This window comes from Shewanella sp. KJ2020, from assembly GCF_024197625.1.
GTDB lineage: Bacteria > Pseudomonadota > Gammaproteobacteria > Enterobacterales > Shewanellaceae > Shewanella.
Window position 1 is genome coordinate 1 of the sequence record NZ_JAKUKD010000020.1, and the last position, 55,862, is coordinate 55,862.

Consider the following 55,862-nt stretch of genomic DNA (forward strand, 5'->3'; position numbering starts at 1 on the left):
GCAATATACAACGATATGAGACCGCATCTGAGTTTGAATATGGCAACCCCTAATCAGGTGCACAATAGAAAAGGCCAGCTACTGGAGCTGGCCTAAAAACTGTCAACCTATCTTAGGACGGGACATAAATTTATCTAAATCTCGGTAGAACCGCCTGAAAAATGTAAGCCCTCGTAGGGGTTATTTTGCTGCTCTTCCTTCGCTTCATGGTACAAACCTATCGTAAAGATAGAGCCTTTGCCCAATATAGAGCTCACTTCGATAGTGCCACCAATTCGCTTAATAATACCGTAGCTCAGGGAAAGCCCTAGGCCAGTTCCATCTTTGCGTGTGGTGTAAAATGGATCGAAAATCCGCCCAAGTTGTTCAGGTGCAATCCCAGAACCTTCATCCTCCACTTCGATTTTGACGCCAATCGGCACATCCTGCTGCAGCCAGTTATAGGTCCGCACCCAGATGCGGCCCTTGCCATCCATAGCATGTGCCGCGTTTACGACTAAGTTAATCAATACCTGCAGTAATTGCGGCCGATTAACCTGCACATGGCAAGTGGCATTGAGTTCAGTGATAAGTACAACTTCTTGTTTTTGAATAGAATGTCGTACTAACACAAGCATCTCTTCAATAATAGGCGTAATAGGATGCATCTCCAGCGGCGCATTGAATTCACCTGGGCGGCTGTATTGCAATAGGCTGCGGATAATAGTGCTTATCCTTCCAACCTGTTGAATAACTAGATCTATTTCCTCTTTTACCACTTCGGCATTATCACCAAGCTCATAGCGTAGTAGCTCCATATTGCCGAGGATAACGGCGGTAGGATTATTAATTTCATGGGCGATACCGGCTGTCAGTTCACCTAGGGCGGTGAGCTTCTCGTTGGTGACTAGCTGTTGACGGGTTTCGTTGAGTAGCGCCACGTTCCGTTGCAGCTCTAGGGTCTTATCCTGCAAGCTGCGGGTGCGCTCCTCGACTTTCATTTCAAGCTGCTCCGCCGCCGCTTGGATCTGCGCATTACGCCGCTGTAACAGGTCAAGCATGCTGTCAAACTGCTCCGCTAAATTAGAGAGCTCGTTATCCCTATCTAACCCTAGGGCACCGATACGAATATTACGGCCGGACTGCACCGCTTGCACCACGTGGTGAATACGTTCTATCGGTTGCAGCAGACTGTAAGCACCGCGGTAAACCAACAGGCCAGATACCAGCAGCACTAACATCAAAATCGTACCTAACTCAATAATATTAAGCAGATAATTATGGATAAAAGGCGACTCAGAAAACCCAGTGTAGATCATACCTACCCGCTGACCTCGAATATCCTCTAAGGGCGCATAGGCAGAGATAAACCAATCATTAAACACAAACGCTCTATCGACCCATAAGTCACCCTGAGCTAATACTTTCTCACGCACTTCCTCAGACACTAAACTCCCCAACGCGCGCCCCTGCGTCTCGGTCCCCTTTGGATAAAAGTGCAAGGGTACGTTAGTTGAGATGCGAATATTGTCTAAGAAAATGGTGACTGTGCCGATCGAGCGCTCGGGCAGCGTCCCTTTGTCATACACCAGATCACGAATATGATCGACTATCCGGGTGTCGCGGTTAAATAAAATGCCGCCGTCGAGATACCAGGCCACTTTACCCTCGGCATCGGGCACGGGTAACAGGCTACGGCTGAGTAAGCCTCGATCTTCCACTGCCTTGCTCGGGCTCTGTGCCCTTAATGTCGCCACAATGGGAATACTGGCAGTGACAGCTAACTCAGGATCGATGCGCGCTAAGCGTTCTGGCGATAACACCATCAGCCCAGAGTACGGCAACAAGCCTCCCATCTTAGGCAATATCTGCCGTAGATCCGGGTCAGCCGCCGCTTCATCTACACTGACTAAACGCAAATAATCGAGATTGAGCAGCATTTTCTGCTCGTGCAGGAAGGCATCGATACTCGCCCTATGGGCCAAGGCTCCCCCTAAGATGGGTCGAAAGTCATTCTGAAAGGTCCACGACGTCATCACCCGTTCAAGCTGTTTTTCTTGGCGGACTTGCACTTGCTGCAGGGTATTTTCGGCCACAGCGAGATCGGCCTTTACCTTCATAAACAGCTGTTTACCTGTGTAGCTGATATTCCAGTAGATAGTGATAAACACTAAACTCACTAAGGTCAGCAGAATAGGCAGTAAAGTCAGGATTAATATGCGATAACGCACCTTGGCCTGCATTTGCTGCCAACTGACACCAAAAAAGTGAGTAAAAAATGACACCCTAAGACTCCTGTTCGCCGCTGAAGTCAAACCACTCTTTATATTTGCGATCTAAGGTCTTACGGGATACGCCTAGGTCACGTGCAGCGGCTGATTTATTACCAGAGTGCAGGTCGACAACACTAGTAACATGATGTTTTTCAACATCTTTCAATGGCCAATCTAGGGGATAACCCTGGGACGATAAGGACTCGCTCTTAATCTGCTGTTTCCAATATTCCGCCGGGGGCTTGCCGAGTAAAATACAGCGCTCAATCATATTTCGCAGCTCACGGATATTTCCTGGCCACTCATGCTGTTGTAATTTCACCATATCCTCATGGCTCCACACGACTTCCCTCACGCCCAAATCGGCGGCCAATTGCCGAGTAAAATGATGGGTCAGCTCCACTACATCCTCAGGGCGCTCGCGCAGGGGAGGAATTAAAATATCCAGCACATTCAAGCGGTAATATAAATCACGGCGGAAATTTCCCGCTTCGACTTCCTCGACAAGTGTACGGTTGGTCGCGGCAATCACGCGGACATCAATATTGACTTCCTTCTCGCTGCCCACGGGCCGAATCGCCTTCTGCTCCAATACTCGGAGTAGAGCCGTTTGCATTTTCAGTGGCATCTCGCCAATTTCATCGAGGAAAATCGTGCCACCGGAGGCAAAACTAAATAGCCCCTCACGATTGCCTTTCGCCCCGGTAAATGCCCCCGCCGTATGGCCAAATAACTCGCTCTCGAGTAACTCTGGGGCGATGGAGCCACAATTGACGGGCACAAATGGTCCCTGACGGCCACTGAGTAAATGCAGTTGTCTTGCGACCAATTCTTTACCCGTACCGGATTCACCCTGAATGAGCACGACGGCATTGGTCGGCGCCACCCGCTCGATAATATGTTTGACCGATTTCATGGCCTCGCTGCTGCCAATAATGGTCGAGGAATAACCGATAGAGACCTCGCGACGCAGCATCAGATTTTCACGCTTAAGCAAACGGCGCTCGATACAACGGTCAACCGCTGACATCATCTGCTCAAGGTGGAAAGGCTTCATAATAAAATCAGAAGCCCCGGCACGAAGGGCGGTAATCGCCACTTCCATATCCGCATAACCCGTCATAAAAATAATATCCGAACGGCGTCCCTGCTCATCTAAGGCTTCATGCCATTCGATCCCAGAGCGGCCCGGTAGACGAATATCGACAATCAATAGGTCAAAGTGGCACCGACTACGCAACTGCTCCGCATCTTCAATGCTGCCAGCGGTTTCAACTAAGGCGAATTTCTTAGACAATGCCTTATTTAAAAAACTACGCATTCCGGGCTCATCGTCGACGATAAGCACTGAAACTGCTGAAGGAAGGGGCTTGAGGTTGTTATCTATCTGGCTCATAGTGATCACTTCTGGACATTTTGACTCAATTGCGAGCAATTCTAGCATTGAAACTCGGTTAATAGGTCACTATGAACCATGAGAAGCGTGCGCTGAGACAATTTGTCTGCAGACTATTTGTTGAGCCTGAGATCAAGCTCACAGTTTAGATCAGCCTGTGAAGGGAAAAGGGCAATTATCGGCTTGGCATCTAAATTGCTTTCAATCGAACGCATTACAATTTACCCCTCCGCTCAGTAGGCATTTGAGTCGGAACCCTATTTTTCGCCAAGGAGTATCCATGCTAAACATGAAATCCCATATGAAATCATTACTGAGCCTAGTTATTGCGGCCAGCATGCTCACCGTATTACCCGCTCAATCTGCTGAAGTTATTAAACTAGCAACCACCACAAGTACCGAAAACTCAGGTTTGTTACAAGAACTCCTGCCTAAGTTCGAGAGTGAATCGGGTTATAAAGTCCAAGTTATCGCCACGGGTACAGGTAAAGCCCTGAAACTGGGTGAGCAAGGTGATGTGGATCTCGTGATGACCCATGCCCCAAGTGCCGAGGCAAAATTTGTTGCCGATGGTTTTGGTGTTGAGCCCCGTGGCATCATGGAAAACGATTTCGTTGTCTTAGGTCCTAAAAACGACCCAGCAAAACTACGTGACAGCAAAACCGCCGAAGAAGCTTTTACAAAAATCGCCAAATCAGGTTTACCTTTCGTTTCCCGTGGTGACAACTCTGGCACCCATATCAAAGAGTTAGAAGTATGGAAAGCTGCGGGTGTGACGCCCGATTTCAAAGGTTATACCTCGGTAGGCCAAGGTATGGGTAAAACCCTGCTGATGGCAAATGAGTTACAAGGTTATACCCTAGCGGATCGTGGCACATTTGTGGCTTACAAGACTAAGCTAGATATGAGCGTGGATTTCGATGGTGGCAAAACCCTAGCCAATCCATACCAAGTTATCCTTATCAACCCTGCTAAATATCCAGATCTGAACCACAAGGGCGCTAAAGCGTTCAGCGATTGGTTAATCAGCAAGGAAGGCCAAAGCATGATCAACAACTTCAAAGTTGAAGGTGAGCAACTGTTCAAGGCAACCTATAGCGAATGAACGACGGCTGGCTAGCACTGTTACAGCAGGCGTTGAGCCTGCTGTTTTCATTGGACCCCGACGTTTGGTCCATCATCTATGTTTCGTTTGCCGTTTCTTTCGCGGCGCTGTTAATCACCTTAGTCCCCTCTATGGTGCTCGGTTTTGTACTCGCCTTTGCGCCCTTTCGTGGCAAATGGTTCGTCACTAACTTAGTCCAAACACTGCAATCTATCCCTACTGTGGTAATAGGTTTGCTGGTGTATTTGCTCCTAACCCGCAATGGCCCGCTGGGGGACTTAAAGTGGTTATTCACCCAAGAAGGCATGATCCTCGGGCAAATGTTGATCTGCGCGCCAGTGCTGATCGCCATGAGCCAAGCGGCCTTTACCAGCGTCGATCGCCGGGCATGGGAAACCTCACGCACCTTAGGCGCCTCCTGGGGTCGAGCCGTGTGGACAGTATGCCGAGAACTGCGAATGCCCCTACTCTTGGCCATTGTCGCCGCCTTTAGTCGTATTCTGACCGAAGTGGGCTGTTCTATGATGGTTGGCGGCAATATTTTAAACCTGACCCGTAATATTCCCACCGCCATCGCGCTGGAAACCAGCAAAGGTGATTTTGCTCAAGCAATCGCCCTTGGACTCGTGCTGCTTATCTTGGCCTTGATCCTTAACTTTGCTTTAGGTAGTTTACGGGGCAAAGCTATGCCAAGGAGCCATTAACCTATGACTCAGGTAAAACTCACCGCCCGAGACTTGGAAATGTCATTTGGCTCACGCCTACTCTTTCAAGCCGAATTACTCGAATTGTGTCAGGGAGATGTGATTTATCTTCAGGGTGATAATGGATCGGGTAAATCCACCCTAATGAAAATTCTGGCCGGATTAATACGGCCCACCAAGGGAAATATCGAGGCCGTCGGTTTTGCCTCTGACGCGTGGTGGCAGCGTAATCACCTGCTAGGTAAGGCTGTTTATCTGCATCAGCACCCTTATTTATTCGATGGCACAGTAGAGTACAACCTTAACTATGGCCTCAGTTTCAGCACTGAAGCTAAGGCCAAGGCAAAACAACGCACGGCGCAAGCCATTGAGATGGCTCAGTTAGGTTCGCTATTACACGCCAGAGCAAGCAACTTATCCGGCGGCGAAAGGCAACGCCTCGCCATTGCACGCGCTTGGATACTGCAACCTAAACTCCTGATGCTCGATGAGCCGACCTCCAATATGGACAAGGATTCCCAAGCGCTGGTATTGCAGATGATCCAACAATTAAAACAAGAAGGCACAGGCATGCTGCTCAGCAGTCACCAAAATTGCGCATTAACCGCCATCTGCAAACAACAATGGCACATAGAAGGCGAGCGAGTGCTAATCTCATCTCAATCCGTACAAACAGCTCCAGTTGAGGGATCCTTATATGTCGTTGCGAATTGATGCTGTGATCCTCGCCGGTGGCATGGCACGTCGTATGGGCGGGGACGATAAAGGTTTAGTCGAATTAAATGGCAAGACCATGATTGAACACACGATTGACAGGATAAAACCTCAGGTTAAGGAGATCCTGATCAACGCAAATCGCAATCAAACACGGTATGCTGAGTTTGGTTTTAAGGTGATAAGCGATGAGCATACAGGTTTTCTCGGCCCCCTTGCGGGCATGATTAGCGCTATGGGCCAGACCGAGGCAGACTATTTATTAGTCGTGCCCTGCGACTGCCCACTACTGCCATTGGATCTTGTGCCACGGATGTTGGCAGCGATTAAGACGGAAGATGCGGAGATCGCGGTTGCCAGTGACGGTGAATATGAACAACCCGTCGTCTTACTGTTAAAACCTTGCTTACGTGACTCGATGAAAGCTTTTCTCGAGGCGGGTGAGCGTAAAGTGGACTTTTGGTATGCCAAGCATCACTTTGTCGTTGAATCTTTCGCCGACCAGGCCAACGCCTTTGTGAATGTGAATACGCCGGAACAAAAACAACGACTGGCGGCGGACATAACTAAAAGCTAAAGCCCCCATAACCCAAATTAGAGGTGCAAATGAGTAACCCCTTCGTCAATCCGCTCGCTATTCCCGTTCTCGGATTTTGTGCCTATAGCGGCACGGGGAAAACCACCTTACTCAAGCAGTTAATCCCCGAATTAAACCAACGGGGGCTACGTTTAGCCGTCATCAAACATGCCCACCATAACTTCGATGTGGATATTCCCGGTAAAGACAGTTATGAAATGCGTAAGGCCGGCGCACGGCAGATGCTGGTCGCCTCCCATGTACGTTGGGCACTGATGACCGAAGATGCGCGCGATGGCGACCCAGAACTCGTTCACCTGCTAAAACAAATCGAGGCCGATAAAGTCGATATCGTCCTCGTCGAAGGCTTTAAGAAGCTCGCATTACCTAAAATCGAATTACACCGCGCCGCCCACGGCAAACCTTTTATCTACACCCAAGATGACAATATTCTCGCCATCGCCTGTTGCGATGACACTCAGTTGCCGAGCGAGCTGCGCCGACTCGATCTGAACAATGTCAGCCAAATTGCCGACTTTGTGATGGAATATACCCACAACTGGCAAGCGTCCAGTATCAAGCTGCCGATCAACACTGTGGATGCCTGTGAAATAGGCAATGATAAAAATCTCACAGTGAGCCAAGGGTTAGCACAGATTTTGTCCCATGTGTCCCCAGTTGCAGAGGTTGAAGCCCTTGACTTAGACGCCTTAGATCACCGCGTACTCGCCAGCGACAGCATTTCTCCCGTCGACGTACCGCAACAAACTAACTCGGCAATGGACGGTTACGCCTTTATTTATCAAGACCCTATGCCAGCAAGCCTTAAACTTGTCGGTGAAGTGCTTGCCGGCCATCACTATGCTGGCACGCTCAAGGTCGGTGAAACAGTGCGGATCATGACGGGCGCTCCTGTGCCCGCAGGCGCCGATACAGTCCAACCCAGAGAGCTTGCCCAAGAGGTCGATGGTCTTGTGAGCCTGCAGGGCCATATTGAACTAGGTCAGCATGTTCGCCTCGCGGGGGAAGATATCGCCAAGGGGCAAGTTGCACTCGCAAAAGCCACCCGCCTAGGCGCCGCAGAGCAAGGTTTACTCGCCTCCCTAGGTCTCAATAGTGTCAGTGTCTATCGTCGCCCCACGGTTGCCGTGTTCTCTACTGGCGATGAAGTGAGCCAACCCGGCGATGAGCTAAAGGCTAACTGCATTTATGATTCAAATCGCTTTACTATCAAGGCGATGGCAAAGCGCTTAGGCTGTGAAGTCATAGATTTAGGCATCATTGAAGATTCAGAAGCCGCCCTCGAAGCCACCCTTGCACAGGCAGCAACCCAGGCCGATGTGGTAATTAGCTCAGGCGGAGTATCCGTGGGGGATGCCGATTATATTAAGACTGTGCTTGCCCGCCTTGGCAATATCGATTTCTGGCGGATCAATATGCGTCCAGGCCGTCCGCTCGCCTTTGGTAAAATTGGGGAAACGCTGTTCTTCGGTCTGCCGGGCAATCCCGTGGCCGTTATGGTGTCTTTCCTGCAATTTGTACAACCAGCGCTGCGTAAACTAGGTGGTGAACTAAATTGGCAAGCGCCATTATTCCCGGCCATCACAGATGAAACGCTGCGAAGCCGCCAAGGCCGTACCGAGTTTATGCGCGGTATTTATCACCTAGGCAAGGACGGACGCCTACACGTGAGCAGCACAGGCAACCAAGGTTCAGGCATGTTAAGTTCCATGGTCACAGGGAATTGCCTGATCATCATTGGCGATGAGGCTGAAGTAGTGAATACAGGTGAAACCGTGTTTATTCAACCCTTTGCGGATTTGCTTTAGGAGCCAGTGAGCACCTATGAGTTTACTAGTAGATCCCTTTGGCCGCCGGGTCGAATATTTAAGGCTTTCGGTCACTGACCGCTGCGACTTTCGCTGTGTTTATTGCATGACCGAAGATCCCTGTTTTCTGCCTAGGGACCAAGTGCTGCACCTCGAAGAATTAGCTTGGATTGCCCAAGCCTTTACCGAGCTAGGCGTAACAAAAATCCGCCTAACCGGTGGCGAGCCTTTAGTGCGCACCGATTGCGATCAACTTGTCAGCCTGCTCGGCAAACTTCCTGGACTTAAGGATTTGTCCATGACAACGAACGGCTCGAGGCTGACTAAGCTTGCCAAGCCTATGTTCGATGCGGGATTAACCCGCCTCAATATCAGCCTAGACACATTAAATCCCACGCTTTTTACCCAGTTAACCCGCAACGGTAAGCTCGAGCGAGTTATCGAAGGTATCGATGCTGCCATCGCCGCAGGCTTTGGGCGCATTAAGATAAATGCCGTTATTTTAAAACAGCAAAATGATAATGAAGTTATTGATCTTGTGGATTTTTGCCGCGAGCGGAACTTAGATATCGCCTTTATCGAAGAAATGCCCCTCGGCGAAATCGATGAACGTAAGCGCGCCCGCCACTGCAGCAGTGATGAAGTCAAAGCCATGATAGAAACGCGCTATCCACTCAAACTCTCCGATAAGCGCACCGGCGGCCCAGCGCGATATTACACTATGGCCGATAGCCCAATCCATATCGGTTTTATCTCGCCCCATAGTCACAACTTTTGCCATGAGTGTAATCGAGTGCGAGTCACAGTGGAGGGACAGTTATTACTCTGCCTTGGTAATGAGCACTCTGTTGATTTGAAAAGTATTGTGAGAGAGTCTCCAGGGGATATCGAGAGGCTTAAAGCCGCCATTCTTGCTGGCATTAACCTTAAGCCCAAACAACATGAGTTCGATCATAACGCGGTGCAAATTCTACGCTTTATGAATGCAACGGGCGGCTAACCCACAGAGTTCAACACACTAGCAGGACTAGCATCTCACTTTGGGCGTGATAAACTCGGGTATTATCCCCTACTCGTTGTCGTGCATTATCATGGCCCTAACTCGCAAACAGTGGAATAACATCATCATTTTCGCCTGCGTCTTTATGGTGGCAGTGCTCACTTTTATGGATAGAAAAACCCAAAATATCCCCAGTGATGCAAAACGCCTGTTTGACGACCATGCCCCGCTTGCGCAGTTGCAACTCGATGGCTTGTGGCTACATAAGCAAACCACACAATGGGAGTGCGATACTAAAATACTCAACTGCGATGAATGGGCAAATGCATGGCAAACGGTACTGATATCCCCTTTAGCGAAAGCACCACAATCAGCAGATAAACCACAGGAATTAGTGATTCAGATCGCCGATATTGCCGATCCGCAACTGTGGTTTTATTTCCCTATTGAGGGCGCCTTAAAATCTCCCGCGGGTAATTGGTACTTAGTGCCACCAAGTTTACGCGCCAAACTACAACCTATCATAGATGCCAAACCCGCGGCTTAATGCGGTCAATTTGACTTAAGATAAGAAAGAATCCATGCCGGAATTACCAGAAGTTGAAGTCACCCGTCAGGGTATTGCACCCTTCCTTGTCGAGCAAACCGTGGTTGATCTTGTGATCCGCAATGGCTCGCTACGCTGGCCCGTACCTGACATCGCCAAACAAATTATCGGCCAAGTGATACGTCAAGTGCGTCGCCGAGCTAAGTACCTGTTAATCGACACAGATGCGGGCACTAGCATAGTGCATTTAGGCATGTCGGGCAGTTTGCGAATTCTGCCCCACGACACCCCAGTAGAAAAGCATGACCATATCGACCTAGTCCTCGCCAATGGCCGCATTTTACGCTTTAACGATCCGCGACGTTTTGGTGCTTGGCTCTGGTGTGAACTCCCGGAAGAAGCCCATCCATTACTGGCAAAACTCGGCCCAGAGCCACTGACCAATGCCTTTAATGTCAATCAATTAGCCACAGCTTTAGCGGGTAAGAAAAAGGCCATTAAGCTCTGTTTGATGGATAACCACATAGTCGTCGGAGTGGGCAATATTTATGCTAACGAAGCCCTCTTTGCCGCGGGGATTCACCCCGAAGCCGAAGCAGGTAAAATCGATATCGAGCGTTTGACCGTTTTAGTTGCCGAAGTGAAGCAAATCCTCGCCCATGCCATTAAACAGGGCGGCACTACACTGAAAGACTTTACCAATGCCGATGGCAAACCCGGCTACTTCGCCCAAAAACTGCATGTGTATGGCCGCGGCGGTGAAACCTGCACAAGCTGCGGTAACCTACTGAGTGAAATCCGTTTAGGCCAGCGCACTACGGTCTTTTGTGGAATTTGTCAGACGCGCTAGGCATAGTTCTCACAGCCATAAAAATGCCTGCAACTTGCAGGCATTTTACGTTTATTCCTTTAACCAACGCCCAGGATGATCGGTAAAGTAACGATATTCCCGCGCTGGCGATGCACACTCTGGCGTCATTTCCGAGGCCGAGAGCAAGATCCACTCATCACGGTGGGCAATGCCCATGCTCTTGCCACCTTTAATATTGAAACAACTCAGTTTTGCCCCGCTTGGGACTAATAGATAACGCTGTTTATTTTCCTGCATCCATTGCCATGCATTGCGCTCTTGCTCTTCAACGGGGGCCAAATAACTAAAGTGCGTGACACTCATGGGCGAGAACAAAATAAACTGCTCTTTAAAGTTCACTAGGCCTAATTCGGCATCTTCACCAATCACCTCAGCGGTATGCAACATCAAACTCCTTGGGGTACGCATCTCGTCGAGCATAGCGTATCCCCAAGTACTGACGAGCACCCAACCTAGGGCAGAGACAATACCTACCTTCACTAGGGCAAATTGTTTGCGCCCGAGCCAAAGCAGTAAAAACCACAAAAGACCAAGCAAGATAAACAAGTAACCAATACCTGTTAAATCATCGGTATAGTCGGCAAGGGCTTTGACTAATGCGGGATGATGAATCAATGCCAGCCCCCCCGCCAACAACACTACCCCGCCTAAAAACCACAGCGCGCCACTCACAAGTTTTTCAAACCAAACCTTAGGTGAAACCCCAGTTAATACGGCAGAAGCCGCAAGGGCTAACATAGGTAATGCGGGCAGAATATACACATTGCGCTTACCCGGGCTAATGCTAAAAAACAGCACCACCAGTGCCACCCAAATCAGTAAAATCGCAATCTTAGGATCGGCCCTAACCTTCTGTACCCATAGCTTCCAGTAAGCGACCACCAGCAGAGAAATCGGGAACCACATCCACGGAATAACACTTAAGATGAAGAAATACCAAGGCTTAATATGATGCCAAGCGTTGACGTAACGCTCACCGGTTTGCTTAAACAGAATATTGTTTTGGTAGGCGACCAGCTCAGGCATGCCGTGGGCTTGCACCGTTAGCACCATAGGTACTAACCAGCAGGCGATCACGGCGAGCATAGCTAAAGGTCCCGCAAGACATAGCCAAGTCAAACGCCCTTGAAAACGGCTTCTATCTTTAACGGCATAAATACCGATAGGAACTAACATCAGCAGCGGTAAAAATCCCACGCCTTTAGTGATAACGCCCAGCCCCATAAAACCCCAGCCAATAAAATACCAGCGCCACTGGGGGCCGAGCATAAAATGCCTTATCAGGCCGTAACATCCTACAGTGATCCAACACATCACCATGGCATCTATCTGAGCATTTTTAACCTGCATTAAAAACTGCGGCACAATCAAGAGTAGCAAGGCGGCATTGCGCCCTACACGCACATTCCATAGTTTTGCACCAAGATCGTACACGAGAAATACAGTCAACAGGCCACACAGGGCATTAGGCAATAGAAAGGCGAACTTAAGGGAGCCCGTCAGTTGGTAAAATAGCGCTATGGCCCACATAAACACTGGGGGTTTATCGGGATAGTATTCGCCGCCTCGGGTCGGAAATAACCACTGCCCAGATGCCACCATTTCCCGTGCGACCTCAACAAAGCGTGGCTCGTCGGCGGGCCAGGGAGAACGAAAACCAATCCCGACCAGCAAAATCAATAGACTCATCAAGAGTAAAGGCCAGAGTACCTGATAATAATCTTCACTATTGAAACGGCGCTCGAATGCTTCCATTGCGGGTCCTTAATACTCTTATTCGGTTTCCAATTCATCCACCTGTTTACGCAGGCTAGAACGGTACAAATACGCGCCTATTAGGCTAGATAAAATAAATAAACCTATGCTGATCCCAAGCTGATTATGATCGGATAAGCCTATGCCAGCGCCGGCAAAACTAAAAATCAGCATCTGCGGCAAATAACCTAATACACTGCCCAACATAAATCCCCCTGCAGGCACGTGGGTCGCCCCCGCACACAGGTTAGTGAGTAAATTACTGCCGACGGGCAACAAACGGATCATTAAGACCTTCAGCCAAGTTTTGTGGATAATCAGGGTTTCAAACTTTTGTAGGCGCTTACCAAAACGACGCTGTAGACTGCTGCGAATGGTGAATCTCGCCACATAGAAGGCAAACACGCAGCCCAGTAATGCGGCTAGAGTAGAGAAAATACCGCCATAAATACCGCCTAAGGCAAAGCCAAAAACAAAAGCAATAACCTGCCTCGGCCCCCCTACCGCGGTAAACAAGGCGCCAACTAATAATAAAACTAGGAGCGCAAAACCACCTTTGTCGACAATAAAATGCGCGACCCAGTTACTATCGGTTAAATGCTCAAACATTCCCTGCTGGACGGCAAACATCAACACCAGCAGAATGAAGACGATAAACACCGCCTTATAGAATCGCTTCATTATCAGTCACGCCAGCTTGCTTGACTGCGAGCAACCTTAGCTATCTTCGCCCTACGTCCAAGCCACATCACGCCCATAATATCGACTATGCCGACCCAAGCGCGATTCCAAGCCGTATACTTAGAGACACCGACCTGACGATCCCTATGATTAACCACAGAAATAAAAATCTCCCCGCCCATACGACGCACTAATGCAGGTATGTATCTGTGCATATGATCGAAATACGGCAAACGCAGGAAGGTTTCACGGGGGAAGAGTTTAAGGCCGCAGCCGGTATCGGGTACGCCATCGTGCAAGAGCGCATCACGAACTTTATTGGCAACACGGGATTGAAACCGCTTCCATGCCGTGTCTTTGCGGTTTTTACGGTAGCCCGCAATACAAAAATGCTCGGCATGGATATGGGGTAATTGGGCAAGCATGGCGGGAATATCGGCGGGATCATTTTGACCGTCGGCATCTAAGGTCACAATATATTTACCGCGGGCATGTAAGACACCAGTGGAAATCGCGGTGCTTTGTCCTGTACTGCGTTCATGGCGAATCGCTTTAGCGTCGCATTGCTGCAAAGTGGCGGTGCGCATCACTTCGCCGAAGGTATCGTCTTGGCTGCCATCGTCGACGACAAGAATTTCAAACTCAGTCACACCTTTGAGGGCATGGCATATTTCCTCCATCAGGGGGCCAATATTACCTGCCTCATCTTTAGCCGGGATCACGATAGAAATCAATTCAAGACTCCAAAAACTTTAACACCATCAATACGGTATCATATGATTATTGCAAAATAAAAAATCTGCCTTGATAGAGTGTTATTTGAATCAAACAGAATGCAAGCCGGGTATTGTAAACGATGAAAATATTCTAGAAAAAGACTGAATTTGGAACTGTCGCTTTCACTTGATTGCGCTTTTTTGTAATAAGACTATGTTACTTTACAGGGAACAAAAGTCATGGCATCGGCACTATCTATGAATATCGTTGTTGTGGGCATGGGCTACGTTGGCCTATCAAATGCTGTCCTATTAGCGCAGCAAAACCGGGTCACCGCCATCGACTTATCGGCGGAACGTGTCGCACAGGTTAACGCCCATAAATCCACCGTTGTCGATGAGTTAATCGAAGATTACCTGAAAAACAAACCCCTGAATTTAACCGCAACAACACAGAATGTGGCCGTGCAATCGGCCGACTTTGTGATTATTGCCACCCCAACGGACTATGATCCCCAGACCAATTACTTTAATACCCAGTCGGTTGAAAATGTCGCTAGGGATGTCCTCGCCGCAAATCCAAATACGACTATCATCATTAAATCGACAGTCCCCGTTGGCTTTACTGCTGCCCTAAGGCAAAAACTCAATAGTGATAATATCCTGTTTTCTCCTGAGTTTTTACGCGAAGGCAAGGCTCTGTATGACAATCTTTATCCCTCGCGCATTATTGTGGGAGAACGCTCACCCCGCGCCCAAGCCTTTGCCGATCTCTTAGCCAAGGCGGCAATCAAACAAGATATCCCTATTTTGCTCACCGACAGCGCCGAGGCCGAAGCGATAAAGTTGTTTGCCAATACGTTTCTCGCCATGCGGGTCGCTTACTTTAATGAACTCGATACCTACGCCCAGAGCCGAGGCTTAAACACGCGGCAGATTATTGAGGGGGTAAGCCTCGACCCCCGGATCGGCAACTATTACAACAACCCTTCCTTCGGTTATGGTGGATACTGCCTACCCAAAGACACTAAACAGCTGCTGGCAAACTACAATGATGTACCAAATAATCTCATCAGCGCCATCGTCGACTCGAACACCACCCGCAAAGACTTTATTGCCGATGCGATTATCCGCATGCAACCCAAATGCGTCGGTATATACCGTTTGATCATGAAAGCCGACTCAGATAACTTCCGTTCCTCCGCCGTGCAAGGCGTGATGAAACGTATCAAGGCCAAAGGTATCGAAGTCGTGGTCTATGAGCCTGTACTCAAGGAAGATGAGTTTTTTAAATCGAGGGTGATTCGAGATTTAAATGAATTTAAAGCCATGTGCGATGTAATAGTCTCCAATCGAATGGCTAACGAACTGACCGATGTTGCAGATAAAGTTTATACCCGAGATCTGTTCCGCCAGGATTAATGCTCAACCATTGAGCCGACAGTAAAAGGTTTAACATGAAATACTTAGTCACAGGGGCCGCGGGATTTATTGGCGCCAAAGTCAGTGAACGTCTATGTGGCCTCGGCCATGACGTTATCGGCATTGATAATCTTAATGACTACTACGATGTAGGACTCAAACTGGCCCGTCTTGCGCCCTTACAGGCCTTAGAGAATTTCCGTTTTATCAAACTGGATCTCGCCGACCGAGAAGGTATTGCCGCCCTGTTTGCCCAACATGGTTTTCAACGGGTGATCCATTTGGCGGCCCAAGCGGGGGTGCGTTACTCACTCGACAATCCCTTGGCCTACGCCGATAGCAACCTAGTGGGGCATCTGACAATTTTAGAGGGCTGTCGCCATCACCAAATTGGGCATCTCGTCTATGCTTCATCTTCGTCTGTCTATGGGTTAAATCAGAAGATGCCCTTTTCCACCGAGGACAGCATAGATCATCCCATTTCCCTCTATGCCGCCACAAAAAAAGCCAATGAGTTGATGTCCCACACTTACTCACATTTATACCAGTTGCCCACCACTGGGCTGCGCTTTTTCACTGTCTATGGCCCCTGGGGACGCCCGGATATGGCTTTGTTTAAATTCACTAAAGCCATACTCGCGGGTGAAGTTATCGATGTGTATAACCATGGCGACTTAAGCCGTGATTTTACCTATATTGATGATATTGTTGAGGGCATTATGAGAGTCCAAGACAAGCCACCCAGGCCAACGCCAGACTGGACGGTGGAAACAGGCTCGCCCGCCACCAGCAGTGCTCCCTATCGAGTATTTAATATCGGCAACGGTAGCCCAGTCCAATTGCTCGATTTTATTACTGCACTCGAACATGCTCTCGGGATAGAGGCGAAGAAGAATCTTTTACCAATGCAGCCTGGCGATGTGCACGCCACTTGGGCGGACACGAGCGATCTCTTTAACGCTGTGGGTTATAAGCCACAGGTGGATATCAATACGGGAGTAGGCAAATTTGTGGACTGGTATCGCCGATTTTACAAGCAGTAATATTAGTAGTAATAAAAAAGCCTGCATTTTGCAGGCTTTTGTTTTAACGATTAAAAACGATATTCAAAACTGCTAAAGAGCGTGGCATTGGTCTCGTTTTCCTGAAGTTCAAACTCAGATCTGGACACAGTTCCCCCTAAACTCCACATCCCTTTCCACACTGGCATGCGGTAGGACAGCTCTAACATCAACAAATCTTCCTTCGGCGGTTGTGGTGCCCAGGTCGTTGCCACATTAGTACCGTCCTTATTTAATTGCGCATAACGCAGCAGTGAAGTAAAACCACGGCTATTGCGAAACTGACCGACTAAGCCAAGCACAAAGGTTTGGGCATCACTGTCATAGGTTGAACCTAAAGCTCGGCCATAGTAACGAGCACCGCTCAGATAAACCGGGTCTTCGTAGAAGCAATTGGCACTATCGCCATCACACTTAACATAGGTATCCGAGTATTCCATAAACAACTTAAACTGCTTACCCGTTGTACCAAAATGGGTATCCATCCCCCAGAGGGAACCACAGTCGCTGCCATTCTCACAGCTACGTTCTAGGTATAATCCCACGGGAATATCCTGCCAAGTGTCGGCATAGCGAAGATCAATGCTCTGGGTTCTATGGCCCGCATCTCGGCGCTGATCGGGCGCGCAATCGTTAGAACCATCAATACAAACCGAATTACTCGCAACCGCATCCCACCAGGAACTAAAGTTACACTCTTGCCCTTCGCCACAAAACAGCGTCGACCAAGCCAGGCCTATTTCAACTTGCTTTATGGGTTTAGCACTGAAGCGCATATCCCACAATGCCGTTTTAGGTACGGCACGTTCGGCTTCGGTGAGGCTAAATCCGGTCTTAAATGTCCAGGGGCCAATCCAAGATAACCATGGTGTATCAAAGGCTGCGGCATTGTTACGGCTTAAGCTGAGTGACTGCATGGGACGGGCGTTGTTCGAACGGTGCAGTGCAGAGTCAAACCCCGCTCCCCACCACTGCTCCACAGTGCCTAAAGTCGCAATCCAGTTGCCCATAATGACCGCAAAATAAGAATCATCGAGTCGAAAGTTTTTATTATCTTGGGGATCATAGGTTTCAGTCACTGTCGTCTTATAAGCAATGCGCGAACCTAAGTACTCATAGGACCCCTTCACTTCACCCTGCTCGCGATAGTCAGAACCATAGTGCTGAAACCTTGCCGGATCCGTCGCCGCCGACACTTTCACCCTAGCATTACCGCGATTCTCAACCGCATTGTGGTAATAGAAGTTAACGCGGGCAAAGGCTTGCACTAATGCTGGCGAAAGGAGTTCAGGCTCAACTTTCGCTAAATCGCCACCAATTCCTGACCACATCAAGGGGAAAGTATTCACAGGTACAGTGATAACACCTGCATCGGCCAATGCTTGAATATCGGCTCGAAGATAAATATCCGAGGCATCCACCCAAGGCGCAGCGGCGAGTGTAGAACAAAAAAGTAAGCCAGAGACAACGCTAGTAGCGAGGATAGTGGGGGTAAAAAAAGCCTTCATAACATCCTTTTCATTATCATCGCGAGGTCACAATGCCTCAAAATTAACATAAAAATACTAATAAAGATCATCAGCTTGGCAGGTTCTACGCCTTAGCGAGCTTAAGCTTTGCCGCTAATGCCATGGCCACCTCAGGGTGAACAAACTGACTCACATCGCCACCATGTAAGGCGACTTCCTTTACTAAGGTCGAAGAAATAAAGGAGTTCTCCTCGGCGGGAGTTAAAAACACACTTTCAAGCTCTGGGCTCAGTCTGCGATTCATATTCGCTAATTGGAACTCGTATTCGAAGTCAGACACAGCCCGCAGGCCACGCACCAACACACTGGCCCTTTGCTCTTTGGCAAAATCGACTAACAGACCAGAGAATCCAACGACCTCGACATTATCCAGATGCGCAGTCACACGATTAACCAGTTCAACCCGCTCTTCTAAGGTGAACCTTGGCTGCTTTGAGGGATTGGCCGCGATACCAATGACCACATGCTTAAATAACTTAGCCGCACGCTCGATTAAATCGGCATGACCATTAGTAATGGGATCGAAGGTCCCTGGATAAACTGCTCTTGTGTGCACTTTGCTGACCCAACTTATATGGATACCATAAAATCATTGCCCGTCAGTCTACTCGTTTTAGCCAAGCGAGTGAATAATCACGGCAAAAACCGCTTTAAATACCCATAAAAAACTAAAAAATAGCAAGAATACTTGGGATTAAGCCCATGTAAAGGCATGAACTGATATAATGCAGCCACTTAGCAGAGAGGGGGATCCCCAAAATGGCCCCCGTCTTTACTCGCGGTTGTAGCTTAGACAACTTGATTGAAAGCAACGGCTTACAGAGCAACGCAATAAGAGCATTCCTATGAAAAAAATCGCGATTTTTTGCCATAACTTTTTCTCCAACGGCACAGTCAAAATAGCCTTATCCCAGGCAGAAGTGCTGCAGGAAGCAGGGCAAGACGTTCACTTATTTGTGTTTCACAAAGAAGGCGATTTTATGCCGCCTCAAAATGTGACCATTCACTATCTATTTGAAGCAGGCCAAAAAACGTCGTTAGATGAACAAAGGCTGCGCCTCAAAGCGAAAGTGAAAGAAGTCGAGGAAACCGGCAAGTTTTCACTGTTTTTAAGTAATTCGACCGACTGTGATGTTGTTGTTTCCGGCTGCAATTTTGAACCTTGCTACTACTTCTGCCACTGTGCGTTAAAGCAAGAATTATTGATGGAGCTAAAACGCGGTCCAGTACATTTTTGGCGACGCTGGAAAAAAGCCAAAGCACTGATCGGTAAAAAAATTATTACCGTCTCTAATTGTATTGCCGATGAGCTAAGAGCCACCTCATGGCTAAAACCCCAGAGCGTGCAAACCATATACAACCCTTTTCGACTCGCCGAAATCAAGCATAAGGCTCAAGAGGTTATCCCTGATATTCCCAACGAACCTTATATGATCCATGTTGGTCGAGTCACTCGCCAGAAGCGCCATGATATTCTTTTCAAGGCGCTACGGGACATGCCGACGGCACCCAAATTAGTCCTGCTGTGCAATAGACCAAACAAGGCCCGAAAGCTCGCTAAAAAATACGGTGTTGAACACCGAATTATCACCCCTGGGTTTCAACATAACCCCTATGCTTGGATTGCCAAGGCAGAATTAATGCTGCTGAGTTCCGATTTTGAAGGGCTACCAACGGTAGTCATTGAGTCCTTGGCCTGCGGGACCCCCGTTGTCAGTACTGACTGTCCGCACGGCCCAAATGAAATCCTCACCGGGCATCTAGCCAAGTATTTAGTACCAGTGCGTCAACCTGCATTATTAGCACAGAAGGCACTTGAGTGTCTGGCATCTCCGCCATCGCTTGAGGATCTTGCGATCCTCAAAGCCGTTGATAGTAAATATATTGCACAGCAATATTTGAAGTTAACTGAGTAATACAACTCTCTAATAATATCTCTATCCCAAGAGAGCTTGTTAGAGAGCCGCTATTGATAAATATTCATACAAATAAAAATGCTTAAAAAAAGCTAACATATGCATCAACTACAAACGAAGAATTATATACCCATAGAAAGTTAATCATTTTTGTGTTTTTAACTCTCTACTTAGATTAGAATCCATTCATCGTCTTATTCTATAATATCTAGTCTATGAATTTAGTTAGAAAAGTGCAGTTACATCAGATACAAATGATATCGGAACTGCAAAAAATATTCCGTGAAGAGAACCTTACCTATTTCGCCATCGGCGGCACAGCCCTTGGTGCAGTTAGGCATGAAGGGTTTATCCCTTGGGACGATGATATAGATATTGCAATGCCTAGGGCTGATTATGAAAGGTTCTTACAACTTCAACATAAATTACCTTCACACCTTTTTATACAGCATTTTTATACTGAAAAAGAATACCCTTTATATTTTGCAAAAGTACGAGATAAAAACACATTATTTATAGAAAACTCAAAAAGAAATCAAAATATAAATCATGGGATTTTTATAGACATATTCCCTTGGGATAATGTAAGTGAATCAAATAATGATCAGGATGAAATAAAAGTCCTTTCACATAAATTCCGTAGAATATCTATGACGGAATATAAGCAGAAAAGTTTTTTCCGTAAATTTAAAACTTATTTTTACCAATGGCTTTATAAGGAGCATTGCCAAGATGCTCTCTTTAAAAAAATTGATATGGTATATAAAAAGCACAATAAAGTAGACACAGGGAAAATAGGTAACGTCACATTTAATGATGCTATATACCTCACGGACCTTTACCCTTTGCAAATGCTCAAATTTGAATCAATCGAATTGCCATGCCCCAAGAATGTAGAGAGATACCTCACTGAAAAATATGGTGATTATATGAAAATCCCCAAAGAGAGCGAGCGAGTTCACCATAACCCTATAAAAATAGAGTTTAATATTCATCGAGAGAATAATAATGGGTAATAGGGTAATTACATTTGGAACATTTGATGTATTCCATATTGGGCATGTTAATATCTTAGAAAAATGTTCCCAATTAGGCTCTGAGCTAATCGTTGGAGTGTCGAGTGACGCCTTGAATTTCAAAAAGAAAAATCGCTACCCATTGTACGATGAATGCAGTCGCTTGAAAATTATTAATTCGTTAAAATTTGTTAACGAGGTTTTTATTGAAGAGTCTTTGGAACAAAAGCGTCACTATATTAATTATTATCGAGCCAACATCCTAGCAATGGGTGATGACTGGGAAGGTCGTTTCGATGATTTAAGGGATATTTGTGAAGTTGTCTACTTCCCGAGAACGCCATCAATATCAACAACTGAAATCATTGAAATTGCGAGAAAATTATAAAACTGTTTTCAGATCCCAAACGCTCAAATTAGGATAAATCCTACAAATTTTAGTTCAACATAGCCAAAGCCGAACATACTAATCGTTCGGCTCATATGGCATTGTCCATACCGTGCTAAGTCTAAAACAGCTTCCAGTATCCAAGCTTGCGGCGCATTTTAAAATGTCTCAGCAAGTTCAAAGGCTTAGGCTTCAGCCAACCAGTACCCTTATCAATCAAGGCATCTGTCGCAGCCAAAACACGTTGGCTAGATAGACCATCACCCGTTGGATGGATTTGGTTGCAATAATCATGGATATGCACCATCAAATCTTCGGGGCGGCTCAGCGCTCGCATTAAAGCGGGTTCTATCTCTTCGACTCGGCTGATATCAATCAAATGGTCCTTCGGCGACTGATTTTTAAAGGTCACCACTGGCTTGCGCTGCATTAAAAACATCAACAGAATCGATGAGGTGTCACACAACATCACATCCCCAGCCTGCAGTAAAGGGATCACATTATCGGTTTCAACAAACTGTAAATTCTCGTTTTCCAGTGCCTTGTACTGCTCCACAATCCTAGGGTTCATCTTAGGATGAAATTGCACCAACCAGCGCCATTGGCTCTTTTGCGACAGGGCTTTTATCTGTTCAAATACCGCGGGCGCGCAGGTCAAGCTAGGGGAAAATGTCGAGCAAAAGAGTACGACTGGCCTTGGGTCATCCGCTTTGATATAGGGATTATCTTTATTCTCAAGAAAAAGAGGGTCTAATGCCGGCCAGCCCGTTTCGGCGACGGTAAAAGTGCCAAACTTTTTCTCCAGTTTGAGGAAAGGCAGTGTCGTCGCCGGGCCCTGAGTGCAATATAAGTCAAAACAATCGCGGATTTCGAAGTGATCTTCACGGCCCTTGTGATTCATTTTCCCCGCATTAAAGCCATGGAATACACCAACTTTTACACCAGGAATAAAACTGGGCACAACATTACCCGGAACAAACACGGCATCGGGTTTCCAAGTTTTAACGGCATCGATACTCAGCAAGCGCCGCTCATCGGCCTTTAGAAACTTAGGATCGACCTCCTTCCCCTCTAAAAACCAGCAGACCTCATCGCCCCGATCCCAAATAACTTGCAGAATGGGTCTTAGCATCGCATAAGAATAATTCTGTGCAATGTACAATAAGTAACGTCTCTTCGCTTGTTTGACTTCTTCCACCCGCATCCTCCTACAAGGCTAAAGGTTAAATTATTTTGCCAGTGCCAAATATTGCTTGGCAATCAAGGTCGCATCAACCTTTGCCAAGATTTCAACCTCCGCTAAGGATGGTGGCTGCTTGACCACTTCATCGATCATGTTTGCCAACGCCTTAGGATCGCGGCGCGGCACGAGATAGGGCGATAAATTCCCAGTTAGAATCTCACTCGGTCCATGGGGGCAATCGGTACTAACAACTGGGGTTCCACAGGCTAATGATTCAATCAAGACTGTCGGCAGGCCTTCAAAATCTGAGCTGAGCACGAGTGCCTTAGCGCGTTTTATCCAAGGGAAGGGATTACTTTGAAACCCGGGAATGATTAAGCGTTTCTCAATGCCGAACTTTTTCGCCGCTTTGATGGCTTTTTTGTAGTTATGGCACAAAAGCACCACGGGTAGCTGATTTTGTGTGAGTTTCAGAGCTTCAAACAGCACATCATGGCGTTTCTGTTTAGCAAAGCGGCCGACATGAATAAGGTAATCACCCTGAGGGATTTGAGGATTATCTTGCTGCGACTGAGCAACAATTTCATTAAATTCAAATGGATTGTAGATGGTTCGCATTGATGCTGGATGCAAACGACCTTTATCTTTAATCTCTTTTGCTATGCCGTTAGACACGGTAATTAAATGCTGGCCATTGAGGGCTTTTTTGGCTCTCAGCTTTTTAAAATAGGCGAAGGGGCCGAGTTTAAACTGGCGGCTCAACTCTTCCTCAACCGATGAATGAACAATCACATAGAGTGGCGACACTCCCGTTTTAGTCATCATCAAATTGGTTTTATCTAGATTCGAGAGGAATAAATCGAATTTACCCACCAGAGATTCAATCTCGGCAATTTTCGCCCGCAGCTTGTTTACCGAAGCAGTTAATCGCCCAAAGTGGTCGAAATCTTTATCCTTAGGGACAAAACATTGATGAACAGGCAAATTATCCGGAGTTTCATAGTACTGATTATCCTCCATGACTAAGAAATGCGGCTCATGCCCTAAGTGTATAAATTGCTTAGCTAAAGTCAGCATGACCTTTTCGGCTCCGCCGCCCGCTAAACTGTCGATGGCAATGGCTATCCGCATGACTTCTCTCCTAACATAATCTAAAAACGCACGGCAAATCGGGGCCGTTAAATACCTGAGTCCAGATCTAACAGGACTTAACTGAGCCCTGCTGAACGGCCAGATCAAACTTCTCAATTACGGCGTCAACGCTGATCAATGCCATAAGATGCTCGCCCTTAGCACGAGTTCCCCACTTTACCTCGCCGCTATGCTGGGATTTCATCGCCTCATCGTAGACGCTCACCACATATTGCCGCGATAGATAAGGCCCGGTTCGCCCAGGATTGGAATGGGCATATAAGCCAATAACAGGCGTGCCTTGGGTAACGGCCATATGCGCAGGACCGGTATCTGGCGCTAACACTAAGCTTGCGCGTTTTAGCAGCGCCAATAATTGCGTCAGACTGGTTTTACCCACTAAATTATCGATCTTAGCGGGACAAGCCTGCAAAATTTGCTCGGCTAAGGCTTTTTCGAGTGCAGTTGGGCCACCACAGAGCATAACTCTAAATCCTTTCGCAATCGCATGGCTCGCGACGGCGGCATAACGCTCGGGCAACCAGTTGCGCTCGGCTTTGCTGGCGGCGGCGCAAATGATAAAGACTTTCTCATTATCCTTAATCTGCGTCTGGGCAAACTCAGTATCCGCAATCGGCACCGGAATATGCCACTGTGGCGTGAGGTCGTTAACCCCAATCGCCTTAGCAAATCCCATAAATCCTTCAAGCACATGGGGATGAGTTAAGGGCTCAACCCTATGATTAGTCACCAACCACTGGCCTTCTTTAGCGCGGGCACGGTCGAAACCTATGCGTACTTTTGCAGAGATGGCTAGGGATGCCAAGGTTGCGCGTAGGGCAACCTGCATATGCAGCAGCACATCAAACCGTCTGCCTTTTAAGGCCTTACGTAAGTTAAAATAGCTACGCCAGCCTTGAGATTTATCGAAAATAACAAACTCAATACCGGGTAAATGCTTCAATAATTGATATTCAAGCTTACCTATTACCCAAGTAATCTTAAGCTCGGGATATTGCCGCTGAATCGCCTGCACCATAGCCACGGCATGACAGACGTCACCGATAGCCGATAGCCGCAGTAAACAAAGGGAATTCATACTATTGGGATGTAAACTCATTGGGATTGAAGCTCGTAGCTTTAAAGGTTATTTGGCGCAAGCTAAGGATCTTAATGTAGAATGGCCCGAGGTGCCACGCTTAAGTCAACAATTCTCCGATGAATGCTCAGATACAGATCATAAAAACCGCCCAAGGCCATATGGCGCTTTGCCAAGATACGCCAACGGCTATCACTCCGGCTTGGTTCTCGGTGGATTTTTGGCGCGCTAAAGAGGCTGTCGTCGGCTCATCCAAGGGCCGCTATACCACTTGGTTTGTCGCATCTGGCGCTAGCCATTGGGTATTACGCCACTATTGGCGTGGCGGCTTAATGGAGAAATTCAGTAAAGACGCTTACCTTTATACAGGCCTTGAAAATACCCGCGCCATGGGTGAGTTGCGCTTACTAGACACTTTGTATCGTGAAGATTTTGCCGTACCTAAACCCATTGCCGCCAATATAGTGCGTGACGGCTTGTTCTACCGCGCCGATATCATTATCGAACGAGTCGCAGGCGCCGAAGATTTAGTCGCAAAACTCAGCAAAGGGGCAATGAGCACAGAACAATGGCAAGCCTTGGGCGCCACTATTGCTCAATTCCACCAGCGTGGCGTATGCCACGCCGATCTCAATGCCAAGAATATTCTACTCCAGCCCGCGCAGACTCAGCCGATGACGCCGGAGCGCTTCTATCTTATCGATTTCGACCGGGGCGAATTAAAAACACCGAACCCGCAATGGCAAAAAGCCAATCTAGACAGACTATTACGTTCCTTCCATAAAGAACAAGGCAAGCTACCAAGCCTTGCCTTTAACCTTGATAACTGGGCATCTCTAGTACGGGGCTACCAAGCGACAATAACAAGCGCTTGATCTACCAACCGAATTAAGACTTTATAAGGGACTGCGCCAGCGCAAATTGCCGCTGCAAGGCACCACGATTCGCCTCCACCACGGCAAGACCAGCACTTGCCGCCTGTTGGCATAGTGACGGGGTTTCAAAGTATTGGATAAGATTTAGCCCTAGTTCTTGCGCAGAGCCAACAATCCGCAAACCACCCGCATCCGCCAGCATTTGGGTAATTTGGGCAAAGTCCCAGTGGTTTGGCCCCACCATCACAGGCACGCCCATAGCGACAGGCTCCAAGGGATTATGGCCGCCGTTTTCGATCAATGTCCCCCCAACAAAGGCTTGGTCTGCGGCACCATAAAAGGTGAGCAGTTCGCCCATGGTATCGCCCACCAGCACTTGCGTCTTAGGCGTCACGGGCTGATTTTCGCTGCGACGAACGGATTCAAAACCTTGGGCCGTAACCACTTGAGCAACGGCGTTAAACTGTTCCGGATGTCGCGGCGCGATAATCAATAGAGCATCGGGCCATTGCGCTAATACTTGCCTATGGGCTGTGAGCATAGCGTCAAACTCACCTGGATGTACGCTGCCCGCAACCCAAATCGGTGATGTTTCGCGCCCCCAAGTCTGACGCAATAACTTGGCATTGGCTAAACGCTCGGGCGTAATACTGAGATCAAACTTCAAGCTACCGCAGACTGTCACTCTGTCTGGCGATACACCGAGTTCGATAAAACGCTGCGCTTCCACTTGCGTCTGCGCCGCAATCACATCGAGTCGTTGCAGAATAGGCTGGCTGAGCTTTGGACGCTTAGCATATTGCGCCGCCGATTTAGCCGACAGCCGAGCATTGGCCAGCATCAAACGTACGCCTCGTTTGGCTGCAATTGCGACTAAGTTAGGCCACAGCTCAGTTTCCATAATCAGGCACCATTTCGGGGATAACTGGCGTAAAAACCGATTCACACACCAAGGTAGGTCGAAGGGTAGATAACAATGCTGCACCGAATCACCAAAGGCTTTGCGCACCTCTGCCGATCCCGTAGGACTGCTGGTTGTAACTGTGATACTTAATTCAGGGTGAGATTGCTGAATTAAGCGAATAAGCGGGATCGCCGCGAGCGTTTCCCCCATAGACACTGAGTGGATCAGTAAATCCGTCGATTTAAGTCTCGTTAAGCCAAAACGCTCCCCCCAACGGCCAAGGTAATCGGGGCTTTTAATGGCGCGAAAAGCCAAATAGACAAGGAGCAGTGGGGATAAAAGATAAAGCAGCGCACTGTAAAAAAATCGATTCATAAAAAACGTGCTTATGGGTTTTGCCTGATGAATAGCGGCAATGTTAGCATAATAGCCATCACATTGAATTTTTGTTCGTTCATCAAATCAAACATTCGATACGATTTAAATGAGGGATAATTTACCAGCAGTATGGCGGTCGTTGGTTAGCTTTCTCAATTACACTCGCAATTTGGATAACTTATGAAAACCCGCGACAAAATCATCTATGCCAGCCTGGAGCTATTCAATGAGCACGGCGAACGAAATATCACGACGAATCATATTGCCGCCCACTTAAATATGAGTCCCGGGAATCTTTATTATCACTTTCGCAATAAAGAAGACATTATTCGCTGCATTTTCAACCTCTATGAAAATCACCTCGAGTCAGGGTTTCAACCCTACGAAGGTAAGCAAGTGGATGTGGAGTTGTTAATTGGCTACTTCGATGCCATGTTTTATACCCTATGGCAATTTCGCTTTATGTACGCCAATCTTGCCGATATCCTCGCCCGCGATGAAGAGTTAAAAAAGCGCTACTTGCATGCCCAGCAACAAGTGTTGACCCGTTCGAGCCAAGTGCTGCACCAGCTCAAACAGGATGGTTTTTTAAACGTCGATACCGACAAAATCACCCCGCTCGCGGATACAATCAAGATGATCGTCAGCTTTTGGATTGGCTATCAACTCACTCAATCCAGTACCTCTACCATCACTAAAGCAACCCTATACGAAGGCGTGTTAAGGGTACTGATGATTTTCAAAGCCTATGCGACACCAACGTCCATCGCGACCTTTACGCGCCTAGAGCAGCATTATCACGACTTAGCCAACCAAGAACCTAGCTAAATATCCTCCACCCCCTATACGGGAAGCCCGCATTAGGGACTAGACTTATTAGTCATAACACTGAGTGCGGGCGGCCAAATCCATTAGGATAATCCTTTGCCCGCTAGGTAACCATTTCATCACTAAGTCACTCGAAAAGGTCAATCTCAGTATTTTCAAATGACGATTAACTGATGTTACACATTAGTTTTTATAATGTAATAACGGCTTTACCCCTAAACTAATTTATCTGGCTAAGCTGCATGAAAAAAAGTCTGTAGGCCAATTAGGTTTAGAGTTAGAATGCCGCCACTCCCAGAATCAGAATAAAGTTAACTAAGGAGATATCAGGTGGCCTCTACCTCATTCTACGCACAGATTAATCAACAACTTGCAGATATCAAAGCCGAAGGCTTATACAAAAGCGAGCGTATTATTGCCTCACCGCAACAGACTGCCATTCAAGTTAATCACCAAGAAGTTGTTAACTTTTGCGCTAACAATTATTTAGGCCTAGCCAATCATCCCGAGCTGATCAAAGCCGCCCAGCAAGGTTTAGAGAGCCACGGCTTTGGTATGGCGTCGGTACGTTTTATTTGCGGCACTCAAGATATCCATAAAAAGCTAGAAGCTAGCCTGAGTGAATTCCTCGCCATGGAAGACACGATTCTGTATTCCTCTTGCTTCGATGCTAACGCCGGTCTGTTCGAAACCCTGTTAGATGCCGAAGATGCAATTATCTCCGATGCCTTAAACCATGCATCTATCATCGATGGTGTACGTTTATGCAAAGCCAAGCGTTTCCGCTATGCCAACAATGACATGGCCGATTTAGAAACTCAGCTGATCGCCGCGAAAGAAGCGGGTGCGCGCAATATTTTGATCGCCACCGACGGCGTATTCTCCATGGATGGCGTGATTGCCAACCTTAAAGGCGTATGTGACTTAGCCGATAAATACGGCGCTCTCGTGATGGTTGATGACTCACATGCCGTGGGCTTTGTTGGTCAAAACGGTCGTGGCTCCCACGAACACTGCGGTGTAATGGGCCGTGTCGATATTATCACCGGCACCTTAGGCAAAGCCTTAGGCGGCGCATCGGGCGGCTTCACTTCGGGTAAAAAAGAAGTCATCGACTGGTTACGTCAACGCTCTCGCCCTTACCTGTTTTCTAACTCATTAGCGCCCTCTATCGTGACAGCCTCTATCCATGTATTAGAGATGCTCAAATCCGGCCAAGCCCTGCGCGAAGCGGTTTGGGAAAACAGCCGTTATTTCCGCGAAAAAATGTCAGCTGCAGGCTTTACCTTAGGTGGTGCCGACCATGCAATTATCCCTGTGATGATTGGCGATGCAAAACTGGCAAGCGATTTTGCTAACCGTTTATTAGAAGAGCATATCTACGTGATTGGCTTCTCCTTCCCTGTTGTTCCAAAGGGACAAGCCCGGATCCGTACGCAAATGTCGGCCGCCCACACCCGTGAGCAACTCGACAAAGCGATTGAAGCCTTTACCCGTATTGCCAAAGAAATGGCGATTATTTAGGACCCATTTAGGAATAAAGAAGATGAAAGCACTAAGCAAGTTAAAAGCCGAGAAAGGCATTTGGTTAGTCGATGCGCCTAAGCCTGAAATGGGCCATAACGATCTGCTGATCAAGATTAAAAAGACCGCGATTTGCGGCACTGACATGCACATCTACAACTGGGATGAATGGTCACAAAAAACCATTCCTGTGCCTATGGTTGTCGGCCATGAGTATGTTGGCGAAGTAGTGGGTATCGGCCAAGAGGTTCGTGGTTTTAACATTGGTGACCGCGTATCGGGCGAAGGCCATATTACCTGCGGCCACTGCCGTAACTGCCGCGCTGGCCGTACCCATTTATGCCGTAACACCTCAGGTGTCGGCGTAAACCGCGAAGGTTCATTTGCCGAATACTTAGTGATCCCCGCCTTTAACGCCTTTAAAATCCCCGATGATATCAGCGATGATTTAGCGTCAATTTTTGACCCATTCGGTAACGCCGTGCACACAGCGTTATCCTTCGATTTAGTCGGTGAAGACGTATTGATCACAGGTGCAGGCCCCATCGGCATTATGGCTGCGGCCGTGTGTCGCCATGTAGGCGCCCGCCATGTGGTGATCACCGACGTTAACGAATACCGCTTAGAGTTAGCCCGTAAAATGGGGGCTACCCGTGCAGTAAACGTATCGAAAGAAAACCTCAAAGACGTGATGAAAGAACTGGGCATGACCGAAGGTTTTGACGTAGGTCTAGAAATGTCTGGCGTACCGTCGGCTTTCCACGCCATGTTAGATACCATGAACCACGGCGGCAAAATCGCTATGCTCGGTATTCCAGGTGGCGAAATGGCGATTGATTGGAGCAAAGTGATCTTCAAAGGTTTAGTCATTAAGGGCATCTACGGCCGCGAAATGTTCGAAACCTGGTACAAGATGGCAAGCCTTATCCAATCTGGCTTAGACATTTCTCCAATCATCACTCACCACTACAAGATTGATGATTTCCAACAGGGCTTCGAGGCTATGGGCTCGGGTCAATCGGGTAAAGTGATCCTCAGCTGGGATTAATCCCCTACAGAGATAACTCATACCAAGATAGGGGCTGTACACTCGCAGCCCCTTGTTGCACACTTATCCCATCGCTTACCGTTTCTCAGCAATTTCAGGTTTTATTATGTCTTCCTTTAAACACTTAAGTGTTAATCAATTAGTGCAAATGACCGAGTCAAAGCCAGTGCAAATCGTTGATATCCGTGATGGCAATAGCTTTGGCAACGGCCACATTGACGGTGCATTCAATTTAAATAACGAAAATCTAGCGCAATTTATTAGCCAAGCCGATATGGATAAGCCGCTGGTTGTGGTGTGTTACCACGGTATCAGCAGCCAAAATGCCGCGCAGTATCTCTGTGAGCAAGGCTTTGATGATGTCTACAGCCTAGACGGCGGCTTTAGCGCCTGGCATGGGGCGAATGAATGATAGAGATTGGCCGACTTCCAAACAGCAGAGCCGCGCAGGCATTTGTCGATTACCTTAAGGGTAAGCATATCGACTGCCAAATTGAGCCGCTGATGCAAGGAGTCGCCATTCTCGTTATCCACGACAAAGATGTAGAGCAAGCCCGTAAAGAGTTTGCCCACTTTATTACTCATCCCTACGATAGCAAGTATCTACAGGCCTCTTGGGAACACGGCGATACTCATACTAAGCTCGATTATGGCGCACCGTCATTGCAGCTTTTTACCCAATTTATTACTGGTGCCGGTCCAATCACCTTAATCATATTTGCACTCTGTAGCGTTATTTTTGCGGCGATGAATTTAGGATTTGCGAACCCAATCTATGAAGCACTGTCCTATTTTGGCGCTGTACCTAATGCAGATTTCAGTCAGTTCTGGCGCGTTTTCACCCCAAGTTTGCTGCACTTTTCGGCCATGCATATCATCTTCAATTTACTCTGGTGGTGGTATTTGGGCGGAAAAATCGAGACTCGAATAGGCACTGCGCCCCTGCTGATTTTATTGCTCGTGGCTGGGACTCTACCTAATATCGTTCAATACTATGTCAGCGGACCTCACTTTGGCGGCCTATCCGGCGTCGTCTACGCTGTCGCAGGTTATACCTGGGTGATGGGAATGCGTAAACCTGCTGCAGGCATTGGTCTACCCCCTTCCTATATGGGCTTTATGTTGATTTGGTTAGTATTAGGCTTTACCGACGTGCTGGGCATTTCAGTCGCAAACGGCGCCCATATTGGCGGCCTCATTATCGGCTTAGCCCAAGGTTTGTTCGATAGCCGTAAAGCCACACACTAAGCATCTCTGCGTCTGACCAAGATAACCACATAAAGCGTTATCTTGGCCCTATTGCGACACCACTTATTTTGCCAACTCCAGCACTTTGGCGACGAGCTTTTCGATACCTGAATGTGCTTCGGCAATATTCCCCGCAAGCATATAAGCGGGTGTACTGACTATCTTGTTCGCTTCATCTATTACAATATCGTGCACTGTTGCAGCTTGATGAACGCCACCCATCAGATTAAATGCCGCCACAGTATCAACGTCATTACCAATAGTTCCCTTTGCCCCGTGCCCATATAAGCGCGGGATCATCATAGGTGCGATACAGATAAAACCAACGGGGTTTTTAGCCAAGATAAACTCGTTGATAAAATCAGCCACTAAGGGGTTTACCTCACACTCGCTGCCATTAGTGGCAAAATTGCACAGATTTTTCGCCGCCCCGAAACCACCGGGGATGATCAAGGCATCAAATTCATCGATATCCAGCTCTGTGGTCGCTTTGACTTCTCCGCGGGCAATGCGTGCCGACTCCACCAAGACATTACGTTGCACCGACTTATCAATCTCACCGGAAAAATGATTAACAACATGCATCTGCTGAATATCGGGGGCAAAACATTGGTAGCTCGCGCCCGCCTTTGACAGGGACAATAAGGTTAAAACCGATTCATGGATCTCAGTTCCATCGAAAACACCGCACCCACTGAGTAACACTGCGATTTTTTTCATTAAAAATATCCTTCTTATGCCATTTGATTTTAACAAACCATAAACAAATTGGTTGATCTGATTAAAAATCGTGCTAACTTAATTCGTCGAATCTGACGGACGGTGAAAATTAAGCCAGCCTTAGATGTATTTTACGGAGTCAATAAAAAATCCACAAATCAGGAAGATTTTTCAAGAAACAGTATTGAACTCACACAAATATTTTATAAATATAAAAATCAACAACTTAAAAATATCGCACTAAGCCGTAAACAACGCCATAATTCACAGTTGACTTTTTCACTCACAGACTTATCCACAGGCTGAGAGTCAATTTGCCGTGGCTGAAATAGTGCATCTGTGGCATGCTAACCGCCATCTAAGTCATCGATAAACGAAAATTACCTATGCCGACTATTGCCAATAACCCACTTGTCCTTGTGGATGGATCTTCTTATTTGTACCGCGCCTATTATGCGCCTCCTCATCTGACAAACTCAAAGGGCGAAGCAACGGGAGCCGTTTATGGCGTAGTCAATATGCTCCGTAGTCTATTGACTCGTTATCAGCCCAGCCATATCGCCGTGGTATTCGATGCCAAAGGCAAGACTTTCCGTAATGACTTATACGGTGAATATAAAGCACATCGTCCACCCATGCCCGATGATCTGCGTTCACAAATCGAGCCCTTATATCGCATTATTCGCGCCTTAGGATTGCCGCTTATTTCTATACCAGGTGTTGAAGCCGACGATGTGATTGGAACCATCGCCCGCCAAGCAAGCCTCGAAAAACGCTCGGTATTAATAAGTACGGGCGATAAAGATATGGCGCAGCTCGTAGATGACAATATCACGCTGATCAATACCATGACGGACACCATCATGGGACCAGAAGAAGTTACGGCTAAATATGGTGTTGGCCCAGACAGAATTATCGATTTCTTAGCGCTGATGGGCGATAAGGCCGATAACATTCCCGGCCTACCCGGTGTCGGTGAAAAAACCGCCTTAGCCATGCTCACCGGGGCTGGCAGTGTCGCCAATTTGCTTGCTGAGCCCGAAAAAGTCACTGAATTGGGCTTTAGGGGCGCAAAAACCATGGCGGCAAAAATCATTGAAAATGCCGAAATGCTCAAACTTTCCTATGAACTTGCCACCATCAAAACCGATGTTGAACTCGAGCAAGACTGGCATGAACTCACGGTTAAACCCGCAGACAGAGATGAGCTGATCCAATGTTATGGTGAAATGGAGTTCAAACGCTGGTTAGCAGAAGTATTAGATAATAAGTCAATTACCCAAACCGCCGTCACCAATGTTGAAACAGAGGAAACATCCGCCTCATCCGAAACGCTTGAAACCCAATACGATTGTATTCTAACGGAAGCAGAATTAGACACTTGGATTGCTAAGCTTAAGCAGGCCGACTTAATGGCGGTGGATACCGAGACCACCAGCTTAGATTATATGGTGGCGGAGCTAGTCGGGATCTCCTTCGCCGTTGAGGCGGGGAAAGCAGCCTATTTACCTTTGGCCCATGATTATGTTGGCGCGCCAACTCAACTCGATAAAACCGTTGCACTAGAAAAACTGCGCCCTCTTCTTGAAGATCCAACGATCAAGAAAGTCGGTCAAAACCTTAAGTACGACATTAGCATCTTAGCCAATGCGGGTATTAAACTGCAGGGCGTTGCTTTCGATACTATGCTCGAATCCTATGTGTTTAACTCAGTCGCTTCGCGCCATGATATGGACGGCCTTGCACTCAAATACTTAGGCCATAAAAACATTGGTTTTGAAGATATTGCAGGCAAAGGCGCTAAGCAACTCACCTTCAATCAAATTCCGCTGGAAAACGCCGCGCCCTACGCCGCCGAAGATGCCGATATCACCCTGCGCTTGCATCAGCACCTCTGGCCAAGGCTGGAGAAAGAAGTCGAGTTAGCCTCAGTTTTCACTGACATTGAATTACCTCTAATCCAAATACTTTCGGACATAGAGCGTCAGGGCGTATTAATCGATAGCATGTTACTCGGACAACAGAGTGAAGAGTTGGCGCGTAAAATCGATGAGCTAGAGTCTAAAGCCTATGATATTGCAGGCGAAAAGTTCAATTTAAGCTCACCCAAGCAATTGCAGGTGCTGTTTTTTGAAAAACTGGGCTATCCCATCACCAAAAAGACCCCAAAGGGCGCACCATCGACTGCTGAAGAAGTGCTCGTCGAATTGGCATTAGACTATCCACTTCCCAAAGTCATTCTCGAACACCGCAGCCTGACTAAATTAAAGAGTACCTACACGGATAAACTGCCGCTGATGGTCAATGCCAAAACTGGCAGAGTGCACACAAGCTACCATCAAGCCAATGCCGCCACGGGGCGTTTATCCTCGAGCGAGCCTAATCTGCAAAATATCCCTATTCGTACAGAGGAAGGGCGCCGCATTCGCCAAGCCTTTATCGCACCGCAAGGTCGTAAAATACTCGCCGCCGACTACTCACAAATTGAGCTGAGGATCATGGCGCATTTATCCCAAGATGCAGGTTTACTCAAGGCCTTCGCCGAAGGAAAAGACATTCACAGAGCCACGGCTGCAGAAGTATTTGGTACCGACTTTGACGATGTGACAACCGAGCAACGCCGCCGGGCTAAAGCAGTCAACTTCGGCTTAATCTACGGTATGTCGGCCTTTGGGTTAGCGCGTCAGCTCGATATTCCCCGCCACGAGGCCCAAACTTATATCGATACTTACTTTGCCCGCTACCCAGGTGTCTTAAAATATATGGAGGAAACCCGCGCCGGCGCCGCCGACTTAGGTTATGTCTCGACGTTGTTTGGCCGCCGTCTCTACCTACCCGAGATCCGTGATCGTAATGCGATGCGCCGCCAAGCCGCCGAACGAGCCGCTATTAACGCGCCAATGCAAGGCACCGCCGCCGACATTATCAAGAAAGCCATGATCAGCATTGCCAATTGGATAAAAACCGAAACCCAAGGCGAAATCGCCATGATCATGCAAGTGCACGACGAATTGGTGTTCGAAGTCGACGCCGACAAGGCTGAAACGCTCAAACTAAGAGTCTGTGAACTTATGGCCCAAGCAGCCAATTTAGATGTCGAGTTACTGGCCGAGGCGGGGATTGGTGATAACTGGGATCAGGCTCACTAACCCTGCGACATCCAACAACCAAACTAATTGAACAGAAGATAAAGCTAACCTGAATGCAATTTTTGAGTTCAGGTTAGCTCACTCGTATTTTAGTCAGCAGCGCCAGGCATTACCCTCGGCCACACAATCATCACCAAGTACTCATATAGCCAAGCACTCATAGCCAAAAAACCTAATGTACTTGGCGTCTCCTAATTCCGCGTCATCAATCGCAGGACACTCAAGTAGATTGTATATACTCAAAAGTGCCGTAACAGCTGTTCTCTCATGCGCACACTAAAACACTCAGCCGAATTTAGAGTAAAAACATTAAATCTCAAACATTGATCTTTTTCGTATATAAATTTCTTATTATTCCGTTAAATCAGCCAATTAAGTCTTTTTTGTGAAACTTTCAGATCAATTTGAGGTGTTTTTTCGCTCATAACCTGAGATCAAGCGCACATAATTACATCATTTTTGAAAAAACTGTTTTCCATTTAAAGATAAATAGCGTATTATTCTCTGCGTAGGGTACAGAGGTTAAGATGTTCTATCTTTCAGACCTTTATTTCACTTATAGTGATGAGCCAAATTCTGGCGCCTCAGCAACTTGTTTGCTGAGGCTTTTTTTTGCTCTTTTTTTGAGTGCACGCATTTTTTAGAGTATTTACTTTAATAAAAGATAAATCCAATGTATGCTGTCTTCATTGAGAACCATTAAAGGTATTTAATGGTGCTTGAGTCTTGTTGAATTTAGCTTCTCCCCAAAAGAGCTAATATTTTTGGCCGATGACATAGTTATCGGCTATTTTTTTGCCTGAAATTTACAACAGTGGCAGCTAGATAGATTGGGGAAAGGAAGATTGGATAAGAGTAGAAGATGCACATACACAGCTAAATTTACGATTTAAGCTGTGTATGGGTTTTAAGCAATATATGCTGTTAATTCAACTATTCAGCACTACCTGCAGCATCTAGTTCATCGGCCAACCACTGAGGATGGCACCATTCATTCAGTATGCTTAGCACTTTAGGTTTTCCAGTGCCTTTAAGTGATGAAAACGGTTCAACTTGAACCCAATCACCAAAATCAGTTAAGGCTTTACGGACTTCATTAACGGTTTTCATCTTTGCACTTTGTGCTAACTTGTCAGACTTAGTCAACAACGCCAATACAGGTATTTCGCTAGCAACCGCCCACTCTATCATCTGCATATCCAGATCTTTTAGCGGGTGACGGATGTCCATTAACACAACAACACCACTTAAGCAGGCTCGCTTCTGTAAATATTCCCCAAGTGCTTGTTGCCATTTATTTTTCATCGCCAATGGCACCTGCGCAAAACCATAGCCCGGCAAGTCCACTAAACGACGCTGCGCATCCAACTCAAATACGTTAATAAGCTGAGTTCGACCAGGGGTTTTACTGGTTCTTGCTAAGTTTTTTTGCTCAGTTAATGCATTGAGTGCACTTGATTTTCCGGCATTTGAGCGACCAGCAAAAGCAATCTCAACTCCAACGTCACCGGGCAGATATTGATCCAAATGTGCAATGTCGGGTGCACTAATTAAAAACTTCGCCCTGCGAAAATCTATATGAGATTCAGTCACTATTTACTCCAAAATATTTTCTGCGCAATACCATAATTAATGAAGAATTGCTTACTTTTCCACGTTTTCGTGTAAAATATTACCCCGATCACATTAAACATATTTTACCACGCTTGCGGGTCACCCTAGTAAGCTCAGGATAATAATCTTAACCAGAAGTTGGAACGCCATGAAAAAGTTAGCTCTTGCGCTGTCTGTTGTAGTTGCCGCCATATCTTCACCTGCGATTGCAGAAGGTAATGCTGAAGCGGGAAAAACTAAAATTATCGTTTGCTCTGCCTGCCATGGTATGGACGGTAACAGTATGATCGATATGTATCCTAAGCTTGCGGGCCAACACGCCACTTACCTGCAAAAGCAACTACATGACTTCCGTAGTGCCGCACAAACCGGTGGCAAAGATGGCCGTATGGATCCTATCATGGGTGGCATGTCGATTGCTCTAAGCGATCAGGATATTCTCGATATTACCGCATATTTCTCCAGCCAAACTTTACAAGTCGCAGAAGTGAAAGATGTACCAGAGCTTGGTGCCAAGTTGTACAAAGGTGGAGATGTTTCGCGTGGTATTACAGCATGTATGGCATGCCATGGTCCTGATGGTAAAGGCGCTGAGCTTGCTGGCTTCCCCGCTTTAGCTGGCCAACACGCTAACTATATCAAAATCCAACTGACTAAGTTCCGCGATGCGGGTCGCAATAACGATCTCAACGGCATGATGCAAGATGTCGCGAAAAAGTTAAGCGACAGCGATATTGACGCTCTTTCTAAGTATCTATCTAGCTTGAAATAACACTCAAGTGCGTAGCTCAGTCCCTTTAGTCAAAGAGATTGAGTGACCACCAAGCCCCCGCAAGAATGGTTTATAACCTAAACCATTCTTGCGGTACTTCCCCTTTCCATTCTGCCTGTCCGCTTTAGTCATACTTCTCCGTAAAAAGTATCGCTAGCTAGCTTAGTCATTCTCCTTCCAACAACCTTGTACCACCAGCCAAACACCAAAAGTCATTTCATAAATAATCGCATGTTTATCCCCAAACAACCGGAAGGTGCAGAATTCAGCGTGAACTTAACGTACTTTAGGATAAAGAATGTTGTAAACACCCGATGAAAATTGGGATATTTTTGCAGAAAAGACGGCATTATCATTAGGTTTCACACTAGCATGTTTACGTTGACGTAAACTGATTAAGATTCCTACTTGACAGAGATCACAGATTTGGGGTTTAATAAGCCCCGTACCGAGATAAACCCATCTGTTTGTACAAAAAGATTAATAATAACGTGCAGATTTCGGTATAATTAACATTCAAGATATAAGAATAAATATATTCAATAACAATAATATAATTAAGACCACTCTCTAATAATAATAAGAGTCGTGATTTCGAGTTGAAATCCAGGTCAGTACATTTTTGTAAGGGATGGCCGATAACGCCAATTTGCGCTAAGCAAAACGCCTTACACTCAGGGTAACTTGCCCCATCAGGACACAGTTTGAATGATTCAAATTGTAGCAAAGGAAGCTAATAAGCTTAGGATGCACTGGCTGGAAGCTTGTTATCACTGGAAGGTACTTTAAACAACATGGATGGTTAACTTAACGTCAATGATGACGCTGCTATACAAGATGTGTCTTGAGACCATCTACGGAAACTGTGGTCAGGATGGCGACAGAAAATAAATTAAGTGTCTGGAAGACCGATAACTAAAATGTTGCAGGGAAAGCAGTAAAAAAAAGAAGGATACCGACCGGGAAAGTCGCATAGCAAGTATGGATACTTGGAATCAGGATAAGGTGCTAGATGCACCCTTTGTAAGGCGGCAGTTTAACTGCCGCCTTTTTCTTTATTGTCATTTGCAATCCACCCCTGTGCCGAAAATGTGCACTAACCCAATATAATTGGTACAATCAACGCCTTAATAATCTTTCTAGCTGACTCAATGCGCAGATGCCCCCTTTGTCATAACAGCCAAACTTATATACTCCTTCAGGATAAAAAACGGAGTTTTTATGTTTGTATGACTTGCGGGTTAACCTTTGCAGATGCCAGTAGCCATCTTCCCCCAGCAGCAGAAAAACAAAGATATGGCCGCTCTAGGGTCGCATCTAAGCAGCGGCAATTGTCACAGTTTATTTTGCCACTATTAGAACAGCTGCAATATCATCAAGCCGGCAGCTTATTAGGACTCAATTTTGGCCGCATACTCGATCAAACGAGTCTGACCACCATCGAATCCGCGGGACATACTCTGAATCAATACGATCCTTTTTTTGCGCCGGATCATGACACCCTAAAACAAGAATATGATTTTATCTGTTGCTACCGGGTGTTTGAGCATTTTCAGTACCCCATCAAAGAATGGAATCTACTCACTCGCTTACTCCGGCCAGGCGGCTGGTTAGCAATAAGTACGCCTTTATTGGTTGATTTGGAAGGGTTTGCTAAGTGGCACTATAAGAACAATCTTACCCATGTGAGTTTCTACCAAAGGCAAACCTTTGAGCACTTAGCTCAAAATAGTCATTTTGAACTATTATTTGCCGCGAAAGATCTCGTTTTGATGCAAAAAACATCATAATCTGGTATAACACCCGACCTAATTTAGCACCTTGTAGATAGGGTGATTCCATATCTGCAAGGCCACACGTTGTAAACAATTGAGAAAACCATGTCTCGTAGCAAGAAAACACGCAAGGGCGGCGAGAACAGCCCGAAGTTACAGCCAAGAGTGAAGAAGCAAGATCGCGCTGTAACCACAGGCAAACGTAAAGAAACGGGCAATAAATCGGGCAGTCGTCATAACGAAGGTCTTATCTTGGCTCAAGCGCCCCAACAAAATGCGGCGCAAAAAAAGGATCCGCGCCATGGCAGTAAAAAGCCTGTGGCTTTAGCGATTCCAGTCGTAGCAGAAACCGTTCAGACAGCGAAGGTTAAACAGCCTAAATTAACCGATGAGCAAAAACTGCTGAAGCTCGAAGAAGATCCAAGACTGAACCAGTTACTCGATATGCTGGAAGAAGGTCGCGATCTCAACGATGCAGATCAGAAATGGTTAGATCAACAGCTGAATAAGATTGAAGCTCTGATGATTAAGTTAGGTATTAGTGACGATATGGATGATAACGCACCTTCATCACCCGCTAAGTCCTTGTCTGACGATGAGTTATTCGACAAATTCGAATCGGGCGCTGACTTACTAAAAGATTATCAAGACAAGTTCTAACCTCTCAGTGCTAGGGCATGGGGAACTCAGTTTTTAGCTGTACTCCCTATGCCATTCATATAAGGAGTCTTTGTGTCTACGGCCATTGTCATTCTCGGTTTTTTTATCATAGTAGCGCTAAGTAGCTACGCCACTTACTTACTCTTAAAGTTGCAACGGCAAAAAAAGCGTCAGCAAGCAGCCCTTGTGGAACGTGAAGCCGTAGCAAATGCAAAACGCGCCCAAGTTTTAGATGATATTCGCTATATCGCTACAGCTATGATTGAGGACCGCTGTGAGATCTCCGAAGGCGTGGTCAGAATTGGACGATTATTTGAAATTTTATCCCTGAGTGAACGGGTCGCACCTGAATTTCCTGCATTATTCGAACACTTTGAGTTAATTAAAGATCATCCTATCATGGAAGCTCGTCAAGCCTTGCCTAAACAGGAAAGGATGAAATTAGACTTGATCAGAATGAAGTCAGAAGCCGCATTAGAGCAAGGCATTAGTGATGATGCGAAAAAACTGTCGGCGTACCAACCCAAAGCGATGCACTAAACAAATGAATTTCTAGACTTCAAGACCACTTTATTGCCGTGGTTTTGAAGTCATCTAGACAAAGCTCGTACCAATCTTACGCCCCTCCTCCCGTGAGCCTGCGCACAAAACCGCCAAATACCGACAGACAAGCGTACTTTTTTGATAGATATTGCGTAACTTCTAAAAAGACAGACGTCATTTTTACAACATAGATCAAGGTTATTTACTAAAGAACCTTGCATACTTCGCTTGTTGCTAATTTACCCTCGGAGGACACGCCTTGAAGCAGCCCACTCAGATTAGCTGGGATCAATCGATGATCGAAAAATATAACTACAGCGGTCCCCGTTATACGTCTTACCCAACGGCGCTCGAGTTCGATGACTCATTCACCGAACAGAACCTGCTGACGGCCATTGAAAATAGCAAAAGCGATAAACTGTCGCTGTATATTCATATCCCATTCTGCGCCAAGCTTTGTTATTACTGCGGCTGTAATAAAGTTATCACCCGCCATCCACACAAAGCCGATCAGTACATTGAATATTTAAGCCAAGAAATTATCAAACGTGCGCCCCTGTTTAAACATTACAGCGTGACCCAAATGCATTGGGGCGGCGGTACACCTACCTTCTTAAATCCAGAGCAAATTCTTAAGCTTACCTCTTTAATCAAGGCTAATTTTAACTTTGCCGCCGAAGGTGAGTTTTCGATTGAGGTCGATCCTCGCGAGATTGAGCTATCAATGCTCGACACTTTGAAAGAAGCAGGCTTTAACCGAATTTCTATCGGTGTCCAAGACTTTAATAAAGAAGTGCAAATTGCCGTTAATCGCGAACAAGATGAGCAATTTATCTTCGACTTGATGGCCAAAGCGAAAGCCATGGGCTTTGTGTCGACCAACATAGATTTAATCTATGGCTTACCACACCAAACGCCAGAAACCTTTGCAGCGACTATGCAGCGTGTTTTAGATTTGTCCCCTGACCGTCTGTCGGTATTTAACTATGCCCACTTACCTGCGCGCTTTGCAGCTCAACGTAAGATCAAAGACGAGCATTTACCTTCACCGAAGCAAAAACTCGAAATGTTGCACCAAACGATCGAGACCTTAACTGGTGCGGGTTACCAATATATCGGTATGGACCACTTTGCTAAACCCGATGACGAGTTAGCCAAGTTACAACGTGAAGGCAAACTGCACCGCAATTTCCAAGGTTATACCACCCAAGAAGAATGTGATTTGTTAGGTCTTGGCGTGTCGTCTATCAGTCAAATTGGCGACTGCTACGCGCAAAATCAAAAAGATATCCGCCCTTACTATGAAGCCATAGAAAAGGACGGCCATGCCCTGTGGAAAGGTTGCAGCCTAAACCGTGACGATGAAATCCGCCGCGTAGTGATTAAACAGCTGATTTGCCACTTCGACTTAGATATGGCGAAAATGGATGAAAAACTGGGGATTAAGTTTGAAGAATACTTCGCCGAAGACTTGAAACTACTACAAACCTTTATCGACGATAAATTAGTTGAAGTGGTCGACAGAAAAATCACTATCAGCCCAACGGGCCGCCTACTGATCCGTAATATCTGTATGTGCTTCGACCTTTACTACCGTCAAAAAGCGCGTCAGCAACAGTTCTCCCGCGTGATCTAACGCTTAGCGCAACTCCAATAAAAAATCCGACTTAAGGTCGGATTTTTTATTGCGATTAATCAGACCTTTTACGCTTTAGCGGCATACAGCGCCTTACGCTCAGAGTCCGATAAAAAGGCCATTTCAACGCCGTTACGTTGCACTTGGGCAAGCTCGGCATCGGTTAACTTGAGTTCCGACTTAGCAATACGATACTCATGCTTAATGTCGATAGCACTCACACCCGGATCATCGGTATTAAGGCTAATGAGTACTCCGGCATCCATAAAAGTTCTAAAGGGATGCTCAGCGTAAGAAGCAACAGTAGAAGTATGCAAGTTACTGGTTGGGCAAGACTCGATGCCAATACTGTGCTTAGCAAGATATTCCATCAGCTGAGGATCGTGAATCGCGTTCACCCCATGACCAATGCGAGTAGCACCAAGTTCTTGAATCGCTTGCCACATACTCTGTGACCCCGCGGCTTCACCGGCGTGAGCGGTAATCGCCAGACCAGCATCACGAACACGTTTAAAGTGTTCGTTGAATAACTCGCCTGGGAAGCCCAATTCATCACCGGCTAAGTCCATAGCCACGAGATGTTGTTTATGGGCGAGTAAGCCTTCCAGTTCTTGAGTACAAGCCGCTTGACCAAATGAACGTGACATAATGCCAATCAAATTGATCTTCACGTTATAGTCTTTTAAGCCCGCTTTAACGCCGTCGATCACTGCCTCAACTACGCCTTCAATCGGTAACTTATGGTTCATCGCCATATAGTAAGGACTAAAACGTAACTCGGCATAATCTAAGCCAGATAACGCCGCATCGGCGACGTTTTCATAGGCAACGCGTTTAACCGCATCCAAATCTGCGAGAACGGCAACCATCCAATCAAGCTTCTTTAAGAAGGCAACTAGGCTAGTTTCTTTCCCCTGAATTTGCACAAACGGTGCGAGCGTTGCTAAAGAATCGGCAGGTAGCGCAATGCCGTGTTGGTGTCCTAGCTCCCAAATGGTGTTCACCCGCACGTTACCGTCTAAGTGACGATGCAGATCCACCAAGGGAATGGATGTATCAATCATAATTAACCCCTATTTGAACTACCCAGCCAATGCTTTTGTTATTTGGTCGCGGGCGGACCCTAAGTTTAACACGCATTTTTAGGGGCATTTATGAGTTAAAGGTATTTAAATTCACATTCAGTCACAATTCCGCTTAATATCCATACAAGGATCTGCCTAAATCCTCAGGCATAATGAGTTCAATAACAACGAAAATATCAGAGAATGATCATGCATAAACTCTTAACCCCTAGTCTATTGATTTGTGCTTTAAGCGCCTGCAGCGTCAGCGCTCCTCAGGGACAAAACCCTCCATCTGCAGTCATCGTGACGTCCCCATCTCAAGCCAGTCCAATCTCCCCAGCACTACAAGCCATTATTGACCAAAGCTGGCAATTACAGCTCAGTGCCAGCCCAGAGATGGCCTATGGCATGGGGGACAAGAGTGCGGCAGGAAAGCTTCAAGATCTTTCTCCCGAAGCCTTAACCAAACTCAATCAAGGCCAAATTGCGATTTTAAGCCAATTGAAAGCGCTCGATCGCAGCCAGCTGAGTAAAGAGGATAAGATTAACGCTCAGATACTCGAAGATCAGATCCAAAATGATGTAGATCTCTATAAATACAAAGATTATTACCTGCCAATCACAGCTGAAAGCGGCTTCCACGCCTATATTTCATCGATTGCACAGGCTCGCTTTAATACCCTAGAAGACTATCAAAATTACATCGACAAGCTAAAAGCCCTACCCACCTACTTTGCCCAGCAGACCCATTGGTTAAAACAAGGCTTAGCCGAAGGTATAACTCCGCCTAAAGCCACGTTAACTGGGTTTGAAAATAGTATCAGTGCCTATATAGTTCCCGTTGAAAAAAGTAGTTATTTCAAGCCATTTACTCAATACCCAAGCCATTTTACTGCAGCGCAGAAAGTCCAATTAACGCAAGAAGGCCGAGCCCTAGTCGAAAAGACTGTCTTACCTGTTTATCAGAATTTCTATGACTTTATGACACAGGAATATATGCCCAATACGCGGGAGAACATTGCCGCCAGCAGTCTACCCGCAGGGAAAGCGTTTTATGAGAATCGCGTCCGTTATTACACCACCCTCGATATGACATCGGCGCAAGTGCATGAACTTGGCTTAAAAGAAGTGCAACGCATCCGCCAAGAGATGGAGCAAATCATCGCATCCGTTGGCTTTAAGGGCAGTTTTGCCGATTTTTTACATTTTCTACGCACCGATCCCCAGTTCTACACCACCAGTGCCGATCAGTTACTCAAAGAGGCCGCATTTATAGCGAAAAAAGCCGATGCCATGCTCCCCAAATATTTTGGTAAATTGCCTCGCCAACCCTATGGAATCGCCCCCGTTCCCGCTGAAATCGCACCTAAATATACCTCTGGCCGCTATTCGGGATCTAACCGCGATGACGAGCCCGGTTATTATTGGGTTAATACCTATGCCCTAGATAAACGGCCGCTCTACGAATTAGAAGCCTTAACCCTGCATGAAGCCGTCCCGGGGCATCATCTGCAAATATCACTCAACTCAGAACTCAGCGCATTACCCGATTTTCGCCGCTATGGTTATATCTCAGCCTTTGGTGAAGGTTGGGGTTTATATAGCGAATATTTAGGGTTGGAAGCGGGATTCTACCAAGATCCTTACAGTAACTTTGGCCGCCTAACCTATGAGATGTGGCGTGCAGCTCGCCTCGTGGTTGACACTGGGATGCATGCCCAGGGTTGGAGTCGAGAGCAGGCCATCGATTTTATGGCCAGCAATACCGCCCTATCATTACACAATGTCACCACTGAGATTGACCGCTATATCACTTGGCCAGGGCAAGCATTGTCCTACAAGATTGGCGAATTAACGATCAAGCGGTTACGAGCTAAGGCAGAACAGGAACTCGGCGACAAATTCGATATTCGCGCCTTCCATGATGCCGTGCTCGCAAATGGTTCCGTTCCCATGCGGATACTCGAAGAGCAGATAGATGACTTTATCGCAACTCAAAAAGCCAAGTCATAAAACTAGCTCTATAGGAGTCTGCATTTTCAGACTCCTATAGTTCTCTGTTACACTCTAGCAAACCTTTTTGCCAAGATATGTGCGACAGCGTATGAGCCAAGCTACCACTGTATTTTCAACCGAACACGATTTAAATACCTCAGAGCAGCAAGCCTTCTGGCAAACCGTAGTTCAAGGAACATTAACAGCAGCTGATGGTATCACTTTGGCCTATATGGTGGCATTACATCCCAAAGCGCACGCCAGCATAGTCCTTAGCAGTGGCCGAGTTGAATCCTATTTAAAGTATCAGGAACTGGTATTTGACTTGTACCAACAGGGCTATTCTGTTTATGCCATAGATCACCGCGGCCAAGGGCTGTCGGCACGGATGACAATCAATCCACACATGGGCCACGTGCGTAGATTTAATGATTATATCGATGACTTTGCGCTGTTTATGCACAAAATCGTACTTAACCAAGCCGCGCAACCTCTGTTCCTACTCGGGCATTCTATGGGGGGCGCCATTGGCACTTTATATTTAAAACAGCATCCAGATATTTTCACCGCGGCGGCATTTTCTGCGCCTATGTACGGTATCAAACTGCCAATGCCAAAGGGGTTTGTTCGCTGGTTGGCGAGTAAGTTAGACACTAGCCTTAATGGTGGCGAACCTAATTTTGTGCTCAGTGGGCAAAATTATAAAGCCGTACCATTTAAAGGAAATGACTTAACCCACAGCCAGGCAAGGTATCAAGCCTATAGGGAATTATATGAAGCAGCTCCAAAACTCCAACTCGGCTCGCCGACCAATCGCTGGCTAACTGAGTCTTTAGATGCGGCTGATTCCTGCGTATTGGCCACAACACATATCCGCACTCCCATACTGATCCTGCAGGCCAGCGAAGATAAAATTGTTGATAATGCAGCACAAAATCTTGCCGTCAGTTCTCACTGCCAATTAAAAGTAATTGCGGGGGCTGCCCATGAGATTTTTATGGAAAAAGACGCCTATCGAAATCAGGCCTTAAATTATGCGCTCGAGTTCTTTACACGCTACGTAATAAAGGACGAGGACAAACAAGCTGTTTAAAATCAGTGTAATTGAGTGGGCGACTAAAACAATAGCCTTGATACGCACGGCAGCCAAGGGCAGTAAAAACCTGTTGCTGCTTAACCGATTCAATCCCTTTAGCCACTAGTTGTATCTCAAATGCCTGTAGCGACTGGATTAAAGCACTTTGCCACAGTGATGAAGCCATAGCCGCGCAGTTGATATCCAGTTTCACTTCACTTATGGGGTATTTCATTAGGCAACTTAAAGCACTTTGGCCCACACCAAAGCCATCTAAGACAATGGGCACACCTGCAGCGAACAATTTACTGATACGTTCATTCACAAAGGTTTCTTGCATTAAGAATGTCGTTTCAGTGAGTTCAACCCCCAACTGATTCGCATCAAGAGCATAAGTACTAACCAACTCCAATAAATGCTCAATAAAATCAGCTTGGCAAAATGATAATGAGCTAATGTTGACTGTCATTCGTGGCAACACTAGGCCTTGGCCTTTCGCTTGCTGCAGTAACAGGCAGGCTCGTTTAAAGACGCTCAGATCTAAGGCCGCAATTAAACCACTACGCTCAGCCAGATGGATAAATTCAGCGGGTGCAATCACTTCGCCATTAGCTAGATACCAGCGGGATAATATTTCTGCAGAAATAATATCCCCATTTACATCAACCACAGGCTGGAAAACCAATGACAACTTATCTTGCTCTATCGCCGTCTTCAACTCTTGCTGCAGGAGTTCATCACGACTTTGACGTTTATCTAAATCCACATGATAGAAAGCACACCCCGCTTGCTCCTGTAACCTAGCAGCTTGCTTAGCGAGTTTTGCGCGATATAACACAGTAGAGGGCTCTAAGGTCTCAACACTATCGAGTAAATAAATCCCCACATTGGAATTCAGTTCGAAATGATGTTCAGCATAATGGAAAGGACGGGCGATGATTTGCCTTAACTCTGTCGCCAAAGCTAAGCCTCGGCGCCCCGCCATTTCTGCATCGACACCCAACTCTTTGGAAAGCAGGACAAAACGTCCCGCCTCTAAATGGCCAACGATAATATTCTCAGCAAAATAACTCGATAACCGTGCGCCAAGCTGGGCAAATAACCGTTCAAGTTCATGTGGCGTGAGGGAGTCCGCCACCCCAAAGCACTCGACTTCAACAAAGAAAAATCCGCCCCAATGGCCCGTGCTATTTCGTTGAACAAGAAATTGAGACAAACGATCCATAAATGTCGCGGGTAACATGCGGTGCCCCGCAACAGAGTTTTCAACGAGTTGGGCGATGGCAGCATGGTTCTTCTCACTCTCAGAGACATCCACATGAATTCCTATCATACGTGTCGGACGCCCTTGATGATCCCAATCGACTAGCATGCCACGATCGAGCACCCAAATATAATGTCCATCTCTGTGTTTAAGTCGATGAACACTCTCAAACTCTTTACTCTTACCACTCAAATATTCCTGCAAGCTATCTAAAACCGTTTGCCGGTCCTCAGGGTGTAAACGCGTCTCCCAAATCTGAAAAGAACCCTCAAGCTCATCCGGCGCATAGCCAATCATCTCCTTCCAGCGATCCGAGAGAAACACCTCACCCGTGCCTATATCCCAATCCCAAATACCATTGCGTGAACCTTCCACTGCAAATAGCCAACGCTGTTCGCTGTCATTCAATTGCTTAACGGCACGACCTAAACGTTCATGAACCTGTTGCAGGCTAGATTGAAGGGATAAAACCTCCGTAGAACTCCAAGGTATTTGAGTCGAAAATGCGGCGGTGCCGACCTGTTTAGCCGTCTCGCTCAAAATTTTAAATGGACGGATCAAAAGGTAATAAAGAATTAACGTAAAACCTATCAATAACAGACCGCCGAGTCCCCAGACACGGATAAAACGTTGCTGTAATTTGGCAGAAGCTTCAGAAACTAGGGGAGCAAGATCGGATTCAAGATAGATCAACTCCACAGCACCAGGAAATTGCGGCACTACCGGATAATAAGCTTGAATAGTTAACCGTTCGAGATTGACGGATATCTGTTGTAGGGAGGATTGAACAACGGCATGATGTTTCGTTACATCATAACCATCAATTACTTGGATTGCATTGCTATCACGCCAAACCGTATGATTAGCGAAACGAATCCGACTATCCGCATCGACTAAAATATACACCATAATACTCATATCTAGCGCGGCCAAGGAGACTTCCTGCTCAATACGCTCCACATCCTGTAAAGCTTGTGCCGATTGCACAACCGTCTGCATTCTGAATAATTGCTGCTTAATCTGATTTACCTGACGCTCGGCAAGCTCACCACGAACTTGATCACTCTCATACAGGTACTCACCCACGACTAACACTAAATAAAGTGTCAGCATACACAGTGGGATCAATACAGCGAGAGAAAGTTTACGAAGCATCGGCGCCCGACAACCTTTAATAAAATGAAGAATAGGCCAGTATGCTAACGGGAAAACACCGACTAAGCAAAAAGACTTAATTGAAACCTATAGCAATCCTCAACAAATATTGAAATTCTGCTGAAACATCAGAGTATAAAGGTAGAACAATAATGGATATCAGGAAATTGCAGTTCAAACATAAAAATCACAGACGCAAAAAAGCCAGCTTATTCAGCTGGCTTCGTTACATCTCAATGAGATAATTAGGCGCTTGGCGATGACCTACTCTCACATGGGGAGACCCCACACTACCATCGGCGCGATTGCGTTTCACTTCTGAGTTCGGGATGGGATCAGGTGGGACCACAATGCTATTGTCACCAAGCAAATTCGGTTTATTTAATGCCTTAGCATTAAATAATAATTCGGAAAGCTGACTGTCTTATTTAGCTAAGACTCTCTTTGAGTTCACACTTCATTAAGTGTTTATATTCTGTCTAAGTTCGCTTAGTACGACCTCCATGGACGGAGGAAGTGCTAGAAAATGTCTGGAACATTTTCAGTAAAACCCATCTGGGTTGTATGGTTAAGCCTCTCGAGTCATTAGTACATGTTAGCTCAACGCCTCACAACGCTTACACACCATGCCTATCAACGTCCTAGTCTCGAACGGCTCTTTAGAGGTCTTATAGACCTAGGGATGACTCATCTTGGGGCTCGCTTCCCGCTTAGATGCTTTCAGCGGTTATCGATTCCGAACGTAGCTACCGGGCAATGCCATTGGCATGACAACCCGAACACCAGCGGTTCGTTCACTCCGGTCCTCTCGTACTAGGAGCAACTCCCCTCAATCATCCAACGCCCACGGCAGATAGGGACCGAACTGTCTCACGACGTTCTGAACCCAGCTCGCGTACCACTTTAAATGGCGAACAGCCATACCCTTGGGACCGACTTCAGCCCCAGGATGTGATGAGCCGACATCGAGGTGCCAAACACCGCCGTCGATATGAACTCTTGGGCGGTATCAGCCTGTTATCCCCGGAGTACCTTTTATCCGTTGAGCGATGGCCCTTCCATTCAGAACCACCGGATCACTATGACCTACTTTCGTACCTGCTCGACGTGTCTGTCTCGCAGTTAAGCTGGCTTATGCCATTGCACTAACCGTACGATGTCCGACCGTACTTAGCCAACCTTCGTGCTCCTCCGTTACTCTTTGGGAGGAGACCGCCCCAGTCAAACTACCCACCAGGCACTGTCCCGAACCCCGATTAGGGGCCTCGGTTAGAACATCAAAACTACAAGGGTGGTATTTCAAGGACGACTCCATCAGAACTAGCGTTCCAACTTCATAGTCTCCCACCTATCCTACACATGTAGGTTCAATGTTCAGTGCCAAGCTATAGTAAAGGTTCACGGGGTCTTTCCGTCTAGCCGCGGGTATACGGCATCTTCACCGCAATTTCAACTTCACTGAGTCTCGGCTGGAGACAGCGTGGCCATCATTACGCCATTCGTGCAGGTCGGAACTTACCCGACAAGGAATTTCGCTACCTTAGGACCGTTATAGTTACGGCCGCCGTTTACCGGGGCTTCGATCATGAGCTTCTCTTGCGATAACCCAATCAATTAACCTTCCGGCACCGGGCAGGCGTCACACCGTATACTTCCTCTTGCGAGTTTGCACAGTGCTGTGTTTTTGATAAACAGTTGCAGCCACCTGGTATCTGCGACTCCCGTCAGCTTAGAGAGCAAGTCTCATCACCAACAAGAGCGTACCTTCTCCCGAAGTTACGGTACCATTTTGCCTAGTTCCTTCAGCCGAGTTCTCTCAAGCGCCTTGGTATTCTCTACCCGACCACCTGTGTCGGTTTGGGGTACGATTCCCGCTAACCTGAAGCTTAGAAGATTTTCCTGGAAGCATGGCATCAACTACTTCAGTCCCGTAGGACCTCGTCATCAGCTCTCGGCCTTTAGATTTCCCGGATTTGCCTAAGAAATCAGCCTACCACCTTAAACGCGGACTACCAACGCCGCGCTAGCCTAGCCTTCTCCGTCTCTCCATCGCAGTTAGCGGAAGTACAGAAATATTAATCTGTTTCCCATCGATTACGCCTTTCGGCCTCACCTTAGGGGTCGACTCACCCTGCCCCGATTAACGTTGGACAGGAACCCTTGGTCTTTCGGCGAGGGGGTTTTTCACCCCCTTTATCGTTACTCATGTCAGCATTCGCACTTCTGATACCTCCAGCGTGGGTTACCCCTTCACCTTCATCGGCTTACAGAACGCTCCTCTACCGCGCAACCCTAATGGGCTGCACCCGTAGCTTCGGTGGTATGTTTAGCCCCGTTACATCTTCCGCGCAGGCCGACTCGACTAGTGAGCTATTACGCTTTCTTTAAATGATGGCTGCTTCTAAGCCAACATCCTAGCTGTCTAAGCCTTCCCACATCGTTTCCCACTTAACATACACTTTGGGACCTTAGCTGACGGTCTGGGTTGTTTCCCTTTTGACGACGGACGTTAGCACCCGCCGTCTGTCTCCCGAGTAGTACTCATTGGTATTCGGAGTTTGCAAAGGGTTGGTAAGTCGGGATGACCCCCTAGCCTTAACAGTGCTCTACCCCCAATGGTATTCGCTCGAGGCGCTACCTAAATAGCTTTCGAGGAGAACCAGATATCTCCCGGTTTGATTGGCCTTTCACCCCCAGCCACAAGTCATCCGCTAATTTTTCAACATTAGTCGGTTCGGTCCTCCAGTTGATGTTACTCAACCTTCAACCTGCCCATGGCTAGATCACCGGGTTTCGGGTCTACACCTTGCAACTCAACGCGCAGTTAACACTCGGTTTCCCTACGGCTCCGCTATTCGCTTAACCTTGCTACAAAATGTAAGTCGCTGACCCATTATACAAAAGGTACGCAGTCACGGTCTCAAGAACCGCTCCCACTGCTTGTACGTATACGGTTTCAGGTTCTATTTCACTCCCCTCACAGGGGTTCTTTTCGCCTTTCCCTCACGGTACTGGTTCACTATCGGTCAGTCAGGAGTATTTAGCCTTGGAGGATGGTCCCCCCATATTCAAACAGGATGTCACGTGTCCCGCCTTACTCGTTTTCATCAATGGTTAGTTTTCGTGTACGGGGCTATCACCCTGTGCCGCTGCGCTTCCCAACGCATTCCACTAACACCCCACTGACTTAAGGGCTAATCCCCGTTCGCTCGCCGCTACTAGGGGAATCTCGGTTGATTTCTTTTCCTAAGGGTACTTAGATGTTTCAGTTCCCCTCGTTCGCCTCGCAACACTATGTATTCATGTTGCGATGACCGCTTATGCGGCCGGGTTCCCCCATTCGGACATCGTTAGCTCAAATGCTTGTTACTAGCTCGCCAACGCTTTTCGCAAGTTACTACGTCCTTCATCGCCTCTGACTGCCAAGGCATCCACCGTATACGCTTAGTCGCTTAACCATACAACCCAAATGAGTTTCACTCATCTGTGCCGCATTGCGACCAGCTGGTTTTACTTGTCTCATCTTCGACCAAGAAGATGGACTCGCCTTAGACTTGAATATTCAAGACACTTAATAAAGTGTTTGAGAACTCAATGTTTAATGCTCTCGCATTAAACCTTTTTCGTATCAACACAACGACAGACATCATTGTATTTAATACTATCAGCTTTCCAAATTGTTAAAGAACAAGCATCGCCGTTAAGACGTGCCACTCGCTCTACAAGAACAAGTTATCTGTGTGAACACTCAACAAACATCGAGTTAGTCGTATAGGTAAGGAGGTGATCCAGCCCCAGGTTCCCCTAGGGCTACCTTGTTACGACTTCACCCCAGTCATGAACCACAAAGTGGTGAGCGCCCCCCCGAAGGTTAAGCTACCCACTTCTTTTGCAGCCCACTCCCATGGTGTGACGGGCGGTGTGTACAAGGCCCGGGAACGTATTCACCGTGGCATTCTGATCCACGATTACTAGCGATTCCGACTTCATGGAGTCGAGTTGCAGACTCCAATCCGGACTACGACGAGCTTTGTGAGATTAGCTCTACCTCGCGGCTTTGCAACCCTCTGTACTCGCCATTGTAGCACGTGTGTAGCCCTACTCGTAAGGGCCATGATGACTTGACGTCGTCCCCACCTTCCTCCGGTTTATCACCGGCAGTCTCCCTAGAGTTCCCACCATTACGTGCTGGCAAATAAGGATAGGGGTTGCGCTCGTTGCGGGACTTAACCCAACATTTCACAACACGAGCTGACGACAGCCATGCAGCACCTGTCTCAGAGTTCCCGAAGGCACTAAGCTATCTCTAGCGAATTCTCTGGATGTCAAGAGTAGGTAAGGTTCTTCGCGTTGCATCGAATTAAACCACATGCTCCACCGCTTGTGCGGGCCCCCGTCAATTCATTTGAGTTTTAACCTTGCGGCCGTACTCCCCAGGCGGTCTACTTAATGCGTTAGCTTGAGAGCCCAGTGTTCAAGACACCAAACTCCGAGTAGACATCGTTTACGGCGTGGACTACCAGGGTATCTAATCCTGTTTGCTCCCCACGCTTTCGTGCATGAGCGTCAGTCTTTGTCCAGGGGGCCGCCTTCGCCACCGGTATTCCTCCAGATCTCTACGCATTTCACCGCTACACCTGGAATTCTACCCCCCTCTACAAGACTCTAGTTCGCCAGTTCGAAATGCTATTCCTAGGTTGAGCCCAGGGCTTTCACATCTCGCTTAACAAACCGCCTGCGCACGCTTTACGCCCAGTAATTCCGATTAACGCTCGGACCCTCCGTATTACCGCGGCTGCTGGCACGGAGTTAGCCGGTCCTTCTTCTGTAGGTAACGTCACAGCTACAGTTTATTAAACTGCAACCTTTCCTCCCTACTGAAAGTGCTTTACAACCCGAAGGCCTTCTTCACACACGCGGCATGGCTGCATCAGGGTTTCCCCCATTGTGCAATATTCCCCACTGCTGCCTCCCGTAGGAGTCTGGGCCGTGTCTCAGTCCCAGTGTGGCTGATCATCCTCTCAGAACAGCTAGGGATCGTCGCCTTGGTGAGCCATTACCTCACCAACTAGCTAATCCCACCTAGGTTCATCCAATCGCGAGAGGCCCGAAGGTCCCCCTCTTTCCCCCGTAGGGCGTATGCGGTATTAGCAGTCGTTTCCAACTGTTATCCCCCTCGACTGGGCAGATCCCTAGGCATTACTCACCCGTCCGCCGCTCGCCACCTCAGAAGTAAACTCCCTTGTGCTGCCGCTCGACTTGCATGTGTTAGGCCTGCCGCCAGCGTTCAATCTGAGCCATGATCAAACTCTTCAATTAAAGTTTTTTTGTTTCCGAAGAAACGGCTCAATGAATTCTGATTTTTTGTTTCAGCTTAAAAAGCCAAAACAAACTGTACATATTGCTATGAACACTCATTATTACATTGATTTAATTCTTTGACTGCCAACCCTAAGGTTAAGCAGTTTCGATTAACTCAACACCTGTGAGTGTCCACACAGATTTCTTGTTTTATCTTGTTAAAGAGCAACTCAACCTCATAAGAGAAGGTGAGTACCATACTGAGCGCCGAACGCTTCCAGTTGGCTAGGGCTGACTTCTCGTCAACTCAGGGTCGTGCATTTTACGCACTTCCCACTTCGCGTCAAGGAGTTTTTGCAAACTTTCTTTTCGCTCATCAATCAGTAAACTCATCGATGAACTGTCATATCAGGCAGCTTAGCGCCGTCTGCCGTGTCAGTGGATGCGCATTATAGGGAGCAGAAGATTTTGTGCAAGGGCTTTTTTAAGGTTTTTTGGATTTAATTTTGATTAGCCAATCTAGCCACATCATACCCACTTGTTACCCCCAGACTTATCCACATCAACAGCATTTGACAGCAAGATATCTGCTGCCCTATCAAAAAACTCAGAAAAACTATTCACATCTGGATATCGCGATTTGATTCGTTTTATTAAGCAACTTAAGTTCGTAATAACCTGCATCAGAACTGCTCACTGCCTATGGCACAATTCTATCTCTCTTAATTTCGTCTCAATGAAGATATTCCAGCTATGGAACACCGCTCGATAATATCCTCATCGCCACTAAAACAACTACTATCCTGCACATTTTGACGCAGCCATTGCCATACCTGCTCTATCGGATCCAGCTCTGGTGCTATAGGAACGCTTTAAGCTTAGCTTGTTGTGCAATGGACAATGTCGCAGGACGGCCTAGAGTAGGCGTTCGTCTAGACCTCTCAAACTTGAGGTAAATAGGCGGTGATCCACCGATTAACACTGATTCTACTGACCTTGGGCATACTTGCGATAGCGGTCCGAGAATGACCTTCAGTGAACTGAAGTAAAGCAAGATAACGCATACGTTTGCGTGCGCTTTTCTCCGATTTTACTAAGGCTGCGATGGTATGATTATTCATATTTTGTATGATTGAAAAAGTGAACATCAATTGGATCACATAATGTCACATTGATAAAATTGCCCCTTATTCACCAGAACTTAATCCAATAGAATTAGACTGGCAGTGGCAACAACATTGCCCATCCAACCGATTATTTAAAGATTATCAAGATAATCTTGAGCAGATTTAGAAAGTTAGATTAAAACTAAACGCAAAAAAGCCAGCTTATTCAGCTGGCTTCGTTACATCTCAATGAGATAATTAGGCGCTTGGCGATGACCTACTCTCACATGGGGAGACCCCACACTACCATCGGCGCGATTGCGTTTCACTTCT

Annotated in this window: 42 protein-coding genes, 3 rRNA genes and 2 pseudogenes; 28 read left to right on the forward strand and 19 right to left on the reverse strand. The window is 47.0% G+C overall.

All coding sequences use genetic code 11. From position 1 onward, the window contains the following. Nucleotides 1-134: 134 nt before the first annotated feature. Together MJO46_RS12290 and MJO46_RS12295 are read right to left on the reverse strand one after the other, a co-directional pair. Nucleotides 135-2,264 carry a cache domain-containing protein gene (locus MJO46_RS12290; RefSeq protein WP_253989542.1) on the reverse strand — a complete coding sequence of 710 codons (2,130 nt, stop codon included), beginning with the start codon at nucleotides 2,262-2,264 and terminating at the stop codon, nucleotides 135-137. A 1-nt stretch (nucleotide 2,265) separates the two neighbouring features. Beyond that, on the reverse strand, nucleotides 2,266-3,696 hold the full coding sequence (locus tag MJO46_RS12295) for a sigma-54 dependent transcriptional regulator (RefSeq protein WP_253989543.1): 1,431 nt from the start codon (nucleotides 3,694-3,696) through the stop codon (nucleotides 2,266-2,268). A 232-nt stretch (nucleotides 3,697-3,928) separates the two neighbouring features. On the opposite strand from MJO46_RS12295, the gene MJO46_RS12300 reads away from it, so the two are divergent. The 8 genes from MJO46_RS12300 to mutM all read left to right on the forward strand — a co-directional run bounded on the left by MJO46_RS12300 (nucleotide 3,929) and on the right by mutM (nucleotide 10,974). After that, on the forward strand, nucleotides 3,929-4,753 hold the full coding sequence (locus MJO46_RS12300) for a substrate-binding domain-containing protein (protein ID WP_253989544.1): 825 nt from the start codon (nucleotides 3,929-3,931) through the stop codon (nucleotides 4,751-4,753). After that, entirely contained in the window at nucleotides 4,750-5,457 is a 708-nt protein-coding gene (locus tag MJO46_RS12305; RefSeq protein WP_253989545.1) for an ABC transporter permease, read from the forward strand. The genes MJO46_RS12300 and MJO46_RS12305 overlap by 4 nt, the downstream gene beginning before the upstream one ends. Nucleotides 5,458-5,460: 3 nt before the next feature. Continuing rightward, the gene (locus MJO46_RS12310; RefSeq protein WP_253989546.1) at nucleotides 5,461-6,171 is read left to right on the forward strand and encodes an ATP-binding cassette domain-containing protein; all 711 of its coding nucleotides are present in this window, start codon (nucleotides 5,461-5,463) and stop codon (nucleotides 6,169-6,171) included. Then, entirely contained in the window at nucleotides 6,155-6,748 is a 594-nt protein-coding gene (mobA, locus tag MJO46_RS12315; RefSeq protein WP_253989547.1) for a molybdenum cofactor guanylyltransferase MobA, read from the forward strand. The genes MJO46_RS12310 and mobA overlap by 17 nt, the downstream gene beginning before the upstream one ends. A 29-nt stretch (nucleotides 6,749-6,777) precedes the next feature. Then, nucleotides 6,778-8,577 carry a bifunctional molybdopterin-guanine dinucleotide biosynthesis adaptor protein MobB/molybdopterin molybdotransferase MoeA gene (locus MJO46_RS12320; protein WP_253989548.1) on the forward strand — a complete coding sequence of 600 codons (1,800 nt, stop codon included), beginning with the start codon at nucleotides 6,778-6,780 and terminating at the stop codon, nucleotides 8,575-8,577. A 16-nt stretch (nucleotides 8,578-8,593) separates the two neighbouring features. Then, nucleotides 8,594-9,577 (forward strand): GTP 3',8-cyclase MoaA, encoded by a 984-nt coding sequence (gene moaA / locus MJO46_RS12325; protein WP_253989549.1) that lies wholly within the window; start codon nucleotides 8,594-8,596, stop codon nucleotides 9,575-9,577. A 91-nt stretch (nucleotides 9,578-9,668) separates the two neighbouring features. Beyond that, a complete protein-coding gene (locus MJO46_RS12330; RefSeq protein WP_253989550.1) occupies nucleotides 9,669-10,124 on the forward strand; it encodes a hypothetical protein in 456 nt (151 codons plus the stop codon). A gap of 34 nt (nucleotides 10,125-10,158) precedes the next feature. Next, a complete protein-coding gene (mutM, locus tag MJO46_RS12335) occupies nucleotides 10,159-10,974 on the forward strand; it encodes a bifunctional DNA-formamidopyrimidine glycosylase/DNA-(apurinic or apyrimidinic site) lyase (RefSeq protein ID WP_253989551.1) in 816 nt (271 codons plus the stop codon). Nucleotides 10,975-11,025: 51 nt separating this feature from the next. Here mutM and MJO46_RS12340 read toward each other — a convergent pair whose 3' ends face one another. Genes MJO46_RS12340 through MJO46_RS12350 form a run of 3 tightly spaced genes read right to left on the reverse strand, consistent with a single transcriptional unit; the run spans nucleotide 11,026 to nucleotide 14,165 of the window. Then, nucleotides 11,026-12,750 carry a glycosyltransferase family 39 protein gene (locus tag MJO46_RS12340; protein ID WP_253989552.1) on the reverse strand — a complete coding sequence of 575 codons (1,725 nt, stop codon included), beginning with the start codon at nucleotides 12,748-12,750 and terminating at the stop codon, nucleotides 11,026-11,028. A gap of 18 nt (nucleotides 12,751-12,768) precedes the next feature. After that, nucleotides 12,769-13,431 (reverse strand): TVP38/TMEM64 family protein, encoded by a 663-nt coding sequence (locus tag MJO46_RS12345; protein WP_253989553.1) that lies wholly within the window; start codon nucleotides 13,429-13,431, stop codon nucleotides 12,769-12,771. A gap of 2 nt (nucleotides 13,432-13,433) precedes the next feature. Next, nucleotides 13,434-14,165 carry a glycosyltransferase family 2 protein gene (locus tag MJO46_RS12350; protein ID WP_253989554.1) on the reverse strand — a complete coding sequence of 244 codons (732 nt, stop codon included), beginning with the start codon at nucleotides 14,163-14,165 and terminating at the stop codon, nucleotides 13,434-13,436. A gap of 240 nt (nucleotides 14,166-14,405) precedes the next feature. On the opposite strand from MJO46_RS12350, the gene MJO46_RS12355 reads away from it, so the two are divergent. Both MJO46_RS12355 and MJO46_RS12360 read left to right on the forward strand, forming a co-directional pair. Then, the gene (locus tag MJO46_RS12355) at nucleotides 14,406-15,569 is read left to right on the forward strand and encodes a nucleotide sugar dehydrogenase (protein WP_253989581.1); all 1,164 of its coding nucleotides are present in this window, start codon (nucleotides 14,406-14,408) and stop codon (nucleotides 15,567-15,569) included. Between the two features lie 35 nt (nucleotides 15,570-15,604). Next, nucleotides 15,605-16,612 (forward strand): NAD-dependent epimerase, encoded by a 1,008-nt coding sequence (locus tag MJO46_RS12360; RefSeq protein WP_253989555.1) that lies wholly within the window; start codon nucleotides 15,605-15,607, stop codon nucleotides 16,610-16,612. Nucleotides 16,613-16,662: 50 nt separating this feature from the next. On the opposite strand, the gene MJO46_RS12365 is transcribed toward MJO46_RS12360, so the two are convergent. Continuing rightward, nucleotides 16,663-18,138, reverse strand: coding sequence for a capsule assembly Wzi family protein (locus MJO46_RS12365; protein ID WP_253989556.1), 1,476 nt, complete (start codon nucleotides 18,136-18,138; stop codon nucleotides 16,663-16,665). A gap of 85 nt (nucleotides 18,139-18,223) precedes the next feature. Continuing rightward, nucleotides 18,224-18,715 carry a pantetheine-phosphate adenylyltransferase gene (gene coaD, locus MJO46_RS12370; RefSeq protein WP_198781817.1) on the reverse strand — a complete coding sequence of 164 codons (492 nt, stop codon included), beginning with the start codon at nucleotides 18,713-18,715 and terminating at the stop codon, nucleotides 18,224-18,226. Between the two features lie 289 nt (nucleotides 18,716-19,004). On the opposite strand from coaD, the gene MJO46_RS12375 reads away from it, so the two are divergent. The 3 genes from MJO46_RS12375 to MJO46_RS12385 all read left to right on the forward strand — a co-directional run bounded on the left by MJO46_RS12375 (nucleotide 19,005) and on the right by MJO46_RS12385 (nucleotide 21,479). Continuing rightward, entirely contained in the window at nucleotides 19,005-20,075 is a 1,071-nt protein-coding gene (locus tag MJO46_RS12375; RefSeq protein WP_253989557.1) for a glycosyltransferase, read from the forward strand. A 254-nt stretch (nucleotides 20,076-20,329) separates the two neighbouring features. After that, nucleotides 20,330-21,091: a phosphorylcholine transferase LicD gene (locus MJO46_RS12380; protein ID WP_253989558.1), complete on the forward strand. Its 762-nt coding sequence runs from the start codon at nucleotides 20,330-20,332 to the stop codon at nucleotides 21,089-21,091. Then, nucleotides 21,084-21,479 carry an adenylyltransferase/cytidyltransferase family protein gene (locus tag MJO46_RS12385; RefSeq protein WP_198781814.1) on the forward strand — a complete coding sequence of 132 codons (396 nt, stop codon included), beginning with the start codon at nucleotides 21,084-21,086 and terminating at the stop codon, nucleotides 21,477-21,479. The genes MJO46_RS12380 and MJO46_RS12385 overlap by 8 nt, the downstream gene beginning before the upstream one ends. Nucleotides 21,480-21,600: 121 nt before the next feature. Here MJO46_RS12385 and MJO46_RS12390 read toward each other — a convergent pair whose 3' ends face one another. From MJO46_RS12390 to MJO46_RS12400, 3 genes are all read right to left on the reverse strand, one after another. Then, nucleotides 21,601-22,677: a CDP-glycerol glycerophosphotransferase family protein gene (locus MJO46_RS12390; RefSeq protein WP_253989559.1), complete on the reverse strand. Its 1,077-nt coding sequence runs from the start codon at nucleotides 22,675-22,677 to the stop codon at nucleotides 21,601-21,603. A 30-nt stretch (nucleotides 22,678-22,707) separates the two neighbouring features. Continuing rightward, complete coding sequence (locus MJO46_RS12395; protein ID WP_253989560.1) at nucleotides 22,708-23,793, reverse strand: glycosyltransferase; 1,086 nt, start codon at nucleotides 23,791-23,793, stop codon at nucleotides 22,708-22,710. Nucleotides 23,794-23,860: 67 nt separating this feature from the next. Further along, nucleotides 23,861-24,913: a glycosyltransferase family 9 protein gene (locus MJO46_RS12400; RefSeq protein WP_253989561.1), complete on the reverse strand. Its 1,053-nt coding sequence runs from the start codon at nucleotides 24,911-24,913 to the stop codon at nucleotides 23,861-23,863. Between the two features lie 98 nt (nucleotides 24,914-25,011). Between MJO46_RS12400 and MJO46_RS12405 the strand changes: the two genes are divergently transcribed. Next, nucleotides 25,012-25,767, forward strand: a complete 756-nt coding sequence (locus MJO46_RS12405) for a 3-deoxy-D-manno-octulosonic acid kinase (protein WP_253989562.1) — start codon at nucleotides 25,012-25,014, stop codon at nucleotides 25,765-25,767. Between the two features lie 13 nt (nucleotides 25,768-25,780). On the opposite strand, the gene waaA is transcribed toward MJO46_RS12405, so the two are convergent. Continuing rightward, nucleotides 25,781-27,046: a lipid IV(A) 3-deoxy-D-manno-octulosonic acid transferase gene (gene waaA / locus MJO46_RS12410; RefSeq protein ID WP_253989563.1), complete on the reverse strand. Its 1,266-nt coding sequence runs from the start codon at nucleotides 27,044-27,046 to the stop codon at nucleotides 25,781-25,783. 183 nt (nucleotides 27,047-27,229) lie between these two features. Here waaA and MJO46_RS12415 point away from each other — a divergent pair, with 183 nt between their 5' ends. From MJO46_RS12415 to glpG, 5 genes are all read left to right on the forward strand, one after another. Then, nucleotides 27,230-27,877 (forward strand): TetR/AcrR family transcriptional regulator, encoded by a 648-nt coding sequence (locus MJO46_RS12415; RefSeq protein ID WP_253989564.1) that lies wholly within the window; start codon nucleotides 27,230-27,232, stop codon nucleotides 27,875-27,877. A gap of 330 nt (nucleotides 27,878-28,207) precedes the next feature. Then, a complete protein-coding gene (locus MJO46_RS12420) occupies nucleotides 28,208-29,401 on the forward strand; it encodes a glycine C-acetyltransferase (RefSeq protein WP_253989565.1) in 1,194 nt (397 codons plus the stop codon). 22 nt (nucleotides 29,402-29,423) lie between these two features. Next, nucleotides 29,424-30,449: an L-threonine 3-dehydrogenase gene (tdh, locus tag MJO46_RS12425; protein ID WP_253989566.1), complete on the forward strand. Its 1,026-nt coding sequence runs from the start codon at nucleotides 29,424-29,426 to the stop codon at nucleotides 30,447-30,449. A gap of 106 nt (nucleotides 30,450-30,555) precedes the next feature. Further along, nucleotides 30,556-30,861 carry a thiosulfate sulfurtransferase GlpE gene (glpE, locus tag MJO46_RS12430; RefSeq protein ID WP_253989567.1) on the forward strand — a complete coding sequence of 102 codons (306 nt, stop codon included), beginning with the start codon at nucleotides 30,556-30,558 and terminating at the stop codon, nucleotides 30,859-30,861. Beyond that, on the forward strand, nucleotides 30,858-31,697 hold the full coding sequence (gene glpG, locus MJO46_RS12435; RefSeq protein WP_253989568.1) for a rhomboid family intramembrane serine protease GlpG: 840 nt from the start codon (nucleotides 30,858-30,860) through the stop codon (nucleotides 31,695-31,697). Before glpE ends, glpG begins: the two co-directional genes overlap by 4 nt. 63 nt (nucleotides 31,698-31,760) lie before the next feature. Here the strand turns inward: glpG and elbB are convergent, their stop codons facing one another. Further along, nucleotides 31,761-32,417, reverse strand: coding sequence for an isoprenoid biosynthesis glyoxalase ElbB (gene elbB, locus MJO46_RS12440; protein ID WP_253989569.1), 657 nt, complete (start codon nucleotides 32,415-32,417; stop codon nucleotides 31,761-31,763). A gap of 386 nt (nucleotides 32,418-32,803) precedes the next feature. Between elbB and polA the strand changes: the two genes are divergently transcribed. Next, the gene (gene polA, locus MJO46_RS12445; RefSeq protein WP_253989570.1) at nucleotides 32,804-35,566 is read left to right on the forward strand and encodes a DNA polymerase I; all 2,763 of its coding nucleotides are present in this window, start codon (nucleotides 32,804-32,806) and stop codon (nucleotides 35,564-35,566) included. A 933-nt stretch (nucleotides 35,567-36,499) separates the two neighbouring features. Here the strand turns inward: polA and yihA are convergent. Continuing rightward, nucleotides 36,500-37,159 carry a ribosome biogenesis GTP-binding protein YihA/YsxC gene (gene yihA / locus MJO46_RS12450; protein WP_253989571.1) on the reverse strand — a complete coding sequence of 220 codons (660 nt, stop codon included), beginning with the start codon at nucleotides 37,157-37,159 and terminating at the stop codon, nucleotides 36,500-36,502. Between the two features lie 169 nt (nucleotides 37,160-37,328). Here yihA and MJO46_RS12455 point away from each other — a divergent pair, with 169 nt between their 5' ends. The 5 genes from MJO46_RS12455 (at nucleotide 37,329) to hemN (ending at nucleotide 42,566) form a co-directional block, all read left to right on the forward strand. Then, complete coding sequence (locus MJO46_RS12455) at nucleotides 37,329-37,952, forward strand: cytochrome c (protein ID WP_253989572.1); 624 nt, start codon at nucleotides 37,329-37,331, stop codon at nucleotides 37,950-37,952. A 1,151-nt stretch (nucleotides 37,953-39,103) separates the two neighbouring features. Then, nucleotides 39,104-39,742: a class I SAM-dependent methyltransferase gene (locus MJO46_RS12460; RefSeq protein WP_253989573.1), complete on the forward strand. Its 639-nt coding sequence runs from the start codon at nucleotides 39,104-39,106 to the stop codon at nucleotides 39,740-39,742. 90 nt (nucleotides 39,743-39,832) lie between these two features. After that, the gene (gene yihI, locus MJO46_RS12465) at nucleotides 39,833-40,387 is read left to right on the forward strand and encodes a Der GTPase-activating protein YihI (protein WP_253989574.1); all 555 of its coding nucleotides are present in this window, start codon (nucleotides 39,833-39,835) and stop codon (nucleotides 40,385-40,387) included. A 72-nt stretch (nucleotides 40,388-40,459) separates the two neighbouring features. After that, a complete protein-coding gene (locus tag MJO46_RS12470; protein ID WP_253989575.1) occupies nucleotides 40,460-40,927 on the forward strand; it encodes a DUF2489 domain-containing protein in 468 nt (155 codons plus the stop codon). Nucleotides 40,928-41,189: 262 nt separating this feature from the next. Then, nucleotides 41,190-42,566 carry an oxygen-independent coproporphyrinogen III oxidase gene (gene hemN / locus MJO46_RS12475; protein ID WP_301541976.1) on the forward strand — a complete coding sequence of 459 codons (1,377 nt, stop codon included), beginning with the start codon at nucleotides 41,190-41,192 and terminating at the stop codon, nucleotides 42,564-42,566. 68 nt (nucleotides 42,567-42,634) lie between these two features. On the opposite strand, the gene add is transcribed toward hemN, so the two are convergent. After that, nucleotides 42,635-43,630, reverse strand: coding sequence for an adenosine deaminase (add, locus tag MJO46_RS12480; protein ID WP_253989577.1), 996 nt, complete (start codon nucleotides 43,628-43,630; stop codon nucleotides 42,635-42,637). A 210-nt stretch (nucleotides 43,631-43,840) separates the two neighbouring features. On the opposite strand from add, the gene MJO46_RS12485 reads away from it, so the two are divergent. After that, on the forward strand, nucleotides 43,841-45,646 hold the full coding sequence (locus MJO46_RS12485) for a DUF885 family protein (protein WP_253989578.1): 1,806 nt from the start codon (nucleotides 43,841-43,843) through the stop codon (nucleotides 45,644-45,646). Nucleotides 45,647-45,737: 91 nt separating this feature from the next. Continuing rightward, nucleotides 45,738-46,721, forward strand: a complete 984-nt coding sequence (locus MJO46_RS12490) for an alpha/beta fold hydrolase (RefSeq protein WP_253989579.1) — start codon at nucleotides 45,738-45,740, stop codon at nucleotides 46,719-46,721. Here MJO46_RS12490 and MJO46_RS12495 read toward each other — a convergent pair. The 5 genes and pseudogenes from MJO46_RS12495 to MJO46_RS12515 form a co-directional block, all read right to left on the reverse strand. Continuing rightward, nucleotides 46,678-49,122 (reverse strand): EAL domain-containing protein, encoded by a 2,445-nt coding sequence (locus MJO46_RS12495; protein WP_253989580.1) that lies wholly within the window; start codon nucleotides 49,120-49,122, stop codon nucleotides 46,678-46,680. The two genes, MJO46_RS12490 and MJO46_RS12495, sit on opposite strands and share 44 nt — an antisense overlap. Before the next feature lie 251 nt (nucleotides 49,123-49,373). After that, a 5S ribosomal RNA gene (rrf, locus tag MJO46_RS12500) occupies nucleotides 49,374-49,489 on the reverse strand. A 197-nt stretch (nucleotides 49,490-49,686) separates the two neighbouring features. Then, nucleotides 49,687-52,580, reverse strand: a 23S ribosomal RNA gene (locus MJO46_RS12505). A gap of 318 nt (nucleotides 52,581-52,898) precedes the next feature. Continuing rightward, nucleotides 52,899-54,441: ribosomal RNA gene (locus MJO46_RS12510) — 16S ribosomal RNA — on the reverse strand. Together the 16S, 23S and 5S rRNA genes form the textbook arrangement of a ribosomal RNA operon. A gap of 844 nt (nucleotides 54,442-55,285) precedes the next feature. Beyond that, nucleotides 55,286-55,544: pseudogene (locus tag MJO46_RS12515) on the reverse strand (transposase); the annotation flags it as partial. A gap of 55 nt (nucleotides 55,545-55,599) precedes the next feature. Here MJO46_RS12515 and MJO46_RS12520 point away from each other — a divergent pair. After that, nucleotides 55,600-55,710: pseudogene (locus MJO46_RS12520) on the forward strand (IS630 family transposase); the annotation flags it as partial. Between the last annotated feature and the right edge of the window lie 152 nt (nucleotides 55,711-55,862).

Coding starts and splice junctions, on each gene's coding strand:
- MJO46_RS12295 (WP_253989543.1), bottom strand. CDS start 3,696: ATGCTAGAATTGCTCGCAATTGAGTCAAAATGTCCAGAAGTGATCACT.
- MJO46_RS12300 (WP_253989544.1), top strand. CDS start 3,929: ATGCTAAACATGAAATCCCATATGAAATCATTACTGAGCCTAGTTATT.
- MJO46_RS12305 (WP_253989545.1), top strand. CDS start 4,750: ATGAACGACGGCTGGCTAGCACTGTTACAGCAGGCGTTGAGCCTGCTG.
- MJO46_RS12310 (WP_253989546.1), top strand. CDS start 5,461: ATGACTCAGGTAAAACTCACCGCCCGAGACTTGGAAATGTCATTTGGC.
- mobA (WP_253989547.1), top strand. CDS start 6,155: ATGTCGTTGCGAATTGATGCTGTGATCCTCGCCGGTGGCATGGCACGT.
- MJO46_RS12320 (WP_253989548.1), top strand. CDS start 6,778: ATGAGTAACCCCTTCGTCAATCCGCTCGCTATTCCCGTTCTCGGATTT.
- moaA (WP_253989549.1), top strand. CDS start 8,594: ATGAGTTTACTAGTAGATCCCTTTGGCCGCCGGGTCGAATATTTAAGG.
- MJO46_RS12330 (WP_253989550.1), top strand. CDS start 9,669: ATGGCCCTAACTCGCAAACAGTGGAATAACATCATCATTTTCGCCTGC.
- mutM (WP_253989551.1), top strand. CDS start 10,159: ATGCCGGAATTACCAGAAGTTGAAGTCACCCGTCAGGGTATTGCACCC.
- MJO46_RS12340 (WP_253989552.1), bottom strand. CDS start 12,750: ATGGAAGCATTCGAGCGCCGTTTCAATAGTGAAGATTATTATCAGGTA.
- MJO46_RS12345 (WP_253989553.1), bottom strand. CDS start 13,431: ATGAAGCGATTCTATAAGGCGGTGTTTATCGTCTTCATTCTGCTGGTG.
- MJO46_RS12355 (WP_253989581.1), top strand. CDS start 14,406: ATGAATATCGTTGTTGTGGGCATGGGCTACGTTGGCCTATCAAATGCT.
- MJO46_RS12360 (WP_253989555.1), top strand. CDS start 15,605: ATGAAATACTTAGTCACAGGGGCCGCGGGATTTATTGGCGCCAAAGTC.
- MJO46_RS12365 (WP_253989556.1), bottom strand. CDS start 18,138: ATGAAGGCTTTTTTTACCCCCACTATCCTCGCTACTAGCGTTGTCTCT.
- MJO46_RS12375 (WP_253989557.1), top strand. CDS start 19,005: ATGAAAAAAATCGCGATTTTTTGCCATAACTTTTTCTCCAACGGCACA.
- MJO46_RS12380 (WP_253989558.1), top strand. CDS start 20,330: ATGATATCGGAACTGCAAAAAATATTCCGTGAAGAGAACCTTACCTAT.
- MJO46_RS12385 (WP_198781814.1), top strand. CDS start 21,084: ATGGGTAATAGGGTAATTACATTTGGAACATTTGATGTATTCCATATT.
- MJO46_RS12395 (WP_253989560.1), bottom strand. CDS start 23,793: ATGCGGATAGCCATTGCCATCGACAGTTTAGCGGGCGGCGGAGCCGAA.
- MJO46_RS12400 (WP_253989561.1), bottom strand. CDS start 24,913: ATGAGTTTACATCCCAATAGTATGAATTCCCTTTGTTTACTGCGGCTA.
- MJO46_RS12405 (WP_253989562.1), top strand. CDS start 25,012: ATGAATGCTCAGATACAGATCATAAAAACCGCCCAAGGCCATATGGCG.
- waaA (WP_253989563.1), bottom strand. CDS start 27,046: ATGAATCGATTTTTTTACAGTGCGCTGCTTTATCTTTTATCCCCACTG.
- MJO46_RS12415 (WP_253989564.1), top strand. CDS start 27,230: ATGAAAACCCGCGACAAAATCATCTATGCCAGCCTGGAGCTATTCAAT.
- tdh (WP_253989566.1), top strand. CDS start 29,424: ATGAAAGCACTAAGCAAGTTAAAAGCCGAGAAAGGCATTTGGTTAGTC.
- glpE (WP_253989567.1), top strand. CDS start 30,556: ATGTCTTCCTTTAAACACTTAAGTGTTAATCAATTAGTGCAAATGACC.
- glpG (WP_253989568.1), top strand. CDS start 30,858: ATGATAGAGATTGGCCGACTTCCAAACAGCAGAGCCGCGCAGGCATTT.
- elbB (WP_253989569.1), bottom strand. CDS start 32,417: ATGAAAAAAATCGCAGTGTTACTCAGTGGGTGCGGTGTTTTCGATGGA.
- polA (WP_253989570.1), top strand. CDS start 32,804: ATGCCGACTATTGCCAATAACCCACTTGTCCTTGTGGATGGATCTTCT.
- MJO46_RS12455 (WP_253989572.1), top strand. CDS start 37,329: ATGAAAAAGTTAGCTCTTGCGCTGTCTGTTGTAGTTGCCGCCATATCT.
- MJO46_RS12460 (WP_253989573.1), top strand. CDS start 39,104: ATGCGCAGATGCCCCCTTTGTCATAACAGCCAAACTTATATACTCCTT.
- yihI (WP_253989574.1), top strand. CDS start 39,833: ATGTCTCGTAGCAAGAAAACACGCAAGGGCGGCGAGAACAGCCCGAAG.
- add (WP_253989577.1), bottom strand. CDS start 43,630: ATGATTGATACATCCATTCCCTTGGTGGATCTGCATCGTCACTTAGAC.
- MJO46_RS12485 (WP_253989578.1), top strand. CDS start 43,841: ATGCATAAACTCTTAACCCCTAGTCTATTGATTTGTGCTTTAAGCGCC.
- MJO46_RS12490 (WP_253989579.1), top strand. CDS start 45,738: ATGAGCCAAGCTACCACTGTATTTTCAACCGAACACGATTTAAATACC.
- MJO46_RS12495 (WP_253989580.1), bottom strand. CDS start 49,122: ATGCTTCGTAAACTTTCTCTCGCTGTATTGATCCCACTGTGTATGCTG.